The 57,671-nt window shown below is 31.0% G+C and carries 40 protein-coding genes (1 of these 40 running past the window's edge); 12 read left to right on the top strand and 28 right to left on the bottom strand.

Annotated features, from left to right (window positions below):
- Positions 1-1,122: 1,122 nt before the first annotated feature.
- Positions 1,123-2,178 (bottom strand): endonuclease, encoded by a 1,056-nt coding sequence (locus M9Q43_RS07265; RefSeq protein WP_262318283.1) that lies wholly within the window; start codon positions 2,176-2,178, stop codon positions 1,123-1,125.
- A gap of 126 nt (positions 2,179-2,304) precedes the next feature.
- Between M9Q43_RS07265 and M9Q43_RS07270 the strand changes: the two genes are divergently transcribed.
- The gene (locus M9Q43_RS07270; RefSeq protein ID WP_262318284.1) at positions 2,305-2,688 is read left to right on the top strand and encodes a hypothetical protein; all 384 of its coding nucleotides are present in this window, start codon (positions 2,305-2,307) and stop codon (positions 2,686-2,688) included.
- A gap of 172 nt (positions 2,689-2,860) precedes the next feature.
- Here the strand turns inward: M9Q43_RS07270 and lnu(I) are convergent, their stop codons facing one another.
- From lnu(I) to M9Q43_RS07350, 16 genes are all read right to left on the bottom strand, one after another.
- Positions 2,861-3,631: a lincosamide nucleotidyltransferase Lnu(I) gene (gene lnu(I) / locus M9Q43_RS07275; RefSeq protein ID WP_262318285.1), complete on the bottom strand. Its 771-nt coding sequence runs from the start codon at positions 3,629-3,631 to the stop codon at positions 2,861-2,863.
- A gap of 177 nt (positions 3,632-3,808) precedes the next feature.
- On the bottom strand, positions 3,809-5,068 hold the full coding sequence (locus tag M9Q43_RS07280; protein WP_262318286.1) for a Y-family DNA polymerase: 1,260 nt from the start codon (positions 5,066-5,068) through the stop codon (positions 3,809-3,811).
- The gene (locus M9Q43_RS07285) at positions 5,068-5,517 is read right to left on the bottom strand and encodes a LexA family protein (RefSeq protein ID WP_262318382.1); all 450 of its coding nucleotides are present in this window, start codon (positions 5,515-5,517) and stop codon (positions 5,068-5,070) included. The genes M9Q43_RS07280 and M9Q43_RS07285 overlap by 1 nt, the downstream gene beginning before the upstream one ends.
- Before the next feature lie 151 nt (positions 5,518-5,668).
- Positions 5,669-6,511, bottom strand: a complete 843-nt coding sequence (locus M9Q43_RS07290) for a hypothetical protein (protein WP_026726793.1) — start codon at positions 6,509-6,511, stop codon at positions 5,669-5,671.
- Between the two features lie 46 nt (positions 6,512-6,557).
- Positions 6,558-7,751: a GIY-YIG nuclease family protein gene (locus tag M9Q43_RS07295; protein WP_262318287.1), complete on the bottom strand. Its 1,194-nt coding sequence runs from the start codon at positions 7,749-7,751 to the stop codon at positions 6,558-6,560.
- Positions 7,744-9,675 (bottom strand): DEAD/DEAH box helicase, encoded by a 1,932-nt coding sequence (locus M9Q43_RS07300; protein ID WP_262318288.1) that lies wholly within the window; start codon positions 9,673-9,675, stop codon positions 7,744-7,746. The genes M9Q43_RS07295 and M9Q43_RS07300 overlap by 8 nt, the downstream gene beginning before the upstream one ends.
- Before the next feature lie 167 nt (positions 9,676-9,842).
- On the bottom strand, positions 9,843-11,510 hold the full coding sequence (locus tag M9Q43_RS07305) for an RNA-binding domain-containing protein (protein WP_262318289.1): 1,668 nt from the start codon (positions 11,508-11,510) through the stop codon (positions 9,843-9,845).
- A 6-nt stretch (positions 11,511-11,516) separates the two neighbouring features.
- A complete protein-coding gene (locus M9Q43_RS07310; protein WP_262318290.1) occupies positions 11,517-14,285 on the bottom strand; it encodes a class I SAM-dependent DNA methyltransferase in 2,769 nt (922 codons plus the stop codon).
- Positions 14,286-14,354: 69 nt separating this feature from the next.
- On the bottom strand, positions 14,355-16,616 hold the full coding sequence (locus M9Q43_RS07315) for a DUF3987 domain-containing protein (RefSeq protein WP_262318291.1): 2,262 nt from the start codon (positions 16,614-16,616) through the stop codon (positions 14,355-14,357).
- Positions 16,617-16,618: 2 nt separating this feature from the next.
- Positions 16,619-16,894, bottom strand: a complete 276-nt coding sequence (locus M9Q43_RS07320; RefSeq protein ID WP_262318292.1) for a helix-turn-helix domain-containing protein — start codon at positions 16,892-16,894, stop codon at positions 16,619-16,621.
- Positions 16,895-16,897: 3 nt separating this feature from the next.
- Positions 16,898-17,185, bottom strand: coding sequence for a helix-turn-helix domain-containing protein (locus tag M9Q43_RS07325; protein WP_158981134.1), 288 nt, complete (start codon positions 17,183-17,185; stop codon positions 16,898-16,900).
- A gap of 104 nt (positions 17,186-17,289) precedes the next feature.
- On the bottom strand, positions 17,290-18,648 hold the full coding sequence (locus M9Q43_RS07330) for a hypothetical protein (protein ID WP_026726785.1): 1,359 nt from the start codon (positions 18,646-18,648) through the stop codon (positions 17,290-17,292).
- Between the two features lie 36 nt (positions 18,649-18,684).
- A complete protein-coding gene (locus tag M9Q43_RS07335) occupies positions 18,685-19,938 on the bottom strand; it encodes a site-specific integrase (protein WP_262318293.1) in 1,254 nt (417 codons plus the stop codon).
- A 264-nt stretch (positions 19,939-20,202) separates the two neighbouring features.
- On the bottom strand, positions 20,203-21,117 hold the full coding sequence (locus tag M9Q43_RS07340; RefSeq protein WP_262318294.1) for a GYDIA family GHMP kinase: 915 nt from the start codon (positions 21,115-21,117) through the stop codon (positions 20,203-20,205).
- Positions 21,117-22,433 carry a hydroxymethylglutaryl-CoA reductase, degradative gene (locus M9Q43_RS07345; RefSeq protein ID WP_262318295.1) on the bottom strand — a complete coding sequence of 439 codons (1,317 nt, stop codon included), beginning with the start codon at positions 22,431-22,433 and terminating at the stop codon, positions 21,117-21,119. The genes M9Q43_RS07340 and M9Q43_RS07345 overlap by 1 nt, the downstream gene beginning before the upstream one ends.
- Positions 22,434-22,474: 41 nt before the next feature.
- A complete protein-coding gene (locus M9Q43_RS07350) occupies positions 22,475-26,233 on the bottom strand; it encodes a PAS domain S-box protein (RefSeq protein ID WP_262318296.1) in 3,759 nt (1,252 codons plus the stop codon).
- Between the two features lie 715 nt (positions 26,234-26,948).
- On the opposite strand from M9Q43_RS07350, the gene M9Q43_RS07355 reads away from it, so the two are divergent.
- From M9Q43_RS07355 to M9Q43_RS07375, 5 genes are all read left to right on the top strand, one after another.
- Entirely contained in the window at positions 26,949-29,120 is a 2,172-nt protein-coding gene (locus M9Q43_RS07355) for a S9 family peptidase (protein WP_262318297.1), read from the top strand.
- 27 nt (positions 29,121-29,147) lie between these two features.
- The gene (locus M9Q43_RS07360; protein WP_262318298.1) at positions 29,148-30,866 is read left to right on the top strand and encodes a peptide MFS transporter; all 1,719 of its coding nucleotides are present in this window, start codon (positions 29,148-29,150) and stop codon (positions 30,864-30,866) included.
- Positions 30,867-30,944: 78 nt separating this feature from the next.
- Positions 30,945-32,603, top strand: coding sequence for a peptide MFS transporter (locus M9Q43_RS07365; RefSeq protein WP_262318299.1), 1,659 nt, complete (start codon positions 30,945-30,947; stop codon positions 32,601-32,603).
- Positions 32,604-32,605: 2 nt separating this feature from the next.
- Positions 32,606-34,090 carry a peptide MFS transporter gene (locus tag M9Q43_RS07370; protein ID WP_262318300.1) on the top strand — a complete coding sequence of 495 codons (1,485 nt, stop codon included), beginning with the start codon at positions 32,606-32,608 and terminating at the stop codon, positions 34,088-34,090.
- 52 nt (positions 34,091-34,142) lie between these two features.
- Complete coding sequence (locus tag M9Q43_RS07375; RefSeq protein WP_262318301.1) at positions 34,143-34,610, top strand: thioredoxin family protein; 468 nt, start codon at positions 34,143-34,145, stop codon at positions 34,608-34,610.
- A gap of 3 nt (positions 34,611-34,613) precedes the next feature.
- On the opposite strand, the gene M9Q43_RS07380 is transcribed toward M9Q43_RS07375, so the two are convergent.
- The 3 genes from M9Q43_RS07380 to surE all read right to left on the bottom strand — a co-directional run bounded on the left by M9Q43_RS07380 (position 34,614) and on the right by surE (position 39,186).
- Entirely contained in the window at positions 34,614-36,626 is a 2,013-nt protein-coding gene (locus M9Q43_RS07380) for a ComEC/Rec2 family competence protein (RefSeq protein ID WP_262318302.1), read from the bottom strand.
- Positions 36,627-37,285: 659 nt separating this feature from the next.
- On the bottom strand, positions 37,286-38,401 hold the full coding sequence (gene lpxB / locus M9Q43_RS07385; protein WP_262318303.1) for a lipid-A-disaccharide synthase: 1,116 nt from the start codon (positions 38,399-38,401) through the stop codon (positions 37,286-37,288).
- A 17-nt stretch (positions 38,402-38,418) separates the two neighbouring features.
- Positions 38,419-39,186, bottom strand: a complete 768-nt coding sequence (gene surE / locus M9Q43_RS07390) for a 5'/3'-nucleotidase SurE (protein ID WP_262318304.1) — start codon at positions 39,184-39,186, stop codon at positions 38,419-38,421.
- A 141-nt stretch (positions 39,187-39,327) separates the two neighbouring features.
- Here surE and M9Q43_RS07395 point away from each other — a divergent pair, with 141 nt between their 5' ends.
- The gene (locus M9Q43_RS07395) at positions 39,328-41,481 is read left to right on the top strand and encodes a carboxy terminal-processing peptidase (RefSeq protein ID WP_262318305.1); all 2,154 of its coding nucleotides are present in this window, start codon (positions 39,328-39,330) and stop codon (positions 41,479-41,481) included.
- Between the two features lie 53 nt (positions 41,482-41,534).
- Here the strand turns inward: M9Q43_RS07395 and M9Q43_RS07400 are convergent, their stop codons facing one another.
- Positions 41,535-42,053 (bottom strand): hypothetical protein, encoded by a 519-nt coding sequence (locus tag M9Q43_RS07400; RefSeq protein ID WP_262318306.1) that lies wholly within the window; start codon positions 42,051-42,053, stop codon positions 41,535-41,537.
- Positions 42,054-42,106: 53 nt separating this feature from the next.
- On the opposite strand from M9Q43_RS07400, the gene M9Q43_RS07405 reads away from it, so the two are divergent.
- A complete protein-coding gene (locus M9Q43_RS07405) occupies positions 42,107-42,898 on the top strand; it encodes a DNA/RNA non-specific endonuclease (RefSeq protein WP_262318307.1) in 792 nt (263 codons plus the stop codon).
- 1 nt (position 42,899) lies between these two features.
- Here the strand turns inward: M9Q43_RS07405 and rodA are convergent, their stop codons facing one another.
- The 6 genes from rodA to purH form a co-directional block, all read right to left on the bottom strand.
- Positions 42,900-44,156: a rod shape-determining protein RodA gene (rodA, locus tag M9Q43_RS07410; RefSeq protein WP_262318308.1), complete on the bottom strand. Its 1,257-nt coding sequence runs from the start codon at positions 44,154-44,156 to the stop codon at positions 42,900-42,902.
- 1 nt (position 44,157) lies between these two features.
- Complete coding sequence (locus M9Q43_RS07415) at positions 44,158-46,086, bottom strand: peptidoglycan D,D-transpeptidase FtsI family protein (protein WP_262318309.1); 1,929 nt, start codon at positions 46,084-46,086, stop codon at positions 44,158-44,160.
- Positions 46,083-46,586: a rod shape-determining protein MreD gene (locus tag M9Q43_RS07420; RefSeq protein ID WP_262318310.1), complete on the bottom strand. Its 504-nt coding sequence runs from the start codon at positions 46,584-46,586 to the stop codon at positions 46,083-46,085. The genes M9Q43_RS07415 and M9Q43_RS07420 overlap by 4 nt, the downstream gene beginning before the upstream one ends.
- Positions 46,587-47,417 (bottom strand): rod shape-determining protein MreC, encoded by an 831-nt coding sequence (mreC, locus tag M9Q43_RS07425; protein WP_262318311.1) that lies wholly within the window; start codon positions 47,415-47,417, stop codon positions 46,587-46,589. It lies immediately after the preceding gene.
- Positions 47,418-47,427: 10 nt separating this feature from the next.
- Entirely contained in the window at positions 47,428-48,456 is a 1,029-nt protein-coding gene (locus M9Q43_RS07430) for a rod shape-determining protein (protein WP_262318312.1), read from the bottom strand.
- 143 nt (positions 48,457-48,599) lie between these two features.
- Positions 48,600-50,132 carry a bifunctional phosphoribosylaminoimidazolecarboxamide formyltransferase/IMP cyclohydrolase gene (gene purH, locus M9Q43_RS07435; protein WP_262318313.1) on the bottom strand — a complete coding sequence of 511 codons (1,533 nt, stop codon included), beginning with the start codon at positions 50,130-50,132 and terminating at the stop codon, positions 48,600-48,602.
- 402 nt (positions 50,133-50,534) lie between these two features.
- Between purH and M9Q43_RS07440 the strand changes: the two genes are divergently transcribed.
- The 3 genes from M9Q43_RS07440 to M9Q43_RS07450 all read left to right on the top strand — a co-directional run bounded on the left by M9Q43_RS07440 (position 50,535) and on the right by M9Q43_RS07450 (position 54,637).
- Positions 50,535-51,785: an ABC transporter permease gene (locus M9Q43_RS07440; RefSeq protein ID WP_262318314.1), complete on the top strand. Its 1,251-nt coding sequence runs from the start codon at positions 50,535-50,537 to the stop codon at positions 51,783-51,785.
- 41 nt (positions 51,786-51,826) lie between these two features.
- Positions 51,827-52,366, top strand: coding sequence for a hypothetical protein (locus M9Q43_RS07445; protein ID WP_262318315.1), 540 nt, complete (start codon positions 51,827-51,829; stop codon positions 52,364-52,366).
- Positions 52,367-52,438: 72 nt separating this feature from the next.
- Positions 52,439-54,637 carry a TonB-dependent receptor plug domain-containing protein gene (locus tag M9Q43_RS07450; RefSeq protein WP_262318316.1) on the top strand — a complete coding sequence of 733 codons (2,199 nt, stop codon included), beginning with the start codon at positions 52,439-52,441 and terminating at the stop codon, positions 54,635-54,637.
- Between the two features lie 57 nt (positions 54,638-54,694).
- Here M9Q43_RS07450 and metK read toward each other — a convergent pair whose 3' ends face one another.
- Entirely contained in the window at positions 54,695-55,945 is a 1,251-nt protein-coding gene (metK, locus tag M9Q43_RS07455; RefSeq protein WP_262318317.1) for a methionine adenosyltransferase, read from the bottom strand.
- A gap of 626 nt (positions 55,946-56,571) precedes the next feature.
- On the opposite strand from metK, the gene M9Q43_RS07460 reads away from it, so the two are divergent.
- A protein-coding gene (locus M9Q43_RS07460; protein ID WP_262318318.1) for an O-acetylhomoserine aminocarboxypropyltransferase/cysteine synthase family protein crosses the window boundary here: on the top strand, positions 56,572-57,671 show its 5' portion. 193 nt of this gene lie beyond the right edge of the window; the window shows 1,100 of its 1,293 coding nt (coding positions 1-1,100); its start codon is at positions 56,572-56,574; the stop codon falls past the right edge of the window.

A 57,671-nucleotide genomic window follows, 5' to 3' on the forward strand; every position in this document is an offset into this window, starting at 1 on the left:
TGCAAAGTAAACCCTTTCGAAAGAGAGGGTTTTTTATTTTGCACTCATTTATCTATAATCCGCACTTATATAGGGGTTATAGTGCATTTAAGTACGGAATATCTACGAATTAAGAAAAAAAAGAACAACCGTTTTTTTATCCATTCCACAATCGCAAGGAAGCCCGAACCTTTCCATTGAAAAATCAACTTTCGGATTGGTTAAAATTTGAGCTGTTTTTTTTGAAAGAATGCCTACCGATAAATTTCAATCGGAGTGAAAAATGTCTGGCATTATTTTAAAAAAAATTGCACCCTAAGGGGTTTGGGGAAATGGGAGATTTCCCCAACTGAACTGTACCTAGTGCGTTGGCAGTAGCGGAACAAGGGTATAGTTTTTTATTTGCTTTACGGGTTTTTCTGATTGTTTTTATTGACGGCTTGATGCTAGATTGGTCTTTTTAAAATCGGGTTTGTTTATTTATTGAATTGTTCTACGACATTGTATAGCATCAAGACGACTTAAAAACAATTTACTACCAATGTTCTGGCAAATAAAAAACTATACTCTTGTGGGCAAATTTGATTTTTGAGGATGCCTGAATTGTCTTTTGAAATGGGTATTTTCTATTTACTGCAAATGTTGTTGTGATACGTTATGGCATCTTCAAAAAACAATGAAAATACTTTACCTATTTTGGGTGGGAGCTTTGGGGAGCGGATATTTTACATAATAACTGTTATAACTGCCGTTGGCGTAGCATTGGGAGATGGAAGGCATTATAACACTTATTATGTAAAGATAGCTTGGGGTGGTTTAGCTTTGGGGAAAACAGCTCTTGTTTTTAGGTAGGGTGTAAGTGGATAAAAAAAGGCGGACTGTGCGCGTGGGGTTGGGAAAACAGGGAGCCTTTTTTTATTGACTTACTGAGGGGAAAACAAGTGCTGTTAAAGGTAGGGAAAACCACATGTGCGGTGGGGAGCGTTGGAATGGGTGGGCGCAAATACGTCAGCGATAGCGTACCTATTTTTAAAAAAGATAACAAGAAAGCCTATAGTTTGCTGTCTAGCCCTGATAGGAGCGATACCTTGTAAAAGCGGATAGCAGGAATATGGAAACCAAGAAAGCCTAAGCCATTCGCTCCTAATTTAATATTACTTTGTATGATTTGGTTTTATTGTCTACTTGTAGATTAATAAAGTAAATACCTTTTGTATTACCTGATAAATTTATTGTATTTGTAGTTGTGTTTGTGTCTATCAATTGACCTAATGTGTTATAAACGCTATATTTATATTGTATGTTATCGTTATTTTTGATATAAATTATATCATTTGTAATTGTTGGATATAATAAGCTATTTGATAATGTAAATTCGTCTGATGATAAAACACCCCACGTATCTGTTGCTTGTGGTCCATTCCATATTATTGTAGCTAAATAAGGATTATCGATAAATGGGTTTCTGTTGCCTTGTATAGTGTTTAGGATATTGTTTCTATTCATTTCGTATTGTGATACAGGGTCTTGTTGATTCCATTCTAAAAACACGTTTGGCATATCACCATAATTGGAATATGATGTACTACCTACACCAACATTGTTTGGTAAACATTGTGATGGATATCTAACATACATGTACATAATCATTCTTGCTACATCGCCTTTCCATTCATTACCTGGGTACCAATTCCCTGCTAGTGTAATGTATGACATATTAATCCCACTACCCTCTTCAAATTTTCTATTACTTCTTGAATTGTTTCTATCACTATCAATAGAACGCAAGTGATGTGCATCGGCACCTGCGAATTCAAAACCAAGATTAGGTGTACCTAATGAACGAGGGTAAACATGTTCTCTTACCCATAAACCACTACAAGAAGATGTATGACAAGAAGACGTTTGAGCTCTGGAATAATCGTTTGTAATATCTGCATCAGTATCATTCCAACCGTAAACTAAAAGCACATTGTTTGTGTTACTTGGGTTTAAATCGGTTTGATATAATGCATCCCAAGTATCTGTAACGCCTGTTGCTGTATAGGGTAGGTTTGTAGTATGTGTGTTTGTTATAAGCGTAGTCAATTGGTTTTTTAAATAATCACCTTCTTGACTAAAATCAATTGTAGAATAATATGCTGGAATTTGGGCATAGAATAATGTTGGGACAAGTAGAAAGAGTAGTTTTTTAAGCATAGTTTTACTTTTAATTGCTTTGATTTATTCAAATTTAGTGTAAAAAATTAAATTCTCAATCATTTTGTTTAGTTTTGAAATAACTCTATATACTTAAACTACTTATTTTATTTTATAAATTATACTATGAATAATGAGAAAATTGAATATTCATTAACTGTAGAAGCGAAAGATTTTATTGTACCAAAAGATATCATTGATGAAGTTTTGTTTTTGACTGTAAAACAAGATGTTTTAGATGTTTTAAACGATCCTAATACTGATATTACCTATTTTGGTTTTGCTCCTGATAATACAGCGGATAATCAAGATGATTTATTGTTAGATGGGGTTTTCTTTCGAATTATTGCTTACAATACAGATTTAGGTTTGACTTTAGAGAGTTCAAAAGAAGAAATGCTTGCTGCATATTCTAATCTTGTAACTACAAAAGCACCTTATTGGACAACCATTATTACTGAAAAAGGATTTATAAAAGAAGAAATTACCATAGAGTTATTATATCAGTAGAAAAGCTTTAGCTACTAAAATTAATTCAAAAAGGCAACGGTTTCGTGTATGAGTAGTAGCGGATTTCTACTCACAAACCTTTCGGTTTTGCACTGACCTTTGTTTTATGTTTATACTTTCGTTTTATCACTTAAACCGCTATTACTTATACACAATGTTGGCGGTAGTTTTTTTATTCAATTCTCCTTAATAATCCCTTTAATTTTGCTTCAACTCCAAGATTATCAAAAAGTTTTTCAGTCAATGTTAGTGTATTCTTGAAAGCTGTTTTAATATCTGTCGGGTCTAAGCTTGATGTTGTCTGCTGAAATAATGAATACCACTCTGGGTCTATGTCTTTCTCTAAACTTTTTGTAGGACTTTCCCAATGTTTAGTTTGAGATGTCTCAATTCTGATTAACCAAAGTAAGTACTTTTGAGTATTTGATAAACTTTGGTAAGCGTGAGCAAATTCCTGTCGTTTAATTAAGTTGCTTGTTGTCAGTAAAACATTCAACAATGATTGACTTAACCACAAGGTGTTTTCACTTGTTGTTCGGTCAGGTATTTTAGTTTTGATTTCTTTGAGAGTGTTAGTCAATAAGGCTTCTTTATCTACTAAAATCATTTTGTCAAAGTCGCTAAACTCTACCAAACCGTCCCACGATTTGATAACTTCCATTTGGTCGTTTGTCAAAAAATGAAATTCCCCCCTTATCATATTTTCAAAAATAGCAACTTCACTTCCATACTCGTTGGTAAAATATAATGCCAAAGGATGAATTTGTCTTACCCAATTTTCAGCCGAAAAATTTTCTTTGTCCTTTAAGAAGATATAGAACTCAATATCTGAATATTTATCTCCTTCATTTTTGGTAAATGACCCGTACATAAATACGGCAGAAATATTTTTATCAATTTGAGCTATTGACTTTGTTTTGTCAATCATTTGTAACTGTGTCATTTTCTAATTTTTTAATATTTATACTTACCCTTTCTACTTTACATTGTAAAAGGTATTTCAATTCTTATTCTACCTTACAGTTACTTATATCTTCATTTTCTTGATTGTTTTTCGTTGTTAATCGTTTCTTCAAATTACCGCCAACTAGTAAATATCATCAAATATATACAACTTTTTTTAAATCTTAATTGTAATTATTTCATCAATTCTAGTTGTATATGATTTGGATAATTTTTCTTGTTTCATTTTCCATTGTCTCCCAAGTGATTGATTAGCGAACTTGATTTTGTTTTTGCCGTAGGCTCTATTAAGTTTATCAACTACTGACATTAAAGGCTGATGTTTTGGATTTGAGGTGTTGAATAGTGATAATTGGGTTTGGTCGTTTGGTGTTAATCCCATTACTATTACGCCTGCTTTTTTGTAATTATAGCCTTCTTTGAAAATTGCTTTTAATCCAATTTGGGCGTATTTGTTTAACTCAATTGTTGAGTTTGTTGGAAAATCGGTGTTGATTACTATGTTTCTTGAATATTGTGGTTGGTCCTTTCTAAAATAATTTGTGTGAAGAAAAACCATTATCATGTTGCAATGACTGTTTTGTCTTCTTAGTTTTTCGGAACAGGAAGTTGTGAACGTAGCAATGCGTTCAGAAACATCTTCCAGTTTTGTCATTGGTTTTTCAAATGATCTTGTTGTAGCAATCATTTTTTTACTTTTTGGAGTTTCTAAATCCAATGTTGGTTTGCCTTCCAATTCGTGTTTTAATCTCAACCCTACAACTGCCATTTCTTTTCTTACCCAATCATCATGTAATTGAGTAAACTGATAAGCGTTAAATACATTTACAGCTTGTAAACGTTTTGTGTGTTTCCTACCAATACCCCAAACATCTTCTATTTTAGTCCATTTAAGAGCTTTAATTCTCTTTTCTTCACTATCTATAGCATATACACTTTTCGTTCTCTCAGGAAATTTTTTTGCTATCTTATTTGCTACTTTGGCTAATGCTTTAGTTGGTGCAAAACCTACACTTATTGGAATGCCTGTGTTTTTAGTAACTGTCTTTTGTATGTTTAAACCATATTCGTCAAGATTGAATAAATCAAAACCTTCAAATTTTAAAAAAGCTTCGTCAATACTATATACTTCAATTTCTGGGGTGTAATTTGCAAGTATATTCATTACTCTACTACTCATATCACCATACAACGCATAATTAGAAGAATATACAAATACATTATTGTCTTCAAAAAGTTTTTTAAATTCAAATGCAGGAGCACCCATTGGTATGCCTAATGCTTTTGCTTCATTAGAGCGTGCAATAACACAACCATCATTATTGGAAAGTATTACTACAGGTTTTCCAATTAAATGTGGTTCAAATACTCTTTGACAAGAGGCGTAAAAATTATTACAATCTACTAATGCAAACATTAATGTGCTTTTATACTATAAACTACTATACCCCAAATCATTAATTCGTTTTCTTCAGTAACTTTTATAGGTTTATATTCTTCGTTTTCAGCTATTAACCAAACAATATCTTTTTCAATTTTAATTCTTTTTACAGTAAATTCTCCATCGATTTGACATATTGCAATTTTACCATCTTGTGGTGCTAAACTTTTATCAATCACCAATAAATCGCCATCAAAAATACCTGCATTTTTCATAGAATGACCTTTTACTTTTGCAAAGAAAGTACTGTCTTTATGTTTGATTAGATGCTTATTTAAATCGATAGTTAACTCAATAAAATCATCAGCAGGAGAAGGAAAACCTGCACTAATTCCTACATCAACAAAAGGCAAGTCTAACTCAGTTGAATAGTCTGGGGCGTAAAATTCAAATATTTTTGTAGTATGTAAACTTCTTAACTTCATCATAAGACAAAATTAAGTAAGTATTGTAATAGAAAATAGGATTACTGAAAAAATAGTTATTAACGAAATGAAGCAAACAAAGAATTGATGCTAGGAATACTTGGACTAGGAGCGATTTTTGTGCAGATGAATGAGGTAATAAATATGAATATTATATAGATTTCATTGATTTTATCAAAAATGATAATTGTTGTTCGTTACTTGAAAAAATTTCATTCATATTTTGATGGTCAATTTGTGATGATTGTAATTGCTCAACAACCACTATACCTAAAGGAGGTCTAGAATCTTCATTATCTAATCGATATATAAAAAATGAACAGCTTTTCATTTTAATGTTTTTTAATGTTGAGTCTGAAATATTGCATAATTCCTTAACAGCATTCTTATAATCTTTACCATTTTTTGTCCATTGTGGGATGTTATAAATTTCAAAGATTTCATTTGCCCAGCCTAATGCAATAAAACCTTCATTTGAAGGATAACTATCACGCCCTTTTTTATTGTATAATGGATTATTAGAATATCTGCCTAATAGTTTAAAAACATCGCCATCATACTTATATACACTAACTCTACCACAGCCATTTGATAAATCAAAAAAACTTTTAAATATTATTCTTAAGTTGTCAGAACATAATTTATAATATTCTTTTTTAATTACTTCTAGTTTTTTATTTGTTATTTCTAGTTCTGAAACTAGTTCTTCATTTGTAATAAATTTTGATTTTATTTTAAAATTAAGATATACAGCTAAAAGAGCTAATGCTATACCAAAAAAAACTAACAAAGAATTTATATCACGCCAAGAATAATCTAAAATGATTAAATTGAAGGAATCACTTTTTATATCTGCAAGTAAATAAAAATAAGCAGATGAAACACCTAGAACCTCAGGTATATTTTTTTCAAATATTTCTTTAGTTTTCGGTAATATAAATAAAATTAAAATTGCAAATACAAAGCCTATAAAATAAAAAACATCACTACTCATCTAAAATATTATAATAATTTAACAACCAATTTTTCAATAACTTTTTTTACCTATTAATTATAATCCTATTTACAATATCATATTTATAATTCACAATTTCACCGCTTATAATTAATTGAATTGATTGTTCTATTACTTCTAATGGAGCTATAAACCATTCTCTAGGTGTGTGACGAATTTTATTTTCATCAAATATATCAATGTTTAAACATGAGCTTCCGAAGAAGTTATGAAGTAATTGTTCTAGTTTTTGTGGGTTCATATTGTAGCATTTCCAAGCACTTTCTATTTTGACTTTAGCCATTAAATAAGTTGGTTCTTTTTCAGCATTTTTTATTCTTTCCAATACATCAACTTTTGAATATCCTATTTTAAATAAGTTTTCTATTGATGCTATTTTTTCATCTTTACTTTTTGAACTTAACACATAAATAAATCCTGCTTCTTCATCTTCATCAGTTATATTGCTAAACTTCTCAATAAAGCTTTCGTTTACTTTATCTATGTTTTCAGATACTACTTGACCATTTGCATACAATATCTTTTCTACCGACCTTTTTAGCATATTAGATACTGTTCCATTTTCGAAAATACATCTTGTTCTTCCATCTTCACGAACTCTTGTGCCATCTTCTCTATAATGTTCTTTCTTACTGATTTTAATTTCTTCTAATAAGAATAAAACTCCGTTATGAACATAATATGCACCCTCACGTAAGTTACCCATTTTGAAATCAACTAATTTTCTTTTTCCATTAGCTAAATCCTTTTGAATTTCCTTGAATAAATGTTCGTATTTATCAAAGTCTTTCATTGGTTTTCTTCTTGCTACAAAGTCTGTTGCAACTCTTTCGTCAGGTTTAGGTGTATGTTTGAAATCAAATAAATCTGTATCGTCGTCAAACAAATCAAAGGCATCATCATTTAGAATATCATCAATTGAGTTTATCTCTTTTATTTCAAAATCAAGCAGGTTATTAGTGTCTATATCCTTTAATTGTTCTTTCTTCTCTGGGTTTTCTCTAATTCCTTTTAATCTAGTGTATAGTTGATATTCTGATACGTTTGAAATGTTTGGTTGTGGTTCTCTATTGTGTTTTTCTACAAAATCATTGATTTCTTGAAATGAAGTTAATAACCTTTCATCTGTTGTTTTTGCACCAGAAGATTTTGGTTTGACATTTAGAATATCAAACGGATCATTATTGAAAATATCGTCAAGTACTGAATTTTTATCCATTTGCTAAACGTTTTCTTTTTTCTTCTTTTAAATAAATAATACACTCTGCCATTCTTCTTTCTAATGGGTCATTAGCATTTAAACTTGGCTCTTTATCATGTAATTTTTTAAATTCCACAATTTTGGGCCATAATATTTTGGCTTCTTCAAAGTCCATTTTAATACGAGTTGCTTCAATTGTGTCTTGGATAACTTTCAACACTTTTGTAGTAACTGATTTTGATAATATTTCATAAGCTTTTTGGAATGGATTAACGGCATCAATTAAGTCAATATGTATATCATCAATATTAATGAATTTATCTGCTAAACGAATAAATCTTTGGTCGCCAACTTCTTTGATTTCTCCACTTTTAACTACACTATCAACCACTACATATTGTCTGATTTCTTCAACTTCATCTTCTGTTAATTCAGGATATTTTATTTTAATGATTTTTGGAATTAAAACTCTGTTGATTACTTCTGCATCAATAGACCCTGACATTGTTTTTAACATGTTATCATCTTGCAGTATTGTAGCTTTTAAGTCATTCAAATCAGCTTCTATAATATCTTTAACCCTCTTTGAACTTGGTTCTTTAAATCCTCTTACTTTGATTGTTCCTGGCTCTGCATCATCATCATTATCAAGTTTTGTTTTAAATTTGAAATTAGGTGCTAACACTTGCTCCATTAATAATGATGCTGTAATTGCTTTTAGCATATCATTAGTGGCTTTCTTAACATCGTCTTGGATTGCTTCGGGTTGTGCTATTAAATTTGTAAATTGAGCATGCGTTTTATTATTACTATCTCTAGTACATCTACCTATAATTTGGATAATTTCGGTTAATGAACCTCTATAACCAACTGTTAAGGCATGTTCACAATAAGGCCAATCAAAGCCCTCTTTTGCCATACCTAATGCTATAATCAAATCCATATCATCAACAGAAGAAATATTTCGTAAATAGTTAACTATTTTATCTCGTTCTCTTGGTGTATCTTCAACTAAGTCAGCAATTTTAATAATCTTTTTATCAGTATGCCTTTCAACATAAATAACTCCTGTTTCACTATCTTGTCTTAAAACACGACCAATAGCATCAATAATAAAATCTACTTCATTATGCTTGTCTTTTGTACTTTCTCCTGAGTTTACATTTGGAATATGCACAATGGTTTTTAAATCAGTATCTAACACATCAAGGATTGCTTCTGTATATTTTCCTGTGTAAAAATGATACCCAATACCCAATGATTTTAAGTAGTTATAACCGTTTAATTGTTCGTAATAGTTATATGTTACTTTAGTAAACTTTGCTTCGTTCTCTGGTGTCAAAATAGGCACACTATCGCCTCTGAAATATGAACCTGTCATAGCTATAATATGAGCTGTTGACTTATTCATTATTACTTTTAATAGTTCGCCTAATCTGTTGTTTACATCGGCAGAAACGTGGTGAAATTCATCAATAGCTAATAAAGTATCATTTAATTTTGTTTCGTCTAACGTATCACAAGCAAATCGTAATGTTGCATGTGTACAAATTAAAATCTTTTCATCGCTATCCATAAAGTTATGAAAGGCTTGTACTTTACTACTGCTACCATCATCGCCAGGAGTACAAAGATTATAATTGTCGTTTGGTTCCCAATTTGCAAAGAAACCATCTTTCATTAAATCAGTTTGAGAAAATGAACTACCAATTGAACGCTCTGGAACAGCTACTATTACTTTTTTAATGCCTTGATTTATCATTTTATCTAAAGCCAAAAACATTAATGCACGAGATTTACCTGATGCTGGTGGTGCTTTTAATAATAAATATTTTGCGTCACGAGCTTCAAAGGCACGAGATTGCATTTCACGCATACCCATTGTGTTGGTTCTTGTGCTTTTTCCTGTTTGGTGGTATGATACGTTTACTAAATTTGGCATAGTAGTTTATTTATTGATAGTTGATATTATTTAATTAAATGATTTCTTATTTAATATTTTTGAGCCTGGAATTGAATTAATTAAAACTTTATAAGTGTTTGAATAACAAGTGTTTGTTTTATTTTTTGCTAATATTATTTAATGTTATTATTTAATATTTTTGAATTTTATTTAATATTTTCTTTTAATATCCATTTAGATTTAATTCTTGTACCAACATTCACTATAGTAGTTCTTGCCATTTCTTGAATTAAATTATTAATATATATTTTTCTTTGTTTATCATTTTTATAATCAGGTAAATGATTGAAAAGAATAGAATTAATCTCTTCTCTTGTTGCAAACCCATGATTTTCTATGTGTTTGATTACAAAACCTTTATAGACTTCTTTATCTAAACCTTTGTTTTTTGTATAATTAGCTTTCTGTCCAGTAAGTTCAGCTAATTTTGCTGATATATAATAATCAGGTTTTCTACCTTCAATTAATCCTTTTTTCTTTAATAATTTTGCACCATCATCCGTAATTTTTAGTTTTTTCTGAACTTTATCTAATAGAATTACTTCGGTTAAACTTAAATCATCTTTCTTTTCGATTAATAATTTCGAATAATTTTCGTCAATAGTATGACCATATATTTCAAGAATTACGCTATCTCTTGTTGATTTTGTATAATCGGGTAATGGGAAATATCTTTTGCGTTGACTTTTGTACATTTTATGAATACCATATCCTAAACTATCTATCATGTTAAGATTAACCATTGCATCAGCTAACCATTTGTTACGATATTTATTAGGTGTTTTTTCACCTGCTGTGTAGTCTTCTGCTGTACCTTCAAAAAAACTACCTTCGTTACTAAATATTAGTTTATTTATTTTTTCAGTTAACAAAATACGTGAATGTCTGCTGTAATCTTGGTGAGCAATACAATTGTTTAATGCTTCTAAAATAACTTCGGTATCATATTTAATTACTTCGGCAGCTACTAATTGATTATCAGGGAAGAATTTATAATTTACGTTTCTAATTTTAGCCAAAACATTATTTACTTCTGTGTATAATGGCATATTAAAATGTTGGTATGCTTTTTCTTCAGTATCTAATTTCCATGTTATTTGAGCCACAGCAGGAGAAAGATAGTGTGCTGTTTCGGGTTTACCTAGTAATATTAGTGCTGTATTTGTTATTTTACCATCTACAGTAATTTTTAATTTATCTAAAAATGTTTTTGGGGACCAATTATCAATATCTTTATAGTATGGTTGATTTATGTTTTTTTCTTTGTATTTTTCTTTTGCTACTTTGATTGCGTCTTCATCTAAATCATCAATACTTGCCTTCTCTACAATTTGAGCTGACCAATCTGTTTGCGAATTATAAATAGCTCTTAAATAATGAGGATATTTTTTTAAATCGGTTAGACTACTATCAAATCGTATAAAAGGATAATTCTTGAAATTAGTAGGTTCACCAATAGCAGCGGATATTCTAAATATTTCTAAATACTTTGTTTCATAATCACAAGTAAAATGATCAAACTTAATAGATGGACTTAAATATCTTCTTATCCATAATTCTAATTCTTCGTTGCCTTCTTTACGATTTTTAAACTTGTAATTCGTACCTTCTACCTCGTGAGTGTCATCATTTATACCAAAAACTAAATAGGCAAACGATTTATTTGCAATGCAAGCTGCATTTGATAAACCAGAAATATATTGTCCTAGTTTTTCATTTGTAGTTACATTACCTGTTTTGAACTCTACCCATTCATTCTCTTTGGGTAAGGCTCTTAACTCATCTATTAAAGAAATTAAATCTTGATTTGTCATCTTACATTACTTTATCTTTTTACTTTTTTTAGCTTTTTTTTCTTCTTGAAATAACGTGTCTTTTACTTTTTCCTCTGCAATCATTTGTTCGTATAACTTGAAAAGGTATTCTAAGCGTTCTTCGTCTGTTTCAAAAGGCTTACTGCGGTAACAACGTTCTACAGCTAAATCATTTAACCTATGAGCTTCACGCAAGCCTTGTGGCATTTTCTCTGGGTCGTATAATTGTGCTAATGTTTTTTCGGAATGGTTTTCTCTTTCCTCCAAAATTCTAAATGCACATTGAGTTAATTCTTGTTTTTGAGCTTCTGATATTTTTGGAAATGGGAAAGTGTTGTAACTTAAAGCTGTTAAATACCTAATATCACCCCTTAACTTGCCAGATGTTAATTTTACCCATAACATGTGAATTTTTGAGCTTATTACACCGAATACATAAGGTTCACCATCATAAATTGCAGCAGCAGAACTTAAAATTATTGTATCAGCTGGTAATAAGCCCATTGGAATGTATTCTCTTCTACTTGAAGAAACAATAGGTATTATAATAATAGAACTTACACCCTGATGTCTATATCTAAATTGATGAGGTCTACTTGCTAAGCCTCTAGCAACATCACCACCTTCTAATCTCTGTTTATAGTTCTTTTCTATTCTGTTTTTTATTATATCAATTTTATTAGCAAACTCTAAATCTTTATCATCAATCCATAAAGAATATCTTTCAATATTGTTAATATATTCGTTTGCTCCAAATGTTTTTCTTATTAGTTTTTTTGAATCAGGATAAAGCTCTAGTAATTCGCTTTTTTCTTCAGGAGTTAACATTAAATTGCCACCATCATAAGGACTATTTCCTGTTATCATTAATGGTAATGATGAAAAAGGGCTTTGTTTTTTTGTAACATAAATATCATTTGCTATTGATAAATAACCATTTATTTTAGGCACTTCAAGTTTACGATTTTGATCAAAAAGATATTTCTTTGTATTGGCATTTTTATATTGTACACCAATAATAGAACACGTAACACCTGCTTTGTCTTTTGCATTGTTTGTCCAATTAAATGGTTTGTACGCAAAAAATATTTCATTTTCCAAATTAGATATAAGAGGCCAAAGTTGTTCAACCTGAGCTCCTTCACAAATTGAACTTGTAGTTACTAAAGCATATTTTGATTTTTTATCAATATATTTTGAAGCTAATAAAAACCAACAAGCAATGTAGTCTAGTTCTTTATAGTTTTTGAAACCTTTAAAAACCAAATCCATGTCATCTTTTTGTTTTTTTGATTGCCCTTTACCTCCCAAATAAGGTGGATTACCCAAAATATAGATTTCGTCATTTTCTTTTTTAGGACATACTATTTCCCAATCTATTCTAGTAGCATTATCGTGAACGATATTACCACCTGCTTGTAATGGTAGTGTTGGTGTACCTTCGCCTAACACTTCTTTAAACTTTTGGTTCATTTGGTGTTGTGCTAACCACAACGAAAGTATGGCTATTTCGTGAGCGAAATCGTCTAATTCTATACCAAAGAATTGTGATAACTCAATGCGTGAAAATAATGTTGGTTGGTATTGAGCTGCTAATGTTAATTGTGCTTTAGGTATTAATTCTAATTGATACGGTTCAAAACCTGTTGCTGCTTTTTGTAATTCTTGTAATTGTAATAAAATTTTAATTTCAAGAAAGCGTAATTCTTTATAAGCAATAATTAGAAAGTTACCGCTACCACACGCAGGATCAAATATTTTGATTTTGCTTAAACGTTCTAGCAGTTTATTTAGCCTTTTTGGTTCGTATTTTCCGCTTTCAAATTCTTCGTTTAATTCATTTAAAAACAAAGGTTCAATTACTTTCATAATGTTAGGTACACTGGTATAGTGCATCCCTAAACCACCACGATGTTCAGGCGTAATTACTGCCTGTATCATAGAACCAAAAATATCGGGGTTAATAGCTGACCAATCTAATTCGCCTGCATCAATAACCGCTTGACGAGAACGACGTGTAAAAGTTGGTGTTTTATGTTGATGTTCAAATAAACCACCATTTACATAAGGAAACTCATTGAGATATGCAGGAAGGTCTTTTCTGTTTCTATTGTGTGTATTTAAAACATCGAATAGCTTATCCAAATAATTACTTAAATCACTACCATCAGTTTGAGTGTGTGAACTTATTGCATTTGTAAACTGACCTTTTTTAAAAATATTGGTATCTTCTGCAAAAAAGCAAAATAACAACCTAGATAAGAAAACATTTAAACCGTGAATGAACTCATCTGAATTATCTGGATTATCTTTTTTTATTTCATCGAAAAGCTTTGCCATTTTTTCGGCTGCTTTTACATCGGCAGGATTTTCATTTTTATGGGTTGCTTTTTCCATACCCGCCCACGGCAAAAAGAAATCGAAATGATTTGGTAAAACTTTTAGTTCAATATCAAGTGTATCGCTTGTTTTTGTATCAACCGCCAACAACGTTTTAAAATCAGTAACGATTATAAAACGCTGTTCTTGTTTTGCTTCTTCTTTGCACTTGGTTATAGCAACGTGTAAATCTTCATTTTCAATTGGCTTGAATAGCACCTTTTTTTTCCAAGATACTTCGCCTTGAACCTTAGAAAGATTTAAGTTTCCATTTTGAAGTCTTGTTATTGATGCTTTAGGTAAACCATAAGCCAATAACAAATCGAAAATGAACGTGTCTTTGCTAAAATTTTTAATCAGGTTTTGAAGATTGTTTTCAATTTGTGCTATATTCATATTATTGAATTTCTATATAAAAACTCAAAAATAAGACATTATAATTATTGTTTAACTATATAATTAATTTTAGTTGATTTTTCTATAATTTCCATATTCTGGTTGTTCTAAATATTTTCCTAAACAAGATTTTAGAAAGTTGCCTACTGAACGTTCTTGAATGTCAAACTTTTTACCGATTTCAATTGCTTCTTTTCTCTGGAATTTGTTCGGTAATGCATCAAAGAATTTCTTTTTATTTTCACCTGATTTGAATGGTCCTTGTTCTCCTTGCTTTGGTAGATTAGTAAACATTATTATACTGTGTTGAACGTATGTTTTTGTTAGTGTTAATGCTGTTTCAAAGTCAATATCTAAACAATATACTTCTTTGTGATAATCTTTTGCTTCAAATTTTCTTATTGCTGTGAAAATCATACAAAAACGATATAATATCAATCCTAAACGCTTAACTATACTCAAAGCATCTTCACTAACAAAAGTGTTTATTTGTTCTAAAAATGAACTGAAAAAAGGATTAAAAACATCCCATTGTTCATCAGTTAAATGTAAAATCATTTCGTCCGTTTCGTAATACTCAACTAACCTTAAAACTTGTTTTGATTGTGTAGTAAAATAGTCTGTTAAGTTTACAGGATTTCCTTTTGGTGATGGGTCTAACCAAACTGCATCTGTTTTAAAAACATAGAATATAAATCGACTGAATAAACCATCTTCTGCAGAGGAAATAATATTAAAAACTTGTTTTGGTGTTCCTGATAAAGCCACTGCTAATTGTGGATTATTAACTTCTATAAATTCGCCATCGGTTTTTCTACTAACTGAAATTTTTTCGTGATGAAATGATTTTCTTAGCATATCTGAATAAGTACCCCATTCGTTTTTGAAAGTTTGTCCTAATGTATCTGCTTCGGTTTCACATATAATTCCTTTACCCTCATTACAATCTAAATGCTGAATGATTTTTGCATTACTTGTATTTGCCGGAATGTAAACCACTTTGAATTTTGGAGCTTGTGGCATTTCTTGCCCTTGTTCTAGTTTACCTTTTGATTTTAGCATTTTATAAGCCGCTAAATTTTCATCATATCGCTTTTTATCCTCAATGGAAACTGCTAATGTTTTATCGTGGTATTTGTCGGCTAATGCTTTTGCAAATTTTAACGCACCTTTACCAGAAGCTGCTGGAGCTAAAATAAAAGAAAACAAGCTTGGATAAATAACGCTACCGCTATATAAACCTGAAACATTAGGTAAGCAACCTGATAAAATTGCTAATGCTCCTGTAAGGAATGTATCTCTTTCTCTTTCTTGTGTAAATACTTGACAGCTTTCAAACAAAATAGGTGGTAGGTTATCGTAAACCGATTGCGGAATTATAGGCGTTCCTTTTAGACAATCTTCATAATCATCAAAATTATTGTCTGTATTTATAATACTATCTGTTTTGGAACTTTGCATGTTTGCAAACTTTGCAAACTTTGCAAAGTCTGCACTTTGGTTTTTATATGTGCTGTTTACTGTTGCTTTTATTTCTCTTTCCTCTAAATCAAAATTATTAATACAATAGTTCAAAGTATCATCTTCATAAATACCAAACTTATTAGCATTGCAAGAGAATAGGAAAATAAAGTTGTTTCTGTTACCATTGTAATATTGTTCTTTGTTTTCTGTGAACTTTAAGCATTTATCTAATAATTCATCCGTTGTAAGATTGTGTTTGACTTCTCTTATTGGTTCTGATTTCAATGGTTTAATTTCTTCTTTGATTTCGAAAGTTGTTGCATTTTCGTTTATAAATAACTCTGCATCACAAGAAACAAAACACAGTCTGGTAATGTCTTTACATTTTGCATCAAAATCATAACCTGATAACTCTTTATAAAAATTTGCGATTTGATTGTAAACTGTTGTGTGTTGTGCTGCATTTGAATTGACTTTAATGAATACTTTTAAACCTTCGTTACTTGGACTTATAAATGATGCGAACGTGTATCTACAGGCATTTACAAGCGTTACAAGGTTGTTTATTTCGGTTAATGGGATGTCATCAAAATCTAAACATACTACTTGTGAATAGGTTGTTATATTTGCCTTTGTTCTGCTTGCACCAAATGTTCCAGAAGTTGTAAACCCAATTAAACCATTTTTTATTTCTTCTGCTTTTGTTTCATCTCCTTTATGCAAAGCGTATCGAATTGAATTAATTTCACTTTGGTATTTATCGGATTTGATTTCTTGTAATATTTCTAAAAGATTTCTTTCTCCTAAGTTGTGTTTGAACTCTTGATAAACACTAACCATCAGTTTGTTGTTTGCTGTCTGTTCCATTGTTACTTAGAATTATAGTTATCATTTAGTAATCTTTGGATATCTGAAAGTCTGTAATAGATTTTATTACCTACTTGTGAAAACTCGATAATTTTTTTGTTTCTCCATTCCTGTGCTGTTCTTTTACTGATGTTCATTAGTTTCATAAATTCACCGTTATCAAAAAACACATCTTCGGGATCTAATTTGCCACCCAATTTCATTTGTGCAACTAATAAGGCAACACTGTCGTCTAACCGTTTTAATACTTTTTCGGCATCGTCATAAAAATTATTCATAGCTTACTTTTTTAATAGGGTTAAACATTCCATTATTTCAGACTTTTTGTAGTAACGTCTTGCACCTATGCCATAGGCTTTGACTTTACCATTGTTTGTCCATGCCCATAAAGTGCTGCTATCAATTTTTAGAAATTGGCAGGTTTCTTCTCTGGTCATTAATTCTTCTGAATTGTCTTTTGTTTGAATTTCCTTTTGAAGTTCAATAATTCCGTTTCTTACGGATGTACCTATTAGCTGTTGAAGCTGCTCAACAGTTAGGGTTTGAAGTAAAATTGCATTGTTTTGCATATCGAATATTTTTTAAAATTATTCGACAAACATTCAAAGTGGGAAAAGTGGGAAAAAGTGAACACTTAAAAGTGTTTACGGTGTAATAGGTGTATAGTTGAAAATCAGACTTTTGTGGTGAAATATTTATATAAATTACAGTAAAAAAAGTCGTCTTTATTTAATTCTACATCCTTAAAAAGTAGAACATTCTCTTTAAGAAAAGCTAAATATTCATAAGTCAAACCTTCATTTGTTATTGTAGTATAGATTTCTTTTAAAGCCCAACCAACTTTCTTTTTATTAATTCTACCTAGATTAATTTTATTTACTTTAAATGAAACTCTGTCATTTTGGAAATATTTATTAAGCATATCAACTAGTAAACCGTACTGAGTTGTATTTACATTAGACAGTACATCTTCCAATTTTTCTAGAATTATATCATTTATAAAACTATCATTCAAATTTATAGTTGTTGTAAGTGATTCGGTTTTTTCAATAATGTTTACTTCTTCTTTTTTAAAATTATTATTACCTAAAAGTTTTTCTTCTAAAAAGCTCATCTTTTTATTGTTAGAATAACAATATTGCTCAAAACTTATCATTGAAACAACATAGCTAGCTTTTTTATAAACTTCTACATCAGACTTTGAAAATTCGTAAACATCACCTGTTCCATTCTCAAAATCATACATTAAATTCTGAAGGAAAGTTTTTTCACTTTGTATAAAATCTGTTTCGGAAGTATCATCGTAATTTTCAAGAAATAGATTTAATCTTTTTAAATAATTGTTTTTATAATTTTCGAAAGAGCATCCGAAAAAAAAGATATTGTCTTTATTTAATTGCTTTGTCAATTTTATAAATTCATTCTTTATTTCTGTTTTTTTGGTTTCTTCCCAATGTGTAAATTCTTCATCAGCTTCAAAAAACAAAAAATCTTCATCACCTGAAAGGTGTGAAGTTCTTGATTGATACTCTTCTACAAAGTCATTTTTAATTTTAACATAATCATTACCTTCAAAAAATAATGGATCATTAATAAGGTTAGGATAAAATTTGTTCAATGGTTCACTAGGTATAACTTCAATATTTTTAATACTGTTGATTTTCTTACCCAAATTATTTTGTTTATCTCTTAAGAAGCTTATTATTTTTTCAAAAGTCGCCTTATATTTTAAACTTAACTCAATATCCCAGCCGTCATTTTCATCTTTAAATGTTACTAAACTATCATATATTTTTGGTATTAGCACCTCACAATGACCACCATTGACAGAATAGATATACTTGCCATCGTAATATGACTTTATTAGATTAGCATTACTGTAGCAAAGATTATAGAAATCAATTTCTAATTCAATAAATTGTTTTTCTTCAAAGTCTTCATGCTTAGATAAATATTCTTGTAATAAAATATTATAGTCCTCTTTATACTCTTTAAGTGTAAAGGAAATTTTTCTGTTAATATCTGGAACCATATAAAAAAATAAAGCGTGAATTTATAAAAAATAAATTTAAAAGTAATTTGTTAACTCCATTGCAATATCCTTGTTACTCTTACCGATGTAAGTTAAAAACATTTGCTCTGTACTGTGACCGGTTACGTAAATTAAATATGTAGTTGGAATAGTCCCATAAAAATTAGTTGCAAATGAACGGCGACCAATATGTGAAGATACTAATTTCCATTTCTCGTAATTGCCTGATTCTTTTCTATAGATTTTACTTTCTGGAGTGATTTCAACTTTTAAGCTGCCAGGTACAATATCATTTATTTTTGCTATTCGACATACTTCTTTTATGTATAGGTTGTATTTTTGGTCAACAATAGGTTCAGGAAATTTGCCATTTCTTTTCTTTAAAATCTCTAAGACTTTTGGATGAAGCGGAACAGTCATTAATTTACCTGTTTTAACCTGTTTAAATTCTAATAAATGTTTACCTTTTTCAATACGAATATTTTTTTCTGTTAATCTCATAAAGTCAGAAATTCTCTGACCAATGTAACAACTAATGATTAACCAATCTTTTGCATCTTCGTAATGAATATTGTATGATTTTACTTTTGCTTTTTCAACTTTTTCCAAGTCTTCAAAAGTTAAATAAATATTATCAACAGCTACTTGTTTGCTCTTTATGTTACTCAATTGATTACTTGTTTCTAAACCATTTGATTTAGCATGGTTGCATATTGTTTTTATAAACTTGAAAGCTATGCCAATTGTATTAGGAGCATAGTTGTTTTCTAAACAATAGTTTTCAAAACTAACTTTGAAATCTGCATTTATATCTGTTATTGATAGTCTTTTTTTTGTGTGGTCGATATAACGTAAAATAAGCTGTTTTATGACGTTTACTTTTTTAATGGTATTCTTAGTTATGTCATTCTTTTTAAGCTCTAAATACTTGTCTAAATAAGCGATAAAGTCGGTAGGAAGTTGTTCTGGTTCGGCTGATGGATTGTAAAAATTGTGAATTTGGTTTTCTAACCATTTTTTATCAACGAAATTAATATCTGTATTATCAAAAGCTTTTAAAATAAATTCTTCGATTTTACCTATTTTTTCATTTACTTCATTACGCTGAGCAATTGCTTCGCTATCTTTTAGTCTTTTATTGCTGTGTTGTTTCGACCAGTATTCTTTAGTTACCTTTATTTTAGTTGAAGCACCAAAAACAAAATCTTTGTTGTTGTGTCTAAAAAGTAATCTCAAAGTTAATGGGGCTTCTTCTTTTGTGGAGCGGAATAAAAAGTTAATTGTTGCCATCGTTTTTTATATTTTTAATTATACTCAAATATACAAAATTTGTACGATAGTTGTACGGTAAAGTCAAAATATATTCAAACATATTCAAAGCTATACAATATCAAATAACCTCGTAAAGCCTTGTGTTTGTTGGGTTTTGTAAATAAATTGCAAAAAAATAAGGTGTTTTAAAAAACAGGGATTTTGGTAATATTGGTACTGGAGGTACCACAAAACCCGAATAGCAATATTCGGGTTTTTTGTTTTTAATAGGTTTTAAAAAAGTTACAGAACCATTTCTTCATACGATAAAACAGTAGCATAGCCTTTTTCTATAAAATAGTTTTTCGGATTTTCTTTAGAAAGTACCATTACAAAATCGCCACCCCAAGCACCTAAACTTTTAACAACACCTTTAAAATCGGAAAATAAATTTTCTTGAACCGTTTTTGTTTCTAATACATCGCTCATGATAATTTCGTGTTGTTCCATTAATTTCGCAAATTCTTTTCCTTCTTTGCAATCAATGGCTTCATAAGTAATGGTGTTTATTTTTGAAATTACTTTGTTGGTTTTATGTCGTTGTGTTAAATAGTTTGAAATTGCCGATTTACTACTTTGTTTCTGATTCAGATAAACAAAATGTATGTTTTCTTTAAATTTCGGATTAAAATGGACTGTTTTAAAATGCGGAATTTCATTCTCTAATTGATAAATAATTGGTAAATTGGTTTGTGCACACGCCACATCATAACCGCTTCCGCCAAAACTTTTACTCAATAATTCAAAAGCATCAATTTGTAACCATTGTCCAATGTTGTTTATTAAAGTTGATGAAGTTCCTAAACCCCAAATTCGAGGAAACGTTAAATGCGTTTCGATTTCGTAACCTTCTTCGTTTAAAAAATGGGGATTTTGGATGAATGCTTGGTGCAAAATTTCGATAAGTGTGTTTTTTACCGAATGATTATTTTCTGAAAGATATTTGTTTTTGATGTCTGAGAAAGTAATGCTGTCTTGAAACCAAATACTTTCATCTGAATCAAAACTAATCCAATTGATTTGTTGATTATTCCCTTTTTTTACGATGAGATTTTGTCCGAAACGTGTAGGAACTGCTAATGCTTTTGCACCGTCGAGCACAACATATTCGCCTGTGAGTAATAGTTTTCCGTTGCTGTAAAAAGTTTGATTTTGCATTAACGTCTTATTTTTTCTAAATAGTCGATTACTAAACTGTGTGAAACGGTGGTGTCTTTGAAATATTCTAAGACTTTTTGTTTTTCTTCTTTTGTAGCTTGATATTGATTTAAAATATTCATCAAGTGCATTTTCATGTGACCTTGCTGAATTCCGGTTGTGGTTAGCGAACGTAAAGCTGCGAAATTTTGTGCCAATCCAGCTGCAGCCACAATTTGCATTAATTCTTCGGCTGATGGTTTTTGTAATAATTCCATCGAGAATTTTACTAATGGATGTAACGACGTTAAGCCTCCAACGGTTCCAAGTGCTAAAGGAACATCTAACCAAAAAGTGAAAATTCCGTTTTCGATTTTAACGTGTGATAAACTTGAATATTGTCCAGATTTGCTTGCATAAGCGTGAATTCCGGCTTCAACGGCTCTGAAATCGTTACCTGTGGCTAATACTACAGCATCGATGCCGTTCATGATGCCTTTGTTGTGTGTAACTGCTCGGTAGGGTTCAATTTCTGCAATTTTTACTGCGGTTGCAAACTTTTGAGCAAATTCGTTTGAATCGATGTTTTTATCTTCTGAAAGTTGTTCAATTGGACAAGAAACTTCGGCTCTAACTACGCAATTTGGGACATAATTACTCAAAATACTCATAATGATTTGTACGTTTTTTTCTTCAGGAGAAAATCCGTCATAGTCATTGGCTTTTGTTTCTAATGTTTTTGCAAATTGTTCTAAACACGTATTGATGAAATTCGCACCCATGCTGTCTTTTGTGTTGAAAGTAGCATGAAGCTGAAAATAATTTGGAATTTCCGAAGTTTTATCTCGTAATTGAATATCTAAAATTCCGCCGCCACGCTTTTGCATGTTTTTGGTAATTTCGTTTGTGTCAAAGAAAAATTGTGATTTTATTTGGTTGAAAAAAGCAGTTAATTTTTCAGAATCTCCATTGAAAAGAAAGTGAACTTGTCCTATCTTTTCAGTATTAATGATGGTTGTTTTAAAACCACCGCGTTCGCCCCAAAACTTTGCTGCTTTTGAAGCGGCTGCAACTACTGAACTTTCTTCGATAGCCATTGGAATAGTGTAGCTTTTTCCGTTGATGATGAAATTTGGAGCTACGGCATAAGGCAAATAGAAATTGGTAAGCGTGTTTTCGATGAATTCGTCGTGAAGTTTTTGTAAATTTTCGTCGGAATTCCAATATTTTGTTAAGCTTTCTTTTGCTTCCAATGGATTGATAAAATAATTATTTGTAATCCAGTTGATTTTTTCCTCTTTAGAAAGTTTAGAAAATCCTTTTACGTTTTGAGTCATAGCAATTAATGTTCAAATGAATCGCAAAGATACTAATTGGATTAATTGTGAATGTCGTTTACCCATTTTATTATAGTTTCTTCAAAAATATTTTTTTCAATTGGTTTAATAATAAAATCGTTCATTCCTATATCGATGCATTTTTCTTTTTCTCCGGTTATAACTCCTGCTGTGAGCGCTATAATTATGGTTTTTGGTAGTATTTTTCTAATTTCAATAGTTGCTTCATAGCCATTCATAATCGGCATTTGAATATCCATAAAAATTACTTGAGGAAGTTCTGTTTTTGCAATTTCAACGGCTTCCAGCCCATTTGTGGCTTCAAAAATTCGGCAATTTGGTAATTGGTTTTGAACTAATGTTTTAGTGAGTAACATATTGATTTTATTATCGTCTACGACTAAAACTTTTACATGATCTACATGTTTGTTTTTTTTCGATTCTGTTTTTTCAGTCTGTTTTTTTGATTCACTTTTCTTGTTGAAAATGTTTTGAAGAACACTGTGTTTAATAGGTTTTATTATGTTTTGTACATTTTTAAAGTAGTTAATGTCTGAAAAGTCTGAAGTAGAGCTTTGCATTACAAGGACAGAAATATTTTTATGCTCTTTTAGCTGTTTTATTGTTTTTAAAACTACAGGTTTTGTTAAGTATTCTAAATCTAACAATAATAAATCGAAATTATTTTCTTGTGCTTCTTTTTCAAAATCAATCTCTTCAGGTTGAATAATTTGTGATTCTATTTTGAATGATTCTAACATTTTTTGAATAATCGAACCAACTAGAGAGTTGTCTTCAATGATATAGGCTTTTTTGAAGGTATTTGATTTAAGTGTTAAATGATTTTCGCAAGGTTCGGTTTTTAAGATTAATTCAAAACTAAAAATGGAACCGCTGTTAGGCTGACTTTCGATGGTTAGTTTGCTGTTCATTAATTTTAATAAACTGTTTGTGATAGTCAATCCAAGTCCAGTACCGCCAAAGTTTCTTGTGGTTGAATTGTCTTCTTGCGTAAATGCTTCTAATATTTTTTGTTTGTTTTCTTCTTTGATTCCAATTCCGGTGTCTTTGATGGCAAATTTCATCAAAGATTTACTATCATTTAATAGTTTAGAAGTAACCTCAATTTCGATTTGACCTTCATGTGTAAATTTTATGGCATTACTCAATAAATTTTGCAGAATTTGTTTTAGTCGAATTTCATCGGTCCAAATGGCACATTGTACATCGTCATGGATATTTACAATTAATTCTAAATTTTTTTGGTGAGCCATAAATTTCATCATATCAACTGAATTATTAATAATATTATGAAGACTTATTTTTTCTTCCTCAATTACTAATTTTCCAGCTTCAATTTTTGAAATGTCCAAAATATCGTTTACAACATCTAATAATGTTTCAGCCGATTGGTTTACTGTTGCTAAATATTGTTTTTGAATTTCGGTTAAATCTGAGTTGAGCAATAATTTACTGAAACCAATAATTCCATTTAAAGGTGTTCTGATTTCGTGACTCATATTTGCCAAAAATTCTGATTTTGCTTTGTTAGATGATTCTGCAAATTCTTTAGCAATAACAGCTGCTTCTGCAATTTTTCTTTCGGTAATATCGATTAAAACACCTTCAATGTATGTTATTTTTCCATTGATAACTACGCCTTCCCCATATTCTTCAATCCATACAAATGAACCATCTTTTTTTATTAGTCTACAAGTTATTTGATATGGTTTTTTGTTTTGTAATGCATCATCAATAATTTCTCTAATACGATCTTTATCGTCCGGATGATATAAATCGAGTAGCGAAACTTTATTAAACATAAACTCATCTCTATGATAACCTGTTAGTTTTTCAATTTCATGATTGAGGTAAACCTTGGTTCTTGCTTCGTTGTATTTTACTAAAAACACCGATGCAGGAATATTATTTGCTAATAGTCTAAATTTTTCTTCACTTTCTGCAATAGCTTTTTCATTGTTTATTCTAATAATAGTTGCCGAAATATTATTGGCAAGTGTTTGTAAAATACTAATTTCTTCTTCAGACCAAACGCGTTCATTTTTGCAATCATCAAATCCGATAAAACCTAAAAAAGTGTCTTTGTCAAAAAGTGGAATTACAAGAATAGAAACGATATTTTGAGCAATTAGAAGTTCTTTAAAATCACCATCTTGAATATCTTTGATTAAACTAATGTATGGCTTCTTACTTAAGATTAGTTGCATAAAATCGGCAAAATCTTCATGTGGAATGTTTTGCAATGTAGGATTATCAATTTCTGCTAGGTCAGTTTCTGAAACCCATTCAAATCGTTGACTGACTAAATTTGTTTTACTATCGTTTTCAAAATAGTACAATCGATCTACTTTTAATACTTTTCCAATTTGCTCAATTGAAGTATCAAAAATTTGGTTTTTATCTTTATGAACTAATAAATTACTAGTTACGTTTGCAATTGCTGTTAAAATTTCATTTTTATAGACTATTTGACTTTCGGCTCTTCGTCTTTTTGTAGTTTCAATTGTTAGTGCAATAATATCGCCAATTGTTTTTGCAAAATTGATGTCTTCAGTTGACCAATATTTAATTTCATTCGTTGCTTCTAAACAAAGAATTGCTTTAAGTTTTCCCGAAATGTAAATAGGAATGTCTAAAAGTGATTTGATGTTGTATTTTGGAAAATATTCGTGTGCGAAATCAATAAGATCATTGTTTTGATAAACATCTGAAGCAATAACAAGCGGGTCTTTTGCAATGGCTTGAAAGTAATTTTTAAAATCGTTTTTATTTAAAGTTAAATCTGCATAATGTTTGTCTTCGTGCTGAACATAAATATTTTCTAATGTAATTTTTTCTTCTGTGTTTTCCCATATACTAACACGATCAATGTTTAGTCCAATAGCAGTTTCTTTACAAATATGCTCAAATAATGATTGTAAATTATCAAAATGATGAAAATTTAAAGTTGATAATCGATTGGAAACTGCATTGAGCCTTGAAATTTCAATTCTTCTTTTTTGCTCTTCAATTTCAATTGATTTTGAAAGTGTAATATCTCTCATAATACATGAATAGCCAGTAATTTGGTCATTTTCATCTTTCTTTATAGATACTTTTTGTGAAACCCAAATTTCATCTCCGTTTTTTCTAATGATTGGAAACTCGAATAAATCATATTCGTTGGTTTCAGTTGCGTTATTTATATAAAAATTTAGAACCGATTTTTTGTAATCTTTTCTTGTAAAAAAAATATAGTTTTGACCAATAATTTCATCTATAGAATAGCCTAATGTTTTGATAGCAAATTTATTAGCATAAGTTATTTTTCCAGACCGATCACATTCATAAATGATATCTTTTGCATTTTGAATTAGATTTGCGTATTTTCTTTCTAAATTTATTTTCGAAGTTACATCTTGTCCAGTTGCTACAAATAAGTTATTGGTGTGTTTAAAATCGGTCCACTGAATGTATTTGAATTCACCATTTTTACATTTTAATTTTCTAAAATATACTGCATTTGGAACAAATTTACGATTGTAATCGGTTTCTGTAAAATCTTTATCTTGGGTTAATTCCCAAAAGGCTTTTCCTAATACTTCTTCGGTGGAATAACCTAGAATTTTTGTAATTGAATCGTTACAATATTTTACATTTCCTAAATTATCAGTGGCAATAATTATTGAGTTGGTATTGTTGATTATATCCTGAGTAAATAGAAGATTCTTGTGGTTTTGCGTGTAACGAATAAATTGCGAAAGATGAATTAATAGTGTAATAAAAACAGTATTTATCAAAACAATAATACTATTTTCATTTATTTTATAAGAAAGAAGTATAAATAATAGTGTGAAATTTATTCCGATAAAAAATAAGTAATATTTGAATTTTTTTATGAAAAATGTCGAAAAAAACAGAATTAAAATGTATTTCGAAAACAGAATAAAATGAATTGGAATAGTAAATAGATTGTAAATTATTAACAACCAAAACACAGCAAAACTAAAAATTAAAAGACCATTTGTATATTTTAGTGTTTTTTGAAAACTTGTAAAAAAGTACAAAAACAGACAGTATAAAGCTACAAAATTCCCGGAATAGTGCTTTAAAACAATACCTAAATTGAAATAAGTATAGATAAAATCTGAAATAAAAAAAAGTAATGCCAGGTAAAGAAAATATTTCCTGTTTTCTTCTACGGATTGTAAAGAGATTTTCTTATTAAACAAGCTTAACTCATAGTTTGATATTTTAAGTTGCTTATACAATAAAAAGGCAAAAACAAAGATTGAAGCTAAAATTATTAATAGCAAAATAAAATCAGAAAATTCTGGATTTATAAACAAATAAAAATTTTGCGAGGGGTAAAATTGCTTCATAAAGAATTTCAAATTTCTATTATAAATGTAATTAAATATTTTTTATAAATCAAAAGCTTGATTAAATGAAGTTAAAATTATGGTTATTTGATAAATTTTCACTAAAATTGGGGTCTTTAAAAGCGAATATTTTATGAAAAAAATCAGTTTACTATTATTATTTGTTCTAGCAAGCTCATTATCAGTTGTAGCGCAACAGAAAATTACATTAGAAGAAATATGGGGTGGAGCCTTCCGTACAAAAGGAATGGACGAATTAAATGCAATGAAGAACACCAATCAATACACGGTGTTAAATTTTGATAGAGCAAGTAAAAGCTTCCAAATCGATTTGTATGATTTTGCAACTTTAGAAAAAGTAAGTACTTTATTTGACACGAAAAATCACGCAGAAGTAACTTCAATTGATAGTTATTCATTTGATTCAAACGAGAAAAAAATCTTGATTGCAACCAATTCAAATCCTATTTTTCGTCATTCATTTACAGCAGATTATTTTGTGTATGATATTGCCTCAAAAAAAGTAAGCAAATTCACAAGCAATCAAGTTCAAGAGCCTACTTTTTCTGCAGATGGAACTAAAATTGGATATGCTTTTGAAAACAACTTATATGTTTATGATTTAATTTCAGGCGCTTCAATTCAAATTACGCAAGACGGAAAAAAAAATCATATCATTAATGGTATTACTGATTGGGTGTATGAAGAAGAATTTGCTTTTGTAAAAGCGTACGATTGGAATGCTTCTGGAAACAAAATTGCGTACATCAAATTTGATGAAACCGAAGTGCCAGAATTTTCGATGGATATGTACAACGAAGGATTATATCCAACACAAACGGTTTTTAAATACCCAAAAGCGGGTGAAAAAAATGCAATAGTTTCGTTACATATTTTCGATTTAAAATCGGGAACTACTAAGAAAATTAACTTAGGAGATTACAAAGATTTTTATATTCCAAGAATCAAATGGACTAGCGATCCAAATACGTTAAGTGTTCAAGTTATGAATCGCCACCAAAATAATTTAGATTTACATTTTGTAGACGGAACTACAGGTACAACTAAAATTATTTTAAACGAAAAAGATAATGCTTATGTTGATGTCACTGATAACTTAACTTTCTTGAAAGACAATAGTTTCATTTGGACATCAGAAAAAGACGGATATAATCATATTTACCACTATGATAAATCAGGTAAATTGAAAAAACAAATCACTTCTGGAAAATGGGAAGTAACAAACTATTACGGTTTTGATGAAAAATCGGGAATGATTTATTATCAATCGGTAGAAAATGGTTCAATTAATAGAGACGTTTACGCTATCAAAATTGATGGAAAATCTAAAATGAGATTGTCATCAAAAACAGGAACAAATTCGGCAACTTTTAGCCCGAATTTCCAATTCTTCATCAATACCTATTCAAGTGCAACTTCAGCACCAATGTACACTCTAAATAATTCGAAGACAGGAGCAGTTGTAAAAACAATTGTTTCTAATGAAGCGGTTGAACAAAAACTTGCTAAATACGATGTAACTCCAAAAGAGTTTTTCGTATTAACTACTGAAAAAGGTCACCAATTAAACGCTTGGATGATTAAACCAAAAAATTTCGACCCAAATAAGAAATACCCTGTTTTCATGTATCAATATTCTGGTCCAGGATCGCAACAAGTAGATAACGCTTGGAACAGTACAGATGATTATTGGTTCATGATGTTAGCACAACAAGGTTACATAGTAGCTTGTGTTGACGGAAGAGGAACAGGTTTCAAAGGAGCTGCTTTCAAAAAATGCACGCAAAAAGAATTAGGGAAATTTGAAGTAGAAGATCAAATTGATGCTGCTAAAGTAATTGGAAAATACAACTACGTTGACGCTTCAAGAATCGGAATTTTTGGTTGGAGTTATGGCGGATTCATGTCGTCAAACTGTTTGTTTCAAGGTGCTGATGTGTTTAAAATGGCAATCGCTGTGGCTCCAGTTACTTCTTGGAGATATTACGATAGTATTTACACTGAGCGTTACATGCAAACTCCTCAAGAAAATGCAAGTGGTTATGATAACAACTCACCAATCAATCACGTAAGTAAATTAAAAGGAAACTTCTTGTTAATTCACGGAACAGCTGACGATAATGTACATGTTCAAAACACCATGAAAATGGTTGAAGCATTAGTTCAAGCCAACAAACAATTCGATTGGGCTATTTATCCTGATAAAAACCACGGAATTTACGGTGGAAAAACACGCTTACAATTGTACACCAAAATGACCAATTACATCAAAGAAAAATTATAATAAACCAATAAACTAAAACTAATTTATATGAGTGAAGTAGCAGCTAAACAAAGCCATCCAAAAGGACTGTGGGTTTTATTTGGAACCGAAATGTGGGAGCGTTTCAATTTCTACGGAATGCGAGCAATCTTAACATTGTTCATGGTAAATTCATTATTAATTAAAGAAGCAGATGCAGCCATTATTTATGGTGGATTTTTAGCATTATGTTATTTAACTCCGCTTTTAGGAGGATTTATTTCTGATAAATATATTGGAAATAGATATAGTATTATGTTGGGTGGAACATTAATGGCAATTGGTCAATTTTTGTTATTTATCAGTGCTTCTACTTTTGATTCGAGTTTAGGTAGCGCAAAATTATTCATGTGGATTGCCTTATTTATTATCATTTTTGGAAATGGATTTTTTAAACCAAACATTTCATCAATGGTGGGAAGTTTGTATCCAAAACAAGAAAAAAATAAATTAGATTCAGCTTTTACTATTTTCTACATGGGAATCAACATCGGAGCTTTCTTAGGTCAATTTATTTGTCCTTGGGTAGGTGATGTTAAAGATGCAGAAACAGGAGTTAGAGATATTTTTGCTTTCAAATGGGGATTCTTAGCGGCTTCTATTGCGATGATAATTGGTACAATTACTTTCTTCGTATTAAAAAATAAATATGTTGTTACTCCAGAGGGAAGACCTATTGGTGGTTTACCAAAGAACAATGTAAATGATGATTTTGAAGAAGGTGAAACGCAAACAGCAAAATTCACAGGTAAAGCTATTGGAATTGCATTCGGATTGTTTGTTGGATTGTTTTTTGTATTTAGATATTTATTAGTTGGCGAATTTAGTTTCTCTTCTGTAGGAATGGGTCAGTTAATCAAAGGAATTATTTATCCATTTATTTATTCTGCAGGTATTTCTTTGGCTTACTTAATTATGAGTTCTGCCGAAAATAAAGTGGAAAGACAAAGAATTTGGGTAATTTATATTGTTTCGTTCTTTATTATTTTCTTCTGGGCTGCATTTGAGCAAGCGGGTTCTTCGTTAACTTTTATCGCAGATAATCAAACTGACAGAGATATCTTTGGATGGAACATGCCGCCATCAATGGTGCAAATTTTTAACGGTATTTTCGTAGTAATGTTAGCATTACCTTTCAGTTTGCTTTGGGATAAGTTAAGAGCAAAAGGGAAAGAACCAGTATCGCCATTAAAACAAGCAATGGGATTAGCTTTAATTGCAATAAGTTATTTTATCATCGCACACAATGTTAAAGATTTAGGTAACTCAGGTTTATTAGCTATTAAATGGTTAATGTTGTTGTATTTAATTCAAACAATGGGAGAACTTTGTTTATCTCCAATCGGATTGTCATTGGTTGGTAAATTAGCTCCAAAACGTTTTGCTTCATTATTATATGGTGTATTCTTTATCTCAAATGCTGCTGGTTATGCTTTGGCGGGTTCGTTAGGAGCAATTATTCCTGCAACAGGTGATAAATTTCAAAAAGCTGAAGTTATAGGAGTAAATCTTCAAGATGTTTTAGATAAAAAAGTCACTTTAACTCCAGAGCAAGTTGCATTATTCGAAAAAGAACAATTGCCAGTTGAGTATACTTCTTTTGCAGGATTTGAAATTCATAACCTTTACGAATTCTTCATGGTATTCGTTGTTTTATGTGGAATTGCAGCTATTATTTTAGCGGTTTTATCTCCAAGATTGAAAAAAATGATGAATGGGATGACCTAATTGTATTTAAAAATATTTTTTATATCTTTAAAACCTACAAGAAACCCTTGTAGGTTTGTTTTTTTAATACAATAAATTATGTGGAAAAGTCATCCTAAAGCATTGCCTTACTTGTTTTTATCTGAAATGTGGGAGCGTTTCGGTTACTATTTAATGATTGGTATTTTTACCTTATATCTTAAAGATGTTGAAGCCGGATTCGCTATGACCGAGAAAGAAGCATCCGATTTATACGGAACTTTTATCGCTTTGGTCTTCCTAACTCCTTTTATTGGTGGATTAGTTGCCGATAGATATTGGGGCTACAAAAAATCTATCGTAATTGGTGGTATTATGATGGGAGCGGGTTATTTCATGATGGGAATTCATGATATTACAATGCTTTACATAGCCATGACATTAGTTATTGTGGGTAACGGTTTTTTCAAACCAAATATCTCAACTCTTTTAGGTAATTTCTATACCGAAGATAAATTCAAAGACAAAAAAGACGAAGGTTACAACATTTTCTACATGGGAATTAACGTTGGAGCTTTCATTTGTAACTTCTTCGGAGCCGCTTTACAAATTTTATTAGGTTGGCAATATGCCTTCATGGCGGCTGGAGTTGGAATGTTCATTGGTGTAATTGTTTTCTTATTGGGAACTAAACACTACGGAAACCAAACGGAGAAAAAAGGAGTACAACCTGGCGACATGCCTTTCTGGAAAATTGTGATGTTTATTTTAGTTCCATCAGCAGTTTTTGGAGTAATTGGTTGGTTATTAAAAGGAGTAACTTCTGAAGCAAATCCGAATGGTTATATTTTTGGTTCGGATAGTACCGATGCCTTTATTTTTGCCTGTATTCCAGTAATTTTCTTCTACGGAAGTTTGTATTTCAAAGCTAAAGTGGAAGACAAAAGACCAATCGGAGCTTTGTTAACCATTTTCGCAGTGGTAATTTTATTTTGGGGAGTTTTCAAGTTGAATGGTTCTGCATTAAACACTTGGGCAGACCGTTATACCGATAGAGAAATCACAGGAACGACTCAAACCGTTTTCAATGGATTGAAATTAGCCAAAGAAGTAGAATACAAAAAAGATACAGTTGAATTATACGATGCCAGTTTCCGTATTCAAAAAGTAGATGGAGAAGTTCAAAAAACAGTTGATTATCCCGTTTATTTTAGAAACGTAGCGAAAGATAAATTACCAGAAGAAGGAGCAACAGTTTCGCTTTGGGCAACCAATTTAAGTCAGTCGATTAATCCAGGTTGGGTAATTATTTTGACTCCGTTAGTCGTAGCTTTTTTCACATTCTTAAGAAGCAGAAAGAAAGAACCTTCAACACCAACCAAAATCGCATTCGGATTATTAATTTCGGCTTTATCTGTTTTAGTAATGATTGCTGCTGTAAATATGGGAGCAAATGGTTCTGAAAAAGTAAGTGTTTGGTGGTTAGTGGCTAATTACGGAGTTATCACCATCGGAGAGTTATTCTTAAGTCCGATGGGATTATCAGTAGTTTCAAAATTAAGTCCAACCAATATCACTTCATTAATGATGGGTGGTTGGTTTTTATCAACTTCAATCGGAAATAAATTAAGTGGTGTATTAGCAAGTCTTTGGGATACTTATGATAACAAGCAAGACTTCTTTTGGATTAACTTCGGATTATTAATGTTTGCAACTTTGTTAATGTTCATTTTGTTGAAACAATTAAATAAAGTAATGCAAGAAAAAGGAATTCACTAAGCATGGAAAAACAAATAACAATTGAAGAAATTCAAAATTTTGAAGGAAAGTATCCAAAACAACTTTGGTATTTATTTACTGTAGAAATGTGGGAGCGCTTCTGTTTTTATGGAATGCGAGGAGTGCTAACTTTTTTTATGGTGGATCAACTTTTATTAAAGGATGACGCTGCCAATTTGCAATATGGTGCCATTCAGGCATTTGTGTATGCTTTTACATTTATAGGTGGAATATTTGCTGATAAAATTCTAGGTTTTAAAAAATCATTATTCTTTGGAGGAATTGTCATGATTCTTGGAAATTTACTGATTGCATTTGCTCCTCAACAGATGTTTTATTATGGAATTGCTTTTTCAATTATAGGAACAGGTTTTTTCAAGCCTAATATTTCTTCAATGGTTGGGGAATTATACCATGAAAAAGATCCAAGAAGGGATGCAGGATACGGAATGTTCTATGCAGGAATTAACATTGGTGGTTTGCTTGGTGGTGCACTTTGTATTTATTTAGGTAAATATCATTCATGGACGTTATGCTTTTTAGCAGCAGCAATTGTAATGGTAGCAGGTTTAATAACTTTTCTATTAACAAAGAAACACCTTGGGCCAATAGGAGATTCACCATTATTAGCAATGCCAGAATCGAAAAGAAAAATTAGAGAAATTGCTGTTTATGTAGGGTCTCTTTTAAGTATTCCATTTATTTATACTATGGTAATTAATACCGATTACACCGATTATTTCATGTATACAATTGGAATTGTGGCAATTGGTTATTTTGTGTTTGAGTTACTAAAATTAGGAGAAATAAGTTTGCAAAAAAAATTAATTGCTGCATTTTCATTTATCTTTTTTTATTTCTTATTCAATGCAATTTATGAGCAAAGTGGAGGTTCTTTATCGCTTTTTGCAAAAGATAATTTAAATTCTAATTTGTTAGGTTTTACTATTGATCCTAATGTTGTTAATAATAGTTCAAACACATTTTTTGTTATTGTTTTAAGCCCACTAATAGGATTATTATGGTTGTGGTTGGCAAAGAAAAAAATAGAACCTAATACGTTAATTAAATTTGGAATTGGATTTTTATTTCTTTCAGCATCGTTTTATTTGTTTTATTATACCAAATTTTTTGCAAATGTTGACGGAATAACTTCTTTAAATCTTTTTACGTTTGCCTATTTAGTAACAACAATTGGAGAACTTTGTTTGGGACCAATAGGTATGTCAATTATCACAAAATTATCACCTAAAAAATTGTTCGGAATGATGATGGGATTATGGTTTTTGGCAAGCGCATTTGGGCAATTAGCTGCTGGAAAATTAGGTGCCGCAATATCACAATCTAATGGAGGAACAACTTTAATGTCTAAATTACAATCTTATACAGATGGTTATTATACGTTAGCTATTTATGCTTTGGTTGCTGGAGTATTTTTGATTGCTATTTCGCCAATCATTAAAAAATTAATGCAAGAAGTTAAGTAATGGCTATTTTTGGCATCTAATTTGCTTAATTTTGTTTTATAAAATTTAAAATATGAAGAAGATTTTAGTAATAGCGTTTTTAACTTTGACTAGTATGTCAATGCAAGCGCAAGAAGAATTAACTTGGCATACTGATATGTCCAAAGCAACTGATATTTCAATCAAAGAAAACAAACCAATGTTTTTGTTTTTTACAGGTTCTGATTGGTGTGGATGGTGTATTCGTTTGCAAAAAGAAGTTTTCAAAACACCAGAATTTATCAAATGGGCAAAAGATAATGTGGTTTTAGTAGAATTAGATTTCCCAAGAAAAAACAATCAAACAGATGCTGTAAAAGCTCAAAATGCACAATTACAACAACAGTTACAAGTAAGAGGTTATCCAACTGTTTGGTTTGTAAGTGCTACAAAAACGGCTGAAGCTAAGATAAGTTTGAACGCTTTAGGAAGTACAGGGTATGTAGCGGGAGGACCACAAGCTTGGCTTAGCGGAGCTAATCAGATTATTCAGAAAAAATAAGAATTATTTCAATTTATAGAATCCCTTTTCAGCAATTGCATGAAAAGGGATTTTTTCTTTTCTACAAGTTGCTTGCCATATTGTATTGTTGTTTTTGTAATTGGTTTTATCCGAGATAACAAGTTTAGGTTTAATTTCTGTAATTAATCGGCTTAGATTAATCTTTGGATTTTGAGTTAATACAATAATTTCTGGTCGGATAGATGTTTTGTAAATACCAACACTATCAATAACTAAAATTCTTTTATCGTTAAACGAAAGCACATTTCGCATTGGAAGAATTAGTAATGAATCAGAAAATGTGCCTCTTTTATAATGATTTAATGCTTCTAAATTTATTTCAGGATTATCTGTAAATGCAATTATGCTGTTATTTTGTTTGATGGTAATAGCACTAGATTTAGAATTTAAAACAATAAGTTCATAAGCATTGTTTTCTGTAAATTTAATGCCAAAATAGCTCATCTGAAATAGAAATACACTCAGTAAAACGCACTTAAAATTTTTTGATTTGAAATGATATAACCAATAAATAAAGCTAATAATTACAACATATAATATAATTGTTAGCCAAACAGAAAACGATATATTTGAAATAATTCCGTTTTTAAATTGAGCAATCCAATGAATGTATTTATTCATGAAATCAATAATTAAAGCCAATATTTTTCCTAAAAAAACTGCAAAATCAGGAATAACAAAATTGAAGAAGAGTATGATAATTCCGCCAATTAAAACTGCTGTTGAAATTGGAATAATAACTAAATTTGCCAATAAAAAAAGTAGTGGTAATTGATTGAAGTAATACAAACTCAAAGGCAAAACCCCAATTTGAGCGGCTAAAGAAACCAAAACGGTATCGGTAAAGTAAACCGCAATTTTATTATCAGAAAAATAAAACTTCTTGTAAAATGGTTGAAACAATACAATAGACAAAACAGCAGCATAACTCAACTGAAAACCAATATCGAAAATAGCATTAGGTTTCACTAATAAAATAAGAAATGCAGAAATGGCTAAAGCATTATAAATCGCTTTCGGCTGATTGAAATAATTTCCAATGCTAATAAAACTAAACAGAGTCACTGCTCTTGTAACAGAAGCTGGTAAACCTGTTAGCAAAGCAAACAACCATAAAATTCCCAAGACGATTAATAATTGAATTTCAGCTCCAAAACGAACTCTTTTTAGTGGTTTTAACAAGAATACGATAAAGAAGTAGATGATGGAAATATGCAATCCCGAAATTGCTAAAATGTGAATCACGCCAGCATTAGAATAATCGGCAATCGTTTCTTTGTCTAATTCCAATCGTTGCCCTAAAATTAAAGCGTCAATAATGGCTTTGGTTTTGGGTTCAAAATGATGAATATCGAAACTTTGGCTAAGATTATTTCTTAAATTTTCAATGTAAAAATCAACGGTTTTGTGGGTTTGAATGATTTTGATTTGATTTTCACGGGTGTAAATTTGATGAAAAACATTTTGCTTTTCTAAATATTTCGAATAATCAAATTGATACGGATTGAAAGCTTTTGGAATTGGATAAACTGCATTATTTAACCAAATTTCATCACCTGAATGTAAGGTTTCATTGTTTGTTTTTGGAACATAAAGCAATATTTTTCCAGAAGCTATTGAATCATTAAAATGTGAAAGTGTAATGAAATATTTATTGTACTTGGTATTCGGTTTTAAAGTGCTGGTAACAATTGCTCGAATACTATTCGTTTCTTCAAATGTTTTTTTGGAATAATGATTTTTCAAATTAACATCGGAATGAATATAAAAACTCATCATACCTAAAGTAAAGGCGAGTAGGTAAGTGTTAATTCCAAAAAGAGAATTTTGAAGCAAAGCTTTTTTACTTTTCCAAAACAGAAAACAAAAAATCCCCAAACACGAAAACAATGAAATAATAAGTGTTGCAAAACTCCATTGCAAATAGTATTCTACAATAATGCCTATTGCAAAACTAATGGTAATGGAGAGTAAAGGAAACTTAAATACTTTCAATTTTTCTTGTTTCGATACTAAAAAAAAACGGTTAACTTAATAAGTTTACATTATCATAAAGATAATACTTTTATTGTAAGATAATACTTCTTTTTGGTGTTTTTTGTAAAACGATTTAAGTTATAATTTTCAGTATGTCTTAACTCCTATCATTTGAATTAAGCAAAATAGAATTATCATGATTCCAGATAGTAATAATATTTTGGTAAATTTTTTATCTACTAAATTTCCACTTCTACCTTCGAAAAAACTTTTATGTCTAAACATTGTTCCTCTTCCTGTCTGATAAGGAATGAATTCCCTATTATATTTTTTCCAAAAAACAAATCTAATTATGTGATATAAAATAAAAGTAGATATCGGAATGAAACCAAACCAATTGTTTTTTATTAAAAATATTGAAGATATGAATAGCCAAATGAGAGAAAAAGTAAATATTTCTAAATCTCAGACCGAAAGGACTTGAAACTGTTTGAAACCCTATAAACCATGAAATAAAAAATGATATTATGAATTTCTTTTCAGGATTGTAAGTTATGCTATATAAATAATAACATACAGCTATTGTGAATGCTAATAAATACAAATAGTCTGAATTAGTAAACCTTCTGATTTCCAATTTTCCAAAAACAAATTTTCTATTTGATTCACTCACTTTACTATTTTTTAAAACTACTCATAATTAATTCTGCTGTTTTTTTGCTAGCGCCTTCTCCTCCTAATTTTTGTTTCAATTCGGTATAATTGTTCAATAACATAGCACGACTATCTGAATTCAGAATTTTATTCAATTCTAATTTCAAGTTTTTTGTGTTCAATTCTTCTTGAATCAATTCTTTTACCACTTCTTTGTCCATGATTAAATTCACCAATGAAATGTATTTTAAAGTAATGATTCTTTTGGCAATTTGGTACGAAATGTAACTTCCTTTATAGCAAACCACTTCAGGAACATTAAACAATGCAGTTTCTAATGTTGCGGTTCCAGAAGTTACCAAAGCAGCATGCGAATGACTCAATAAATCGTAAGTTTTATTCGAAATAAATTTCACATTTTCATTCGTTAAAAATGTTTTGTAAAATTCATATTCCTGACTAGGAGCTCCAGCAATTACAAACTGATATTCTGGAAAATCTTTCACTACCGAAAGCATAATCGAGAGCATTTTGGAAATTTCTTGCTTTCTACTTCCTGGTAATAAAGCTATTATTGGTTTGTCTGATAATTGGTTTTCTTTTCTAAAGATTTCGTCTGAAACCTCTGTTCTACTAGCAATTGCATCAATTAATGGATGTCCGACGAAATGAACTGGGAAATGGTGTTTTTTCTCGTAAAAATATTTCTCAAAAGGAAGAATCACGTACATAAAATCCACATCGCGCTTAATAGCTTTGATGCGGTTTTCTTTCCAAGCCCAAATTTGAGGTGAAATGTAGTAATGGGTTGGAATATTTCGTTCTTTTGCCCAAGTAGCAATGCGCATATTAAAACCAGGGTAATCAATGAAAATAATTGCATCTGGTTGAAATGCTTCAATGTCTTTTTTACAAATTTTGATGTTGTTCAAAATGGTTTTTAAATTCATGATAACTTCAATAAAACCCATAAACGCTAATTCGCGATAGTGTTTTACTAAAGTTCCACCAACATTTTGCATCAAATCGCCACCCCAAAAACGAATTTCGGCTGATGGATCTTTTTCGTACAAAGCTTTCATCAAATTCGAACCGTGTAAATCGCCCGAAGCTTCTCCTGCTATGATATAATATTTCATTTTCTAATCGTCTAAATTTATAATTCCCAAGAATTCAACTGTTGCATCGCATGATGTGCTGTTAAATCAAATTGCACTGGTACAATCGAAATATAACCATTTTCTAAAGCCCATTCGTCTGTATCAGTTCCTTTGTCTTGATTGACAAATTTACCGGTTAACCAATAATATTCTTTTCCTTGCGGATTAGTTCTTTTGTCAAATTCTTCTTGCCACATGGCTTTTGCTTGGCGACAAATTTTTATTCCTTTGATATTTTCTTTACTTAATTTCGGAAAATTTACGTTTAAAATAACACCTTCAGGTAGTCCTTTTTCTAAAACGCCCAATGCAATTTGCTTGACATGGCTTTTTATCGGTTCAAAATCGGCATCCCAACTATAATCTAATAACGAAAATCCTATAGCAGGAATTCCTTCAATTCCAGCCTCCACGGCAGCACTCATCGTTCCAGAATAAATTACATTGATAGAAGAATTAGAGCCGTGATTGATTCCAGAAACACATAAATCTGGTTTTCTTTTCAAGATTTCATTCACGGCAATTTTCACACAATCAACAGGTGTTCCGCTACAGCTATATTCTTGAGAAAGGTCTTTGTCCAAATGTACTTTTTCGAGTTTTAGTGTGTTGTTTATGGTAATTGCGTGTCCCATGGCGCTTTGTGGGCTATCTGGAGCAACCACTATAACGTCGCCAATTTCTTTCATTACTTCAATTAAAGCTCTAATTCCAGGTGCAACAATGCTGTCGTCGTTTGTTACAAGTATAAGTGGTTTTGACATTTTAAACATTTTTTGCTAAATTAATTAATTTAAACCGAAACCCTTTTTCTGTTTTGTTATTTTTATAGGTTTAACAAAAATTTATAGTAAATTGCAGACTTGTGGCATGATTTTTTGTGTAATTTAGTTGAAAATTTTTTAATGAAAAGAATTGTGGAATTTATGAAAAGAAATTATAAGGTTATTTTGCTAATAACTGCTTTGTCTGCAGTTTTATGGAGTTTTATTCCAAATCAAAAAAAGGAAGATCCTGAAAAAGATAAGTTACTTTTAGAATTGTTAACCTTTGTTTTAGAAAAAGGTCATTATAGTCCAGTGGAAATTAATGATAATTTTTCTAAGAAAGTTTATGCAAAATATTTAGATGGAATTGATCCTACAAAACGTTTCTTTTTACAGAGTGATATTGATGAGTTCAGTAAATATGAAACTCAAATTGATGATATGATTAAGAATAAAGATTTAACTTTCTTTAATCTTACCAATTCGCGTTTGTTACAAAGAATGGAAGAATCTCGTGCTATTTACAAGGATATATTAGATAAACCTTTTGATTTTAATGCTAATGAAAGTATTAATGTTGATTATGAAAAGCTTCCGTATGTCAAAAACAAAAAAGAATTAACAGACAGATGGAGAAAACAATTAAAACTACAAGCGCTTTCTTCAATTACTGACAAACAAACGTTAGAAGAAGACAAAAAAACAAAAGATGCAGCTTATCAAGCTAAATCATTTGATGAAATTGAGAAAGAAGTACGTGAAAATTCTTTAAAATCGTTAAATGAATATTTTGATTTTATTCAAGATGAATTGGATAGAAATGATTGGTTTTCAATTTTTTTAAATTCAATTGTAGAACGATTTGATCCACATACATTCTATTTTTCTCCAGAAGATAAAGAAAAATTTGATGTAAGCATGAGCGGAACTTTCCAAGGAATTGGCGCTCGTTTACAAAAGAAAAATGATGCGGTTGAAGTTTCTGAACTAATTTCGGGTGGACCAGCTTGGAGAGGAAAAGAATTAGAAGCAGGCGATTTAATTTTAAAAGTCGGACAAGGAAAAGAAGAACCAATTGATGTTGCAGGAATGCGTTTAGACGATGTTGTTAAGAAAATTAAAGGACCAAAAGGAACAGAAGTTAGATTAACGGTAAAAAAAGTAGATGGTTCATTAAAAGTAATTTCGATTATTAGAGATGAGGTTGAAACCGAAGAAACGTTTGCAAAGTCTTCAGTAGTTGAAAAAGATGGGAAAAAATTCGGAATTATATATTTACCAAAATTCTATATTAGTTTTGAAAATAAACAAAATAGAGACGCATTTAAAGATGTAGCCATCGAAATTGAGCGTTTAAAAGAACAAAATGTAGACGGAATTGTAATGGATTTACGCGATAACGGTGGAGGTTCATTAGAAACTGTAGTTAAAATGGTCGGATTGTTTATTCCAGAAGGCCCTGTGGTTCAAGTAAAAGCGCCAGGAAGGAATCCTGAAATTTTACCTGATCCTGATAAAAAAGTTCAATATGATGGACCACTTGTGGTAATGATTAATAACTTCTCGGCATCGGCTTCAGAAATTTTTGCAGCGGCAATTCAAGATTATAAAAGAGGAATTGTAGTAGGAAGTAAGCATTCGTATGGTAAAGGAACAGTCCAAAATGTAATTGATTTGAATCAGTTTGTAAGAGGAAGTTCTTATGGTGATTTGGGAGCTTTAAAAACTACTATTCAAAAATTCTACAGAATTAACGGAGGCTCAACACAACGCGAAGGTGTTAAAAGTGACATCGTTTTTCCAGATAGATTTTCATATTTAGACATGGGTGAGCGTGATGAAGAAAGTGCTTTGCCTTGGGACAAAATAGAGCCTGCAAAATACAATCCAATGAATGTTAACTACGAAAATATTATTGCAAATTCTAAAAGAAGAATTGAATCTAATCCAAATTTCAAGTTAATTGACGAAAATGCAAAATGGATTTTTGAACGTAAAGATGAAAATGTATTTAGCTTAAATTTGAATGAGTTTAAAAAGCAAATGGATATTGCAGATACAAAAATAAAAAAGTTCAAAGCAATTTCAGATTATAATAATAAGTTACAATTTCAGTCATTGCCAAATGAAGTTGCTTTGTTTGAAAAAGATACTTTGTTAAAACAAAAACGTGAGCGTTGGCATGAAGATTTGCAAAAAGACGTGTATGTCGATGAAACATTAAATATTATTTCTGAAATGAAATTAGCTTCAAGAGGCAAAGCTTTACCGCAAAAAATAAGTATGAATTAACATAAAAAATAAAGCTTAAAAAAAATCCCGATTATACAATCGGGATTTTTTATTTAATCTAGTTTTCTTAGTTTATTTTCAGATTTTTCTAAGTCCATTTGTAACTCTAAAGCTTTGTTTTCTTTTTTCAGAATTTTCTCTCTCCATTTTAATTCATCATCTGGAGATAATTTTCCTTTTCTTTTTAGCTTTTCAAATTTTTCTTTGTCCTTTTCAATGTCTTTTTTATTGTCGGCAATTTTGTCTTTTACTTTGTCAACATTTTTCTTTGCTTTTTCTCTTTGAGCAATTGCTCTTTCTGCTTTTTTAACTTCTTTTTCTGCTTTTTTCTGAGCTTTTTCAGCATCTTTTTGAGCTTTTTCAGCCTTTTTTAATTCTCTCTGACGCTCTTTTTCTGCTTTTTGACTTTCTTTGATTTGTCTTTCTTCTGCCTTAATTCTTTCTTTTTCGGCTTTTTGTTGTTCAAGAATTAATTTTTCTTGCTGAACTTTTACGCTGTCAATTACTGTTTCTTGGGCTAAAGTGGCTTGTAAACTAAATAAACCTACTAAAATTAAAAATTTAATTTTCATGATTTTGGATTTTAAAATTATCTTTACAAAGGTAACAAAAACTAAGCCAAAAGATGAAAAGATTAAGTTTTGTATGTATTATAGTTTTGATTTTATCGTGTAGAGATTTTACAATAGTTACAGAAGAAAAGTCTGAAAAAGAGAAAATTAACAATACAACTATTGCGATTTCTAATGATTTTGACTTTTATCCTAGCTCAACTACAAACGCTGTTTATTCAAGAGATGCATATACTTTTTCTTATTCAGAAGAACACGAACAAAGCGAATGGGTTGCTTATTATTTAGACGCTTTTGATTTAGGGAATGCGAATTATGAACGTCCTTTTTTCATTGAAGATCCGTTAGTAGAAACAGAATCTGCTGATTGGAGAAATTATAAAAAATCGGGTTACGACAAAGGTCACTTGTGCCCAGCTGGTGATAGAAAATCGAGTTATAATGCTTATAAAGAAACTTTTTTCACTTCTAATATTTCGCCTCAAGACCACGATTTTAATTCGGGTGTTTGGAATCGTTTGGAAGAAAAAACAAGATATTGGGCAGAAAAATATGATGGGATTTATGTAATTACTGGTGGTGTTTTAACGGATGATTTAAAAACTATTGGTAAAGAAGATGTTTCAGTTCCAAATTACTTCTATAAAATTCTTTTAACCAAAGACGGTTTAAGAATGGTCGCTTTTTTAGTGCCGCACAAGGATTCAAACAAACCTTTGTATGAATTTGTTACTTCTGTAGATGTAATTGAAAAAATGACAGGAATTGACTTTTTTTCAAAATTAGAAGACGAAATGGAAAATAAATTAGAAATGAATAGTGACTATAAAGATTGGAGTTTTTAAACTACCATTCATTTACTTTATTTGCGTCAAGCTTTATAAAAATAAACAATAAAATTGTAAAAGACCACAAACTTGAACCTCCATAAGAGAAAAAGGGTAGAGGTACACCGATTGTTGGGAATAATTTTATCAACATGGCAATATTTACAAAAAAGTGTGTAAATAAATAAGTTGCTACACAATAACCATAAACCCTACTGAATTTTGTTTTTTGGTTTTCGGCTAAATAAATAATTCTTAGAAATAAAGCTGCAAATAAAACAATCACAATAAAACTTCCAATAAATCCCCATTCTTCACCAACGGTTGTAAAGATGTAATCAGTGTGTTGTTCCGGAACAAAACCACCTTTTGTTTGTGTGCCTTCTAGATAACCTTTGCCAGTTAAACCACCAGAACCAATTGCAATCATTGATTGGTCTAAGTTGTAGCCTTCACGCTTCATATCCACATTGTCACCAATTAGAACGTTAATACGGTCTTTTTGATGAGGTTCTAACACGGAATCATAAACATAACTTACGGAATATGTAAATGCTGTCATAACAAGAAATAACAACCCATAAACAATTGGATTTCGAGTAATTTTTCTGTTAAATATGTAATGTATTACCATAAATACAGCTATTGCAATAACTACATAAAATGGTTGAATTACTAAAGATGCAAAGAATAAGCCAATTGCAACTATCCCTGAAATAAAATACCAACTTGGTAAACCTTCTCTATTTAGTACAAAAATTAGCGAAATAAAAATCATGGCACTTCCTGCATCGGGTTGTAATAAGATAAGAAATACTGGAAGCCCTATAATTGCTAATCCGATAATCTGGTGTTTGGTATATTTAAAATTTATTTGCGAATAACTGATGTATTTTGCTAATAATAAACCAGTAGCGATTTTTACGAATTCTGAAGGTTGAAAACCAAAACCACCAAATTGATACCAGTTGGTTTGTCCTTTTTTAGTCACCCCAAAAACGAAAAGGCCCAATAATAAAATTATACCAATACCATAAAAAACAAATGATAGGCGTTCATAAATTTTTGCATCTGTAAATAAAACAATAAAAATTAATGGTATTGCAAGTCCAATAAATAGCATTTGACGACCATATATTTGAGATAAATCAAAAATAGAAGTCTCTTCTATTGGTAAAGAAGCGGAATAAATAGTCATCCATCCCATTATTACTAATGCAATGTAGATTAAAATGGTAATCCAATCGATGCTATTTCCTATGCTTTGATTTTTCATTCTAATTTGATTCTTCTTCTTTTCTGGCTTCGCCTATTGCTGTTTCAATCTTCTTTAATGAGTCTGATTCTTTCTTTTGCTCAGGGAAACGTTGAAAAATAATATTCTCTATTTTTTCATATTCCGGAAGTAAACTTCCGTTAAGCATTGTAGTTTCTAAATCTTTACGTGTTATTTTTCCGTTTACATATTTTTCAACCATTAAGGTTGCAATTGGTCCTGCCCAACGACTTCCCCAATACCCGTTTTCGATAAACACAGCAATTGCAATTGTAGGATTTTCTTTTGGTGCAAAGGCCACAAAAATAGAATGATCTTTTAATTGATAGGTTTTTCCTGCAACTCTAATTTTGTTTTCTGCTGTTCCTGTTTTGCCACAAATTTGTAATCCTTCAACTTTTAATGAAGAAGCCGTACCGACATTATAAACATCTGCCAATCCTTGAATCATTGGCGGAAAATATTGTTTGTCAATAGTAGAATAGTGTTTTGTTGTAAATTTTTTGTCTAAAGGTTGGCCTTTTATTTTTTTTACGATGTGAGGTGTGTAATAATATCCTTGATTTGCAACAACTGCCATCATATTTGCTAATTGAATAGGTGAGGTTAAAACTTCTCCTTGTCCAATTGAATTTGAAATAATGTATGAACTTCTGATAGGTGCACCGTTGTACATTTTTTTGTACATTTTGGATGTTGGTACCAAACCTTTTGCACCAATTGGCATATCAGTTCCTAAAAACTGACCCAAGCCAAAACTTTTTACATGGTTTGCCCAATTGTCTACACTGTAATACGAATCTTTATATTTTTCAATAGTTCTTTTGTAGGTATTTCCAAAATAACTATTACACGATTTATATGTTCCATTGTTTAACTGCAAAGTGTGTAAACCACAGTGACATTTCATGAAACGACCAAAGTTTGCTCCACCATTACAATAAAAAGTACTTTGTTCGTCAATAACTTCTTCATGTAATCCAATTAAACCAGTTATAATTTTAAATGGAGAACCTGGCGGATAAGTTGCTTGAAGACCTCTGTCATATAATGGTTTTGAAATAGAATCGTTGTATAAGGCTGTGTAGTTTTTTGAACGTTGACGACCTACTAACATGGCAGGATCATAAGTTGGAGCCGAAACCAATGCTAAAATTTCGCCCGATTTTGGTTCAATAGCTACAATTCCACCTCTTTTGTTAATCATTAATTCGGTACCATATTTTTGCAATTCATGGTCAATGGTTAATGTTAAGTCTTTACCTTGTTGTGCTATGGTATCAAACTCTCCGTTTTTATACGGACCAATAATTTTATTGTGTTTATCACGCAGTAGATATTTTACACCTTTTACACCACGAAGAATCTCTTCGTATTCTTGTTCAACACCTTGTTTTCCAATTAAATCTCCAGGATTATAATATGGATTTTTGTTAATAATTGCTTCATTTGCTTGAGTAATAAATCCGAAAATATTGGCACATTCTTTAACTTGATAATCTCTTAAAGCTCTTTTTTGGGTGTAAAAGCCTTCAAATTTTCGTTCTTTTTCTTGAAATGCAGCATATTCTGCTTTGTTTAATTGAGATAAAAAAACTGATGGAAGTCGTGGACTGTAAATATTAGCTTTTTCAATTTTTTTAATGAAATATTCTTTTGATATATGAAGTAAATTACAAAATTCGGTGGTGTCAATATCTTTAATCTCTCTAGGAACCACCATGATGTCATACGACGGCTGATTGGCAACTAATAGTTTTCCGTTTCTGTCATAGATATAGCCACGCTCTGGAAAATCAAACACTTTTTTAATAGCGTTGTTTTCGGCTTTAAGTTTTAAGGTTTCATCAATTACTTGTAAATAGAAAATTTTAGTAAGTAAAAGGATTGAACTTACAATAATAACTGCGGGTAAAACAATTTTTCTCATCGTTTATTTGGCTTTATTAAATAGATGATAAGTAATGAAATTGTAAAAGTGAATAAAGTACTTAACAGCGTTCTAAAAAGTACAATAACAATCAAATCGATTCTGAAAAATTCAAAAAAGAATAAAATAAAATGATGAATAAATATAGCTAATAAAAGCAATGTAATTCGTTCTGGGGAAATTTTGTCTGCAATTTTTACTGTTTGATATTCATAACTTAATCCAAACGCAAACTTGAATAATGATGGTCTGATGTAAGCCAAAATTACTGATGCAGTTGCGTGAATACCATCAGAATTTGCAAACATGTCTAATAAAATCCCTAAGGTAAAACTGCTCAGCAATAAAACAGATTTGTTGCTATTAACAGGATATAATAAAATGAACAACACATAAGGATACGGATTTAGATATCCAAACAAATTGATATTGTTGAAAATCAAAATTTGTAGTGCCAAAAACACTAAAAACCGAATGCTATTTAAAATATTATTGTTCACTTATTTTTTTGGTGCTGCTGTTTCTACCTCTAATTGTTGTTTCTCTTTTCGTTTTTTATTTTCAATAACATATACATATCCAATTGATGTCATGTCGTTAAACAATCGAACATTAATTGTATAGTAATTGGTTTTTTTATCGATAAAAATTTTATCAATTTTTCCAATAGGAATATTCTCTGGAAAAATATCTGAATTTCCACCAGTAACAATAGAATCGCCTTTTCGTAATGAAGCCAAACGGGGTACATCGATTAATTGAGCAAACCCTACGTTTTTTCCATCCCAAACCAACGAACCAAAATGATCAGAGTTTTTAATCTTTGCATTAATTTTTGATTTGGTGTTCAAAATACTCTGAATAGTAGAAAAGTTTGCAGAAGTTTTTTCAATTAATCCTACAATTCCTTTATCGTTTACTACACCCATGTCTGTTTTAATTCCAGCAAGGCTTCCGGCATTAATTGTAATGTAATTTTCTCTTTTGTTAAATGAATTTTTTACCGTTTTTGCCACCACCACATTAAAATTATTCAAGTCGTTTCTAAAAACAGTTTTTGAAGTAAGTAATGTGTCTTTTTTATTGAAAAGTAATTCTTTAAGTAACGCATTCTCTGAGGCCAATTCTTTGTTTTTTTCTTTTAAACTCAAATATTCATTGGCTTCATTCATTTTTTTATAGACGGTTCCTGTAACTGCATTGGCAGAATTTACATATTCACTTCTATGATATGAATGCGATTTTATGGTAAGCGATAAGGATATACCCAAAAGCAGCAAAAACAGCAATCGATAGCTGTTTTTTATGATAAAGTTAATTATTTGCTGCATGGATTATTTTTTATTTAATCAGTATTCCTTTGTATTTGTTGATGTTCTTTAAAGCCATTCCGGTTCCGCGTACAACGGCTCTTAATGGGTCTTCTGCAATGTAAACAGGTAAGTCTGTTTTTAATGATATTCGTTTGTCTAATCCTCTTAGCATCGAACCTCCACCGGCAAGATAAATACCTGTGTTGTAAATATCGGCAGCTAATTCGGGCGGCGTTTGCGATAATGTTTCCATTACAGCATCTTCAATACGTTGAATGGATTTATCTAAAGCTTTTGCAATTTCTCTATAAGAAACGTCTACTTGTTTTGGTTTACCTGTAAGTAAATCTCTACCTTGAACTGACATATCTTCTGGTGCATTATCTAAATCTTCAGTTGCTGCTCCAATTTGAATTTTAATTTTTTCTGCGGTAGTTTCTCCAACAAATAAATTGTGTTGGGTTCTCATATAATAAATAATATCATTTGTGAAAACGTCTCCAGCAATTTTAACCGATTTGTCGCAAACAATTCCACCAAGCGCAATAACTGCAATTTCTGTAGTTCCACCACCTATGTCAACAATCATGTTTCCTTTTGGTTGCATAATATCTAAACCGATACCAATTGCAGCCGCCATAGGTTCATGAATCAAATAAACTTCTTTTCCGTTTACGCGTTCAGCAGATTCTTTTACTGCACGCATTTCTACTTCGGTAATTCCCGAAGGAATACAAATTACCATACGAAGTGCTGGTGTAAATAATTTCTTCTTTAATGCAGGAATACTTTTGATAAACATTTTTATCATCTGTTCCGAAGCATCGAAATCAGCAATAACTCCGTCTTTTAATGGGCGAATGGTTTTTATGTTTTCATGTGTTTTACCTTGCATCATATTAGCTTCCTTACCTACGGCAATAATTTTGCCAGAAATGCGGTCTCGTGCCACAATAGAAGGACTATCAATTACAACTTTGTCGTTGTGAATAATTAAGGTGTTTGCGGTACCAAGGTCAATTGCGATATCCTCGGTCATGAAATCAAAAAATCCCATATGTATATGAAGGGTTTGGTGTTTTGTGTAAAAATGTTTTCGACTCACAAAAGTATGAAAATATTCTGGAATAATTCGAAAATAAAAAGCGCATTAAAATAATATTTTTTAATGCGCTTTTTAATGTGTTATTTTAACTGAAATTAGTGTTTAAAATGACGGATTCCTGTGAAAACCATTGCCATAGCATTTTCGTTGCAGTACGAAATACTCAATTCGTCTTTTATAGAACCTCCTGGCTGAATCACCGCTGTAATTCCGGCTTTATTAGCAATTTCAACACAGTCTGGAAAAGGGAAGAAAGCATCACTTGCCATAACTGCACCAGTTAAATCAAATTCAAATGAAGTTGCTTTTTCAATTGCATGACGTAAAGCATCTACTCTTGAAGTTTGCCCTGTTCCAGAAGCGCATAATTGTTTGTTTTTTGCAAATACAATCGTGTTTGATTTGGTGTGTTTACAAATTTTTGAAGCAAATAATAAATCTTCAATTTCTTCTGCTGTTGGAACAGCCGTTGTAACTGTTTTTAAATGGTCTTTAGAATCGGTAACATTGTCTTTATCTTGTACTAAAACACCGTTTAAACAAGTACGAACGGTTGTTTGTGGTAATTCCACTTCGTTTTGGATTAAGATAATTCGGTTTTTCTTTTCTTCTAAAATGTCAATCGCTTCTTGGTCATACGCTGGAGCAATTACTACTTCGCAGAACAATTGGTTGATTTCATTAGCTGTAGCCACATCAATTTTTCCATTCGCAATTAAAACTCCTCCGAAAGCCGAAGTTGGGTCACCTGCTAAAGCATCTAAATACGCTTCTTTCATTGTATTTCTTGTTGCTAAACCACAAGCATTATTGTGTTTTAAAATAGCGAAAGTTGGATTGTCGTTTTTGAATTCGTTCATTAAATTTACTGCTGCATCAACATCTAATAAATTGTTGTATGACAATTCTTTTCCGTGAACTTTGGTAAACATTTTGTCGAAATCGCCATAGAAAAATCCTTTTTGATGTGGATTTTCGCCATAACGTAACACATTTCCGTTTTGCTCGCTGATTTTTAAAACTGGTTCTTCAAAAACTTGATTGAAGTAGTTAAAAATAGCCGAATCATAATGTGAAGAAACATTAAAAGCTCTTGAAGCTAATAATTTTCTGTTTTCTAAAGTTGTAGCGCCGTTATTTTCGGTATAGAAATTCAAAAATGGGGCATATTGCTCAACTGAAGGAACAATTACCGTGTCTTTGAAGTTTTTAGCAGCTGCTCTAATTAAGGAAATTCCACCGATATCGATTTTCTCAATAATATCTTGTTCACTAGCTCCAGAAGCAACGGTTTTTTCAAACGGATACAAATCCACAATTACTAAATCGATTTGCGGAATGTTGAATTCTTTCATTTGTTCCACATCACCTGCATGGTCCTGACGGTTTAAGATACCACCGAAGATTTTTGGATGCAAGGTTTTTACTCTTCCTCCTAAAATTTCAGGGAAAGCCGTAATATCTTCTACAGCGACTACTGGAATACCTAAATCTTTAATAAAAGTTTCAGTTCCGCCGGTAGAATAAATGGTTACATTGTTTTGGTGAAGGGCTTTAACAATAGGTTCTAAACCGTTTTTGTCAAATACAGAAATCAATGCCGAAGCAATTTTTTTTGTTGTGTTCATGGTGTTGTGTTGTTGTATCTGAATAGTCTCAGATAAATGTTGTTGTTTTCGTGGTGCAAAAGTAGTTATACTTCTTAAAATAGTCAAACTTTATTGTTTTATATTTTTTAAATTAGATAATCGATTTTATAAAAAATATAATCGAACTAATTGCTAAAATAATTATGATTGTCAATTTTCAAATGATCTAGTATTTGTGTCTAATTTGAGGAAGATGGGATTTTTGTTACGAACAGATAACCACCATTTATGAATTCCATAATACAGAATAGTAGCAAGTCCAAATAGAATACTGTAAATTAGGTTTTCATTTAGCATAAATATTTTTCTCAAATATAAATAAATTCCCTCCAATTGTAACATTTTCACTCATTGCTCTACTTATAGTTATAGCTCATTATTATGCTTTTATATTTACGATTACTTTCAGAAAGTTTCAGTTTTGCCATTAACGCGTTGCGCAACAATAAATTGCGTACACTTTTGTCGTTGTTAGGTGTTACCATTGGTATTTTTTCCATTATTGCGGTGTTAGCTGCGGTAGATTCTATGGATAAAAAAATCAAGGAAGATTTGAGTGATATGGACATGAATACCGTGTATTTAATGCGTTTTTCATTTGGTCCATCTGAAGTGCCTCGTTGGAAACGTGAACAATTTCCTGATGTTACGTATGAAGAATTTGAACACATTAAGCGAAATGTAAACGGAATTGATAAAATATCATTCAATTTATTTACCCGAAACGAAAACATCAAATACGAGTCTAAAACGGTAAACTCTATTCGTGTTAAACCTTCAACAGAAGATTTTTTTGATATTGAGCCTTTAAAAATTGATAAAGGAAGATTATTTAATGCTGCTGAGTCTAATTCGGGAAGTCCTGTTATTGTTATTGGAAGTGAAGTTGCTACAGGTTTATTTGAAGAAAGTGACCCCATTGGTAAGAAAGTACGATTGTATGGACAAAAGTTTACTGTGATTGGCGTTTTGAAAAAACAAGGGCAAGGAATGTTTGGAGATAGTGGTGATGTAGCGGTATTTTTTCCTGTGAATTTTTTACGAAGAATGTATGGCGACAACAACGATATGTTAACACCTGCCATTTTAATAAAACCAGAAAAAGGCATAGATGTAGAAGAATTTAAAGCTGAATTAGGTCAAAAGTTAAGAGCTTTTAGAGGTGTAAAAACTGGTGAAATTGACAATTTCTTCATGAATGTGCTTTCTGGATTTACCGATTTTATTGATAATATCATTGGTCAAATGAACATGATTGGTTGGATTATTAGTGCGTTTTCACTTTTGGTAGGCGGATTTGGTATTGCAAACATCATGTTTGTATCGGTAAAAGAAAGAACGAATTTAATTGGAATTCAAAAAGCATTAGGTGCTAAAAATAAATTCATTTTGTTTCAATTCTTATTTGAGGCCGTTATTTTGTCATTAATTGGAGGAATTGTTGGTATGTTTTTAGTTTGGATTATAGCTTTAATACTTTCTTCGGCATTGGATTTCGAATTTGTTTTAAGTGCTTCAAATATGTTATTAGGTTCTGGATTAGCTGCTTTAATTGGATTAATTTCCGGTATTATTCCTGCTATTTCTGCTTCTAAATTAGATCCAGTGGAAGCAATTAGAAGCGGTATGTAGATCTTGTATTTTTTTCTATCTTTGGGCGTTTAGTAGTCCCAATGAAAAAACAAATCATTAGTATTATTTTGCTGTTTTTACTGATAGCACCAGCAGTTGTAACCTATACTTGGATTCAACAGCGAAAGCGTGCAGTTAAAAAAGAAGTAAAATGGAAAATGATTGCCGGTATAGATAAAAAAGAATTGGTTCTTCTAAAATTTTCAAATAAAGAAATTAAAACAAAACTACATTGGAAACATTCAAAAGAGTTTGAGTTTAATAATCAGATGTATGACATTGTTGATAAAATTATTACTAAAGACTCTGTTAAATATTGGTGTTGGTGGGATTTTGAAGAAACCAAGTTAAATCAACAATTGACTAAATTATTAGCAAGTGTTTACCAAAATGATATTCCTTCAAAAGAAAAACAATCAGAAATAACTGAATTTTATAAGTCTTTGTATTTTGAGCAAGTTGTTGTTTGGGAACCATTTTCATCAGGTTGTGAAAGATTTTTTAGTAAAACTTTTTATACTAATTTTTACAATTATTTACTTATAAAATTAGACAATCCACCACCAAATAGTTTTTCTTAAAGTTACTTTCAATATTTATCAATAGTATTGAAATAAATAAATAATTAGAATTAATAAAATATTCTTAAAAAAATGAGAAAAATTATATTTTATGCTGTTGTGTTATTGCCATTTATTGGTTTTACACAAACAGCAAAAGATACCGTTGCAACAGAATTAGATGAAATTGTTGTTTCGGCTAACCGATGGAAACAAAATTCCAAATCAATTCCTCAGAAAATATCGGTTATTACAGCAAGCAAAGTTGCTTTACAAAATCCACAAACTGCTGCAGATTTGTTAACGATTTCTGGAAAAGTGTTTATGCAAAAAAGTCAGCAAGGTGGTGGAAGTCCAATGATTCGAGGGTTTGCAACCAATAGATTATTGTATGCAATAGACGGAATTAGAATGAATACTGCCATTTTTAGAGGAGGAAATATTCAAAATGTAATCTCATTAGACCCTTTCGCAACTGAGAGTACAGAAGTATTATTTGGACCAGGTTCTGTAATGTATGGGAGTGACGCAATTGGTGGTGTCATGAGTTTTCAAACTTTAACACCTCAATTTTCTTCAGAAGAAAAAGCATTTATTACTGGAAGTGCAGTAACACGATATTCTTCTGCCAATAACGAAAAAACAGGTCATTTTGATGTGAATGTTGGTTGGAAAAAATGGGCTTCAGTTACAAGCATCAGTTCAAACGATTTTGGTGATTTACGAATGGGTTCGCACGGACCAAATGAATATTTGCGCCCGTTTTATGTGCAACGACAAAATGGAGTAGATGAAGTGGTGACGAATGACGATCCTTTAGTACAAAAACCAACGGCATATTCCCAAATCAATTTGATGCAAAAAGTAAGATTTGCGCCTAATGAAAAATGGGATTTTCAATATGGATTTCATTTTTCAGAAACTTCAAGTTATTCTCGCTACGATAGACATATTCGTTATACAAATGCTGGTTTACCTCGATATGGCGAATTTTATTATGGTCCACAAAAATGGATTATGAATAATTTGAATGTTACACATCATTTAAAATCTAAGTTATTTGATGAAATGTCTTTGCGTTTAGCACATCAGTTCTTTGAAGAAAGTCGTGTGAGTAGAAATATTAATAATCCAAACAGAGAAATTAGAACTGAGAAAGTAAATGCTTATTCATTAAATACTGACTTTACGAAAGCAACAAGTGAAAAAAACAAAGTTTTCTACGGATTTGAATACGTTTTAAACGATGTAAATTCAACAGGAATTAATGAAGATATTGTAGCAGGAACAAGTGCAGTTGGCCCAGCAAGATACCCACAAGCAAAATGGCAATCGATTGGTGTTTATTTGAATGACCAATATAAAATTTCTGAAAAAACATTGCTTCAAGCAGGATTACGTTATAATCAGTTCATTTTGAAGGCTGATTTTGACACTGCGTTTTACCCATTTCCTTTTACAGAAGCCGATATTGATAATGGTTCTATAACTGGAAGTGCAGGAATTGTTTATCGCCCAACAGATAAATGGGTAATAAGTTCAAATGTAGCAACCGCTTTCCGTTCGCCAAATGTGGATGATGTGGGAAAAGTATTTGATTCTGAACCTGGTTCTGTTGTAATTCCAAATCCTAATTTACAAGCTGAATACGCTTATAATGTAGATTTGAACGTTGCCAAGTTGTTTGGAAAAAACGTAAAAGTTGATGTTTCTACTTATTATACACTATTGGATAATGCTTTAGTTCGTAGAGATTTTACACTAAATGGCGCTTCTGAAATTATATACGATGGTGAGTTGAGCCAAGTACAAGCCATTCAAAATGCAGCAAAAGCAAATGTGTATGGAGTTCAGGCTGGAGTTGAGGTGAAAATACCTTCTGGATTTCGCTTTTCAACCGATTTGAATTTCCAGAAGGGAGAAGAAGAATTGGATAATGGCGATAAAAGTCCGTCGCGTCATGTAGCACCATTTTTTGGTGTTTCTAGAGTGGGTTATGCTAATTCTAAATTAGATTTGGAAGTAAATCTTCAATTTAGTGATGAAGTTGCTTATGAAGATTTAGCCGAAGAAGAAAAAGGTAAAAAAGAAATCTATGCAATTGATGGCAATGGAAATCCGTATTCACCAAGTTGGTATACATTGAATTTAAAATCGATGTATAAGCTGAATGAAAATTTCACGCTTACTGCTGGTTTAGAAAATATCACTGACCAACGTTATCGACCATATAGTTCAGGAATTGTGGCACCTGGAAAGAATTTTGTTTTAGCTTTGAGAGCAAAGTTTTAATCATAAAAAAATCCCGATTGAAATATCGGGATTTTTGTTTTATAATTTTATTGAGGATTAAATCTTAAAAGCTGCTTTTACTTTATCAACGAAATCTAATTTTTCCCAAGTAAATAACTCAACAGAAACCGTTTTTGTTAAACCACCTGGAGCCGTAAACGTTTTAGTTACAGTTTCAGGAGTTCTTCCCATGTGTCCGTAAGCAGCCGTTTCGCTGTAGATTGGATTTCTTAATTTTAAACGTTGTTCAATGAAGTATGGACGCATGTCAAAAATACTTTCTACTACTTTGCTGATTTCTCCATCTATTAAATTAACTTTTGCAGTTCCGTAAGTATTTACGTTGATCGATGTTGGTTCAGCAACTCCAATCGCATAAGAAACTTGTACTAAAATTTCATCAGCAACACCTGCTGCTACTAAATTTTTAGCAATATGACGTGTAGCATAAGCCGCAGAACGGTCTACTTTTGATGGGTCTTTTCCAGAGAATGCACCACCACCGTGAGCTCCTTTACCACCGTAAGTATCTACGATAATTTTTCTTCCTGTTAAACCAGTATCTCCGTGAGGCCCTCCAATTACGAATTTCCCTGTTGGATTAATGTGGTATTTAATAGCATCATTAAATAAATGGGCATATTGAGGATTTTTAGCAATCACTCTTGGAATTAAAATTTCAATAATATCTTTTTTGATTTTTGCTAACATCGTTGGTTCGTCAGCAAAATCATCGTGTTGAGTTGAAACTACGATAGCATCAATACGAACCGGTTTGTTATCATCAGAATATTCTAAAGTAACCTGAGATTTAGCATCCGGACGTAAGTAAGTGATTTCTTTGTTCTCTCTTCTTAAATCCGCTAATTCTTGAAGAATTTGGTGAGATAATTTCAAAGCTAACGGCATGAACTCGGCTGTTTCATTTGTAGCGTAACCAAACATCATTCCTTGGTCACCTGCACCTTGCTCTTCTTTGCTAGCTCTATCAACTCCTTGGTTAATATCAGCAGATTGTTCGTGAATTGCAGATAAAACACCGCAAGAATTTGCTTCGAACATATATTCGCTTTTCGTATAACCAATTTTCTTGATTACATCTCTTGCGATAGTTTGTACATCTAAATAAGTATTTGATTTTACTTCTCCAGCTAAAATTACCTGACCTGTAGTAACTAACGTTTCACAAGCTACTTTTGACTCAGGGTCAAATGCTAAAAAGTTATCAATTAATGCGTCTGAAATTTGATCCGCAACTTTGTCAGGATGTCCTTCACTCACTGATTCTGACGTAAATAAATAAGCCATAATAAATTATTTTTAAATTTTAAGCGAGGAAAAATAATTGCAGGTAGTGCCTAAAGGAGTAGTAATTACTGCTTTAGCATTTTTTAATGAGGTTGCAATCAGTTCAAATTTTTCCTCTTAGTTTTCGGATGCAAATGTATGAAATGAAATTGAATTCCAAATGATTGTTAACTTTTTTTTATTTTTTTCTTCGGAAATTACAAATAGAGGTTTCTTTAGATAAATTTTCGGATTTAAATTTGGTTTTAATGAAAAATATTCTAAAAATTGATTTTAAAATAACAAAATTTAGAAAAATAATCTATTAATTTTTTTATTGTAGAAAATAAATCTAATTTTGCCCTGTCAAACTAAAAGAAATAGAAAATGAACTTTACAATGTGCAATATGTGTATGATGATGTGGAACAATCCGCAGAGGAAACCTATTGCATAATTTTAAAAGTAAATTAATTCAATATAACCTCTGTCGAAAGCAGAGGTTTTTTTATTTCAAAAAATCAACAAAATAATGAAAATAGCCATTTATAATCCAAGACGATGTTGTCGAATGTGTAGCTGAAACAAAATCAGTAAAGTCAAAAAAATACATTTAAAAAATACAATAACATTAAAAATTAAAATATCATGAGCACAAATAAATTTGCAACAAACGCATTACACGCAGGACACGACGTAACTAAAAACGCAGGAACAAGAGCTGTTCCAATTTACCAAACTACATCATACGTTTTTAATAATTCAGACCACGCAGCCAATCTTTTTGGTTTAGCCGAAGCTGGATTCATTTACACTCGATTAAATAATCCAACAAACGATATCTTAGAACAGCGTTTAGCCAAATTAGAAGGCGGAATCGGAGCTGTCGTAACCGCTTCAGGAACCGCAGCCATATCAACTGCTTTATTAACGTTATTAAAAGCTGGTGATCACATTGTAGCTTCTAACAGTTTATATGGAGGAACATATAATTTATTAAACGTGACTTTGCCAAGATTAGGCATCACTACAACATTCGTAGATCCATCAAATTCAGAAAATTTTTTAAATGCAGCACAAGAAAATACCAGAGTTTTCTTTGCCGAAAGTTTAGGAAATCCAAAATTAGATGTACTAGATTTAAAAGCCATTTCAAAAGCCGCACAAACCTACAAAGTGCCTTTTATTGTGGATAACACAGTGGCAACACCCTTTTTGCTGAACCCAATCGAACACGGAGCAAACATCGTAATCCATTCCTTAACGAAATACATCGGTGGAAACGGAACTTCTCTTGGAGGTGTCATCATCGATGCAGGAAATTTTGACTGGAGTAACGGAAAATTCCCTGAATTCACAGAACCTTCAGCGGGTTATCACGGATTAAAATATTATGAAGTTTTGGATGCTGCATCGTTCATCGCAAAAGTTAGAATAGAAGGTTTACGCGATTTAGGAGCTTCTTTGAGTCCTTTTAACGCATTTCAAATTATTCAAGGTTTGGAAACATTGGCTATCCGAATCAAAAAACACAGTGAGAATGCACTGGAATTAGCCAAATGGTTGCAAAAACGTCCAGAAGTGGCTTGGGTAAATTATCCTGGCTTAATTTCTTCAAAATATTATGATTTAGCCCAACAATATTTATCAGAAGGACAAAGTGGTATCGTAACTTTTGGATTAAAAGGTGGTTATGATGCGGCTAAAAAAGTAGCCGATGAAACCCAATTTTTCTCATTGTTGGCGAA

Origin of the sequence: Flavobacterium odoriferum, from assembly GCF_025499515.1 — a bacterium.
Lineage (GTDB): Bacteria > Bacteroidota > Bacteroidia > Flavobacteriales > Flavobacteriaceae > Flavobacterium > Flavobacterium odoriferum.

Excerpts from the sequence above, each read along its gene's own strand:
- M9Q43_RS07265 (WP_262318283.1), bottom strand. The coding sequence starts at position 2,178 with ATGCTTAAAAAACTACTCTTTCTACTTGTCCCAACATTATTCTATGCC.
- M9Q43_RS07270 (WP_262318284.1), top strand. The coding sequence starts at position 2,305 with ATGAATAATGAGAAAATTGAATATTCATTAACTGTAGAAGCGAAAGAT.
- M9Q43_RS07280 (WP_262318286.1), bottom strand. The coding sequence starts at position 5,068 with ATGTTTGCATTAGTAGATTGTAATAATTTTTACGCCTCTTGTCAAAGA.
- M9Q43_RS07285 (WP_262318382.1), bottom strand. The coding sequence starts at position 5,517 with ATGAAGTTAAGAAGTTTACATACTACAAAAATATTTGAATTTTACGCC.
- M9Q43_RS07290 (WP_026726793.1), bottom strand. The coding sequence starts at position 6,511 with ATGAGTAGTGATGTTTTTTATTTTATAGGCTTTGTATTTGCAATTTTA.
- M9Q43_RS07295 (WP_262318287.1), bottom strand. The coding sequence starts at position 7,751 with ATGGATAAAAATTCAGTACTTGACGATATTTTCAATAATGATCCGTTT.
- M9Q43_RS07300 (WP_262318288.1), bottom strand. The coding sequence starts at position 9,675 with ATGCCAAATTTAGTAAACGTATCATACCACCAAACAGGAAAAAGCACA.
- M9Q43_RS07305 (WP_262318289.1), bottom strand. The coding sequence starts at position 11,510 with ATGACAAATCAAGATTTAATTTCTTTAATAGATGAGTTAAGAGCCTTA.
- M9Q43_RS07310 (WP_262318290.1), bottom strand. The coding sequence starts at position 14,285 with ATGAATATAGCACAAATTGAAAACAATCTTCAAAACCTGATTAAAAAT.
- M9Q43_RS07315 (WP_262318291.1), bottom strand. The coding sequence starts at position 16,616 with ATGGAACAGACAGCAAACAACAAACTGATGGTTAGTGTTTATCAAGAG.
- M9Q43_RS07320 (WP_262318292.1), bottom strand. The coding sequence starts at position 16,894 with ATGAATAATTTTTATGACGATGCCGAAAAAGTATTAAAACGGTTAGAC.
- M9Q43_RS07325 (WP_158981134.1), bottom strand. The coding sequence starts at position 17,185 with ATGCAAAACAATGCAATTTTACTTCAAACCCTAACTGTTGAGCAGCTT.
- M9Q43_RS07330 (WP_026726785.1), bottom strand. The coding sequence starts at position 18,648 with ATGGTTCCAGATATTAACAGAAAAATTTCCTTTACACTTAAAGAGTAT.
- M9Q43_RS07335 (WP_262318293.1), bottom strand. The coding sequence starts at position 19,938 with ATGGCAACAATTAACTTTTTATTCCGCTCCACAAAAGAAGAAGCCCCA.
- M9Q43_RS07340 (WP_262318294.1), bottom strand. The coding sequence starts at position 21,117 with ATGCAAAATCAAACTTTTTACAGCAACGGAAAACTATTACTCACAGGC.
- M9Q43_RS07345 (WP_262318295.1), bottom strand. The coding sequence starts at position 22,433 with ATGACTCAAAACGTAAAAGGATTTTCTAAACTTTCTAAAGAGGAAAAA.
- M9Q43_RS07355 (WP_262318297.1), top strand. The coding sequence starts at position 26,949 with ATGAAAAAAATCAGTTTACTATTATTATTTGTTCTAGCAAGCTCATTA.
- M9Q43_RS07360 (WP_262318298.1), top strand. The coding sequence starts at position 29,148 with ATGAGTGAAGTAGCAGCTAAACAAAGCCATCCAAAAGGACTGTGGGTT.
- M9Q43_RS07365 (WP_262318299.1), top strand. The coding sequence starts at position 30,945 with ATGTGGAAAAGTCATCCTAAAGCATTGCCTTACTTGTTTTTATCTGAA.
- M9Q43_RS07370 (WP_262318300.1), top strand. The coding sequence starts at position 32,606 with ATGGAAAAACAAATAACAATTGAAGAAATTCAAAATTTTGAAGGAAAG.
- M9Q43_RS07375 (WP_262318301.1), top strand. The coding sequence starts at position 34,143 with ATGAAGAAGATTTTAGTAATAGCGTTTTTAACTTTGACTAGTATGTCA.
- lpxB (WP_262318303.1), bottom strand. The coding sequence starts at position 38,401 with ATGAAATATTATATCATAGCAGGAGAAGCTTCGGGCGATTTACACGGT.
- surE (WP_262318304.1), bottom strand. The coding sequence starts at position 39,186 with ATGTCAAAACCACTTATACTTGTAACAAACGACGACAGCATTGTTGCA.
- M9Q43_RS07395 (WP_262318305.1), top strand. The coding sequence starts at position 39,328 with ATGAAAAGAATTGTGGAATTTATGAAAAGAAATTATAAGGTTATTTTG.
- M9Q43_RS07400 (WP_262318306.1), bottom strand. The coding sequence starts at position 42,053 with ATGAAAATTAAATTTTTAATTTTAGTAGGTTTATTTAGTTTACAAGCC.
- M9Q43_RS07405 (WP_262318307.1), top strand. The coding sequence starts at position 42,107 with ATGAAAAGATTAAGTTTTGTATGTATTATAGTTTTGATTTTATCGTGT.
- rodA (WP_262318308.1), bottom strand. The coding sequence starts at position 44,156 with ATGAAAAATCAAAGCATAGGAAATAGCATCGATTGGATTACCATTTTA.
- M9Q43_RS07415 (WP_262318309.1), bottom strand. The coding sequence starts at position 46,086 with ATGAGAAAAATTGTTTTACCCGCAGTTATTATTGTAAGTTCAATCCTT.
- mreC (WP_262318311.1), bottom strand. The coding sequence starts at position 47,417 with ATGCAGCAAATAATTAACTTTATCATAAAAAACAGCTATCGATTGCTG.
- M9Q43_RS07430 (WP_262318312.1), bottom strand. The coding sequence starts at position 48,456 with ATGGGATTTTTTGATTTCATGACCGAGGATATCGCAATTGACCTTGGT.
- purH (WP_262318313.1), bottom strand. The coding sequence starts at position 50,132 with ATGAACACAACAAAAAAAATTGCTTCGGCATTGATTTCTGTATTTGAC.
- M9Q43_RS07440 (WP_262318314.1), top strand. The coding sequence starts at position 50,535 with ATGCTTTTATATTTACGATTACTTTCAGAAAGTTTCAGTTTTGCCATT.
- M9Q43_RS07445 (WP_262318315.1), top strand. The coding sequence starts at position 51,827 with ATGAAAAAACAAATCATTAGTATTATTTTGCTGTTTTTACTGATAGCA.
- M9Q43_RS07450 (WP_262318316.1), top strand. The coding sequence starts at position 52,439 with ATGAGAAAAATTATATTTTATGCTGTTGTGTTATTGCCATTTATTGGT.
- metK (WP_262318317.1), bottom strand. The coding sequence starts at position 55,945 with ATGGCTTATTTATTTACGTCAGAATCAGTGAGTGAAGGACATCCTGAC.